The 53,886-nt window shown below is 73.3% G+C and carries 57 protein-coding genes, 1 tRNA gene and 1 riboswitch (1 of these 59 only partly in view); of the genes, 27 read left to right on the top strand and 31 right to left on the bottom strand.

The features are described from left to right. Positions 1-36: 36 nt before the first annotated feature. From ACFY3N_RS22540 to ACFY3N_RS22530, 3 genes are all read right to left on the bottom strand, one after another. The gene (locus tag ACFY3N_RS22540; RefSeq protein WP_390818488.1) at positions 37-480 is read right to left on the bottom strand and encodes a hypothetical protein; all 444 of its coding nucleotides are present in this window, start codon (positions 478-480) and stop codon (positions 37-39) included. Positions 481-664: 184 nt separating this feature from the next. Beyond that, positions 665-1,753, bottom strand: coding sequence for an ABC transporter ATP-binding protein (locus ACFY3N_RS22535; RefSeq protein WP_390818487.1), 1,089 nt, complete (start codon positions 1,751-1,753; stop codon positions 665-667). A 209-nt stretch (positions 1,754-1,962) separates the two neighbouring features. After that, the gene (locus tag ACFY3N_RS22530) at positions 1,963-2,934 is read right to left on the bottom strand and encodes a helix-turn-helix transcriptional regulator (protein WP_390818486.1); all 972 of its coding nucleotides are present in this window, start codon (positions 2,932-2,934) and stop codon (positions 1,963-1,965) included. A 92-nt stretch (positions 2,935-3,026) separates the two neighbouring features. On the opposite strand from ACFY3N_RS22530, the gene ACFY3N_RS22525 reads away from it, so the two are divergent. Beyond that, positions 3,027-3,437 carry a DUF3224 domain-containing protein gene (locus ACFY3N_RS22525; protein WP_390818485.1) on the top strand — a complete coding sequence of 137 codons (411 nt, stop codon included), beginning with the start codon at positions 3,027-3,029 and terminating at the stop codon, positions 3,435-3,437. An 84-nt stretch (positions 3,438-3,521) separates the two neighbouring features. Beyond that, a tRNA-Thr gene (locus ACFY3N_RS22520) sits at positions 3,522-3,595 on the top strand. A 40-nt stretch (positions 3,596-3,635) separates the two neighbouring features. On the opposite strand, the gene ACFY3N_RS22515 is transcribed toward ACFY3N_RS22520, so the two are convergent. Genes ACFY3N_RS22515 through ACFY3N_RS22505 form a run of 3 tightly spaced genes read right to left on the bottom strand, consistent with a single transcriptional unit; the run spans position 3,636 to position 5,939 of the window. Then, complete coding sequence (locus ACFY3N_RS22515; RefSeq protein WP_390818484.1) at positions 3,636-4,559, bottom strand: aminoglycoside phosphotransferase family protein; 924 nt, start codon at positions 4,557-4,559, stop codon at positions 3,636-3,638. 17 nt (positions 4,560-4,576) lie between these two features. Continuing rightward, complete coding sequence (locus ACFY3N_RS22510) at positions 4,577-4,786, bottom strand: hypothetical protein (RefSeq protein WP_390818483.1); 210 nt, start codon at positions 4,784-4,786, stop codon at positions 4,577-4,579. After that, positions 4,779-5,939 (bottom strand): NAD(P)-binding protein, encoded by a 1,161-nt coding sequence (locus ACFY3N_RS22505; protein WP_390818482.1) that lies wholly within the window; start codon positions 5,937-5,939, stop codon positions 4,779-4,781. Before ACFY3N_RS22505 ends, ACFY3N_RS22510 begins: the two co-directional genes overlap by 8 nt. 134 nt (positions 5,940-6,073) lie before the next feature. Here ACFY3N_RS22505 and ACFY3N_RS22500 point away from each other — a divergent pair, with 134 nt between their 5' ends. Continuing rightward, positions 6,074-6,751: a pentapeptide repeat-containing protein gene (locus ACFY3N_RS22500; RefSeq protein WP_390818481.1), complete on the top strand. Its 678-nt coding sequence runs from the start codon at positions 6,074-6,076 to the stop codon at positions 6,749-6,751. 15 nt (positions 6,752-6,766) lie between these two features. On the opposite strand, the gene ACFY3N_RS22495 is transcribed toward ACFY3N_RS22500, so the two are convergent. After that, complete coding sequence (locus ACFY3N_RS22495) at positions 6,767-7,267, bottom strand: hypothetical protein (RefSeq protein WP_390818480.1); 501 nt, start codon at positions 7,265-7,267, stop codon at positions 6,767-6,769. 50 nt (positions 7,268-7,317) lie between these two features. Here ACFY3N_RS22495 and ACFY3N_RS22490 point away from each other — a divergent pair, with 50 nt between their 5' ends. Next, positions 7,318-8,721: a M1 family metallopeptidase gene (locus tag ACFY3N_RS22490; RefSeq protein ID WP_390818479.1), complete on the top strand. Its 1,404-nt coding sequence runs from the start codon at positions 7,318-7,320 to the stop codon at positions 8,719-8,721. Positions 8,722-8,791: 70 nt separating this feature from the next. Here the strand turns inward: ACFY3N_RS22490 and ACFY3N_RS22485 are convergent, their stop codons facing one another. Beyond that, a complete protein-coding gene (locus ACFY3N_RS22485; RefSeq protein WP_390818478.1) occupies positions 8,792-9,367 on the bottom strand; it encodes a TerD family protein in 576 nt (191 codons plus the stop codon). Positions 9,368-9,519: 152 nt separating this feature from the next. On the opposite strand from ACFY3N_RS22485, the gene arfB reads away from it, so the two are divergent. Further along, positions 9,520-9,957 carry an alternative ribosome rescue aminoacyl-tRNA hydrolase ArfB gene (gene arfB, locus ACFY3N_RS22480; RefSeq protein WP_390818477.1) on the top strand — a complete coding sequence of 146 codons (438 nt, stop codon included), beginning with the start codon at positions 9,520-9,522 and terminating at the stop codon, positions 9,955-9,957. Positions 9,958-10,243: 286 nt separating this feature from the next. On the opposite strand, the gene ACFY3N_RS22475 is transcribed toward arfB, so the two are convergent. Together ACFY3N_RS22475 and ACFY3N_RS22470 are read right to left on the bottom strand one after the other, a co-directional pair. Beyond that, entirely contained in the window at positions 10,244-10,714 is a 471-nt protein-coding gene (locus ACFY3N_RS22475) for a GNAT family N-acetyltransferase (RefSeq protein WP_390818476.1), read from the bottom strand. Positions 10,715-10,778: 64 nt separating this feature from the next. Continuing rightward, on the bottom strand, positions 10,779-11,360 hold the full coding sequence (locus ACFY3N_RS22470; protein ID WP_390818475.1) for a flavin reductase family protein: 582 nt from the start codon (positions 11,358-11,360) through the stop codon (positions 10,779-10,781). A 316-nt stretch (positions 11,361-11,676) separates the two neighbouring features. Here ACFY3N_RS22470 and cdgB point away from each other — a divergent pair, with 316 nt between their 5' ends. Next, positions 11,677-13,374, top strand: coding sequence for a diguanylate cyclase CdgB (gene cdgB / locus ACFY3N_RS22465; protein WP_390818474.1), 1,698 nt, complete (start codon positions 11,677-11,679; stop codon positions 13,372-13,374). A 118-nt stretch (positions 13,375-13,492) separates the two neighbouring features. Beyond that, the gene (locus ACFY3N_RS22460) at positions 13,493-14,419 is read left to right on the top strand and encodes a carbohydrate-binding protein (protein ID WP_390818473.1); all 927 of its coding nucleotides are present in this window, start codon (positions 13,493-13,495) and stop codon (positions 14,417-14,419) included. A gap of 6 nt (positions 14,420-14,425) precedes the next feature. On the opposite strand, the gene ACFY3N_RS22455 is transcribed toward ACFY3N_RS22460, so the two are convergent. The 3 genes from ACFY3N_RS22455 to ACFY3N_RS22445 all read right to left on the bottom strand — a co-directional run bounded on the left by ACFY3N_RS22455 (position 14,426) and on the right by ACFY3N_RS22445 (position 17,564). Beyond that, positions 14,426-15,355 carry a 1-phosphofructokinase family hexose kinase gene (locus tag ACFY3N_RS22455; RefSeq protein ID WP_390818472.1) on the bottom strand — a complete coding sequence of 310 codons (930 nt, stop codon included), beginning with the start codon at positions 15,353-15,355 and terminating at the stop codon, positions 14,426-14,428. A gap of 119 nt (positions 15,356-15,474) precedes the next feature. After that, complete coding sequence (nagA, locus tag ACFY3N_RS22450; RefSeq protein ID WP_390818471.1) at positions 15,475-16,620, bottom strand: N-acetylglucosamine-6-phosphate deacetylase; 1,146 nt, start codon at positions 16,618-16,620, stop codon at positions 15,475-15,477. Further along, the gene (locus ACFY3N_RS22445) at positions 16,620-17,564 is read right to left on the bottom strand and encodes an ROK family protein (RefSeq protein ID WP_390818470.1); all 945 of its coding nucleotides are present in this window, start codon (positions 17,562-17,564) and stop codon (positions 16,620-16,622) included. Before ACFY3N_RS22445 ends, nagA begins: the two co-directional genes overlap by 1 nt. 156 nt (positions 17,565-17,720) lie before the next feature. Here ACFY3N_RS22445 and ACFY3N_RS22440 point away from each other — a divergent pair, with 156 nt between their 5' ends. Continuing rightward, positions 17,721-18,950 (top strand): extracellular solute-binding protein, encoded by a 1,230-nt coding sequence (locus ACFY3N_RS22440; protein WP_390818589.1) that lies wholly within the window; start codon positions 17,721-17,723, stop codon positions 18,948-18,950. Positions 18,951-18,960: 10 nt separating this feature from the next. After that, positions 18,961-19,215: a DUF3263 domain-containing protein gene (locus ACFY3N_RS22435; RefSeq protein ID WP_390818469.1), complete on the top strand. Its 255-nt coding sequence runs from the start codon at positions 18,961-18,963 to the stop codon at positions 19,213-19,215. Positions 19,216-19,315: 100 nt separating this feature from the next. Here ACFY3N_RS22435 and otsB read toward each other — a convergent pair whose 3' ends face one another. From otsB to ACFY3N_RS22420, 3 genes are read right to left on the bottom strand one after another with little or no spacing between them, the layout of a single operon-like run. Continuing rightward, a complete protein-coding gene (gene otsB / locus ACFY3N_RS22430; protein WP_390818468.1) occupies positions 19,316-20,200 on the bottom strand; it encodes a trehalose-phosphatase in 885 nt (294 codons plus the stop codon). 57 nt (positions 20,201-20,257) lie between these two features. Further along, entirely contained in the window at positions 20,258-21,655 is a 1,398-nt protein-coding gene (locus ACFY3N_RS22425; RefSeq protein WP_390818467.1) for a trehalose-6-phosphate synthase, read from the bottom strand. A 58-nt stretch (positions 21,656-21,713) separates the two neighbouring features. After that, entirely contained in the window at positions 21,714-22,685 is a 972-nt protein-coding gene (locus tag ACFY3N_RS22420; protein ID WP_390818466.1) for a glucosyl-3-phosphoglycerate synthase, read from the bottom strand. Between the two features lie 138 nt (positions 22,686-22,823). Then, positions 22,824-22,971: riboswitch (SAM riboswitch) on the top strand. Between the two features lie 17 nt (positions 22,972-22,988). Here ACFY3N_RS22420 and thrC point away from each other — a divergent pair. The 4 genes from thrC (at position 22,989) to groL (ending at position 27,323) form a co-directional block, all read left to right on the top strand. Further along, a complete protein-coding gene (thrC, locus tag ACFY3N_RS22415; RefSeq protein ID WP_390818465.1) occupies positions 22,989-24,287 on the top strand; it encodes a threonine synthase in 1,299 nt (432 codons plus the stop codon). A 109-nt stretch (positions 24,288-24,396) separates the two neighbouring features. Then, a complete protein-coding gene (locus ACFY3N_RS22410) occupies positions 24,397-24,672 on the top strand; it encodes a ubiquitin-like small modifier protein 1 (protein ID WP_073934392.1) in 276 nt (91 codons plus the stop codon). 430 nt (positions 24,673-25,102) lie between these two features. Then, a complete protein-coding gene (locus ACFY3N_RS22405; RefSeq protein WP_004929928.1) occupies positions 25,103-25,306 on the top strand; it encodes a cold-shock protein in 204 nt (67 codons plus the stop codon). Positions 25,307-25,700: 394 nt separating this feature from the next. Further along, positions 25,701-27,323, top strand: coding sequence for a chaperonin GroEL (gene groL, locus ACFY3N_RS22400; protein WP_390818464.1), 1,623 nt, complete (start codon positions 25,701-25,703; stop codon positions 27,321-27,323). Between the two features lie 81 nt (positions 27,324-27,404). Here the strand turns inward: groL and ACFY3N_RS22395 are convergent, their stop codons facing one another. Continuing rightward, positions 27,405-27,761, bottom strand: coding sequence for a hypothetical protein (locus ACFY3N_RS22395; RefSeq protein ID WP_390818463.1), 357 nt, complete (start codon positions 27,759-27,761; stop codon positions 27,405-27,407). A 156-nt stretch (positions 27,762-27,917) separates the two neighbouring features. Here ACFY3N_RS22395 and ACFY3N_RS22390 point away from each other — a divergent pair, with 156 nt between their 5' ends. Then, entirely contained in the window at positions 27,918-29,048 is a 1,131-nt protein-coding gene (locus ACFY3N_RS22390; protein WP_390818462.1) for an NADH:flavin oxidoreductase, read from the top strand. A 160-nt stretch (positions 29,049-29,208) separates the two neighbouring features. Continuing rightward, positions 29,209-30,696: an MFS transporter gene (locus ACFY3N_RS22385; protein ID WP_390818461.1), complete on the top strand. Its 1,488-nt coding sequence runs from the start codon at positions 29,209-29,211 to the stop codon at positions 30,694-30,696. A gap of 88 nt (positions 30,697-30,784) precedes the next feature. On the opposite strand, the gene ACFY3N_RS22380 is transcribed toward ACFY3N_RS22385, so the two are convergent. From ACFY3N_RS22380 to ACFY3N_RS22370, 3 genes are all read right to left on the bottom strand, one after another. Further along, positions 30,785-31,354: a hypothetical protein gene (locus ACFY3N_RS22380; RefSeq protein ID WP_390818460.1), complete on the bottom strand. Its 570-nt coding sequence runs from the start codon at positions 31,352-31,354 to the stop codon at positions 30,785-30,787. Positions 31,355-31,398: 44 nt separating this feature from the next. Continuing rightward, positions 31,399-32,340, bottom strand: coding sequence for an N-acetylmuramic acid 6-phosphate etherase (gene murQ, locus ACFY3N_RS22375; RefSeq protein WP_390818459.1), 942 nt, complete (start codon positions 32,338-32,340; stop codon positions 31,399-31,401). 101 nt (positions 32,341-32,441) lie between these two features. After that, positions 32,442-33,407 (bottom strand): MurR/RpiR family transcriptional regulator, encoded by a 966-nt coding sequence (locus ACFY3N_RS22370; RefSeq protein ID WP_390818458.1) that lies wholly within the window; start codon positions 33,405-33,407, stop codon positions 32,442-32,444. A gap of 56 nt (positions 33,408-33,463) precedes the next feature. Between ACFY3N_RS22370 and ACFY3N_RS22365 the strand changes: the two genes are divergently transcribed. After that, positions 33,464-33,868, top strand: coding sequence for a hypothetical protein (locus ACFY3N_RS22365; RefSeq protein WP_390818457.1), 405 nt, complete (start codon positions 33,464-33,466; stop codon positions 33,866-33,868). Further along, positions 33,865-34,143 (top strand): DUF4031 domain-containing protein, encoded by a 279-nt coding sequence (locus tag ACFY3N_RS22360; protein ID WP_390818456.1) that lies wholly within the window; start codon positions 33,865-33,867, stop codon positions 34,141-34,143. The genes ACFY3N_RS22365 and ACFY3N_RS22360 overlap by 4 nt, the downstream gene beginning before the upstream one ends. On the opposite strand, the gene ACFY3N_RS22355 is transcribed toward ACFY3N_RS22360, so the two are convergent. From ACFY3N_RS22355 to ACFY3N_RS22345, 3 genes are all read right to left on the bottom strand, one after another. Continuing rightward, a complete protein-coding gene (locus ACFY3N_RS22355) occupies positions 34,125-35,192 on the bottom strand; it encodes a GNAT family N-acetyltransferase (protein WP_390818455.1) in 1,068 nt (355 codons plus the stop codon). The genes ACFY3N_RS22360 and ACFY3N_RS22355 overlap by 19 nt on opposite strands. 9 nt (positions 35,193-35,201) lie before the next feature. Beyond that, a complete protein-coding gene (locus ACFY3N_RS22350; RefSeq protein ID WP_390818454.1) occupies positions 35,202-35,864 on the bottom strand; it encodes a hypothetical protein in 663 nt (220 codons plus the stop codon). 89 nt (positions 35,865-35,953) lie between these two features. After that, on the bottom strand, positions 35,954-36,448 hold the full coding sequence (locus ACFY3N_RS22345) for an LGFP repeat-containing protein (protein WP_390818453.1): 495 nt from the start codon (positions 36,446-36,448) through the stop codon (positions 35,954-35,956). Positions 36,449-36,691: 243 nt separating this feature from the next. Here ACFY3N_RS22345 and ACFY3N_RS22340 point away from each other — a divergent pair, with 243 nt between their 5' ends. The 3 genes from ACFY3N_RS22340 (at position 36,692) to ACFY3N_RS22330 (ending at position 38,352) form a co-directional block, all read left to right on the top strand. Then, positions 36,692-36,844 carry a hypothetical protein gene (locus tag ACFY3N_RS22340; protein ID WP_390818452.1) on the top strand — a complete coding sequence of 51 codons (153 nt, stop codon included), beginning with the start codon at positions 36,692-36,694 and terminating at the stop codon, positions 36,842-36,844. 39 nt (positions 36,845-36,883) lie between these two features. Further along, positions 36,884-37,564, top strand: coding sequence for a maleylpyruvate isomerase family mycothiol-dependent enzyme (locus tag ACFY3N_RS22335; protein WP_390818451.1), 681 nt, complete (start codon positions 36,884-36,886; stop codon positions 37,562-37,564). A 98-nt stretch (positions 37,565-37,662) separates the two neighbouring features. After that, on the top strand, positions 37,663-38,352 hold the full coding sequence (locus tag ACFY3N_RS22330) for a copper homeostasis protein CutC (protein ID WP_390818450.1): 690 nt from the start codon (positions 37,663-37,665) through the stop codon (positions 38,350-38,352). 189 nt (positions 38,353-38,541) lie between these two features. Here ACFY3N_RS22330 and ACFY3N_RS22325 read toward each other — a convergent pair whose 3' ends face one another. After that, positions 38,542-40,623, bottom strand: coding sequence for a HelD family protein (locus ACFY3N_RS22325; RefSeq protein WP_390818449.1), 2,082 nt, complete (start codon positions 40,621-40,623; stop codon positions 38,542-38,544). A gap of 270 nt (positions 40,624-40,893) precedes the next feature. Between ACFY3N_RS22325 and ACFY3N_RS22320 the strand changes: the two genes are divergently transcribed. After that, positions 40,894-41,079, top strand: coding sequence for a hypothetical protein (locus ACFY3N_RS22320; RefSeq protein WP_390818448.1), 186 nt, complete (start codon positions 40,894-40,896; stop codon positions 41,077-41,079). 13 nt (positions 41,080-41,092) lie between these two features. On the opposite strand, the gene ACFY3N_RS22315 is transcribed toward ACFY3N_RS22320, so the two are convergent. Then, the gene (locus ACFY3N_RS22315) at positions 41,093-41,824 is read right to left on the bottom strand and encodes a helix-turn-helix domain-containing protein (protein ID WP_390818447.1); all 732 of its coding nucleotides are present in this window, start codon (positions 41,822-41,824) and stop codon (positions 41,093-41,095) included. A gap of 221 nt (positions 41,825-42,045) precedes the next feature. Between ACFY3N_RS22315 and ACFY3N_RS22310 the strand changes: the two genes are divergently transcribed. From ACFY3N_RS22310 to ACFY3N_RS22300, 3 genes are read left to right on the top strand one after another with little or no spacing between them, the layout of a single operon-like run. Next, positions 42,046-42,714 carry a DUF4097 family beta strand repeat-containing protein gene (locus tag ACFY3N_RS22310; RefSeq protein ID WP_390818446.1) on the top strand — a complete coding sequence of 223 codons (669 nt, stop codon included), beginning with the start codon at positions 42,046-42,048 and terminating at the stop codon, positions 42,712-42,714. Positions 42,715-42,725: 11 nt separating this feature from the next. After that, positions 42,726-43,682 carry an ATP-binding cassette domain-containing protein gene (locus ACFY3N_RS22305; protein ID WP_390818445.1) on the top strand — a complete coding sequence of 319 codons (957 nt, stop codon included), beginning with the start codon at positions 42,726-42,728 and terminating at the stop codon, positions 43,680-43,682. After that, positions 43,679-44,464 (top strand): ABC transporter permease, encoded by a 786-nt coding sequence (locus ACFY3N_RS22300; protein ID WP_390818444.1) that lies wholly within the window; start codon positions 43,679-43,681, stop codon positions 44,462-44,464. Before ACFY3N_RS22305 ends, ACFY3N_RS22300 begins: the two co-directional genes overlap by 4 nt. A 256-nt stretch (positions 44,465-44,720) precedes the next feature. Here ACFY3N_RS22300 and ACFY3N_RS22295 read toward each other — a convergent pair whose 3' ends face one another. The 3 genes from ACFY3N_RS22295 to ACFY3N_RS22285 form a co-directional block, all read right to left on the bottom strand. After that, positions 44,721-46,364: a DNA repair helicase XPB gene (locus ACFY3N_RS22295; protein WP_390818443.1), complete on the bottom strand. Its 1,644-nt coding sequence runs from the start codon at positions 46,362-46,364 to the stop codon at positions 44,721-44,723. 109 nt (positions 46,365-46,473) lie between these two features. Then, positions 46,474-46,659, bottom strand: coding sequence for a hypothetical protein (locus tag ACFY3N_RS22290; protein WP_390818442.1), 186 nt, complete (start codon positions 46,657-46,659; stop codon positions 46,474-46,476). Between the two features lie 420 nt (positions 46,660-47,079). Continuing rightward, a complete protein-coding gene (locus tag ACFY3N_RS22285) occupies positions 47,080-49,779 on the bottom strand; it encodes a helicase-associated domain-containing protein (RefSeq protein WP_390818441.1) in 2,700 nt (899 codons plus the stop codon). A 117-nt stretch (positions 49,780-49,896) separates the two neighbouring features. On the opposite strand from ACFY3N_RS22285, the gene ACFY3N_RS22280 reads away from it, so the two are divergent. Then, positions 49,897-50,940: a hypothetical protein gene (locus ACFY3N_RS22280; protein WP_390818440.1), complete on the top strand. Its 1,044-nt coding sequence runs from the start codon at positions 49,897-49,899 to the stop codon at positions 50,938-50,940. Positions 50,941-51,077: 137 nt separating this feature from the next. Beyond that, entirely contained in the window at positions 51,078-51,707 is a 630-nt protein-coding gene (locus tag ACFY3N_RS22275; protein WP_390818439.1) for an HAD family hydrolase, read from the top strand. Here ACFY3N_RS22275 and ACFY3N_RS22270 read toward each other — a convergent pair. Next, positions 51,689-51,973, bottom strand: coding sequence for a hypothetical protein (locus ACFY3N_RS22270; protein ID WP_390818438.1), 285 nt, complete (start codon positions 51,971-51,973; stop codon positions 51,689-51,691). The genes ACFY3N_RS22275 and ACFY3N_RS22270 overlap by 19 nt on opposite strands. A 164-nt stretch (positions 51,974-52,137) precedes the next feature. Between ACFY3N_RS22270 and ACFY3N_RS22265 the strand changes: the two genes are divergently transcribed. Then, positions 52,138-52,521, top strand: a complete 384-nt coding sequence (locus ACFY3N_RS22265) for a cold-shock protein (protein WP_390818437.1) — start codon at positions 52,138-52,140, stop codon at positions 52,519-52,521. A gap of 15 nt (positions 52,522-52,536) precedes the next feature. Here ACFY3N_RS22265 and ACFY3N_RS22260 read toward each other — a convergent pair whose 3' ends face one another. Then, entirely contained in the window at positions 52,537-53,424 is an 888-nt protein-coding gene (locus tag ACFY3N_RS22260; protein WP_390818436.1) for a 1,4-dihydroxy-6-naphthoate synthase, read from the bottom strand. Further along, positions 53,411-53,886, bottom strand: partial view of a futalosine hydrolase gene (locus ACFY3N_RS22255; RefSeq protein ID WP_390818435.1) — the 3' portion only. The gene runs 289 nt beyond the window's last position; only the last 476 of its 765 coding nucleotides appear in the window; its start codon lies off the right edge, out of view — the gene reads right to left on this strand; the stop codon is at positions 53,411-53,413. The genes ACFY3N_RS22260 and ACFY3N_RS22255 overlap by 14 nt, the downstream gene beginning before the upstream one ends.

Genomic DNA, 53,886 nt, shown 5'->3' with positions numbered 1-53,886 from the left:
CTGGCGGAGGCGGCGCAGGTGACTGTCTGCGGTTGGTCAGCGGTGGGCTGTGGTGATGCCTGAGGCGAAGGAGGTGTCGCAGACCGGGCGGGCGTAGGACTGGGCCTTGGTGGGGCCGTAGACGCGGACCGCCGCCCTGCCGAGGGCGCGGGCGATGGACGCGCAGTGCTTCGCCAGCGACGGCCGGTCGTTCACGGCCTGCTGGAGGTGGGTGAGCGCCACGCCCGGGTTCTCCTCCTGGAGTTCGACCAGCAGCCTGTCCCGCAGCACGTGCTGCGGCGCCCGGGCGTCGGCGCGGGAGGACGCGCCGGAGGCCGCCGTGAGCACCGGACTCGAAGGCGCCCCGGACCAGTTGACCCGCGCGACCGCGAGAGTCCCGGAGAGCACCAGGACGACGGGCAGGACGAAGGCGAGGGAGCGGCCGATCCGGCGGGCGGGGCCCCGGCCGCGACGCGTCTGACGGTTAGTGGAGTGCTTCACGCGTGTGAGGGTAGCGTCCGGTAGCGGCCGGTAAACATTCCGTCACCGTTACGGGGGACCCGGAACCCCCTACTCCGCGCCGCGTGTTGACGTACACCGCTCGAAATGACCGTTGTGTCGGGGTATTTGTCGACAACGCGAAGGGCCCCGCAGTGAACTGCGGGGCCCTTCCTGCGAACGGGGGTCAGTCGGACAGGCGCGCACCGGTCGACGTCGAGAACACGTGGGTCTCGCCCGCGCGCGGCACGACGTGCAGCTGGCTGCCCTTCTCCGGGACCTCACGGCCGCCGACGCGGACGACGATGTCCTTGGACTCGCCGCCGACCTGCGCGGTGCCGTAGACGTACGCGTCGGAGCCCAGCTCCTCGACGACGTTGACGGTGACGGCGACACCCTGGTCGGAGTCGGCGCCGGCCACGTCGAAGTGCTCGGGGCGGACGCCCACGGTGACGGTCTTGTCGCTGGTCGCGGAGAGCGCGTCACGCTGCACCGGCACCACCGAGTTGCCGAACTTCACGCCGCCGTCGGTGACCGGCACCTCGACCAGGTTCATGGCCGGGGAGCCGATGAAGCCGGCGACGAACAGGTTCGCGGGCTTGTCGTACATGTTGCGCGGGGTGTCGACCTGCTGGAGCAGACCGTCCTTGAGGACCGCGACGCGGTCGCCCATGGTGAGGGCCTCGACCTGGTCGTGGGTGACGTAGACGGTGGTGATGCCGAGGCGGCGCTGCAGCGACGCGATCTGCGTACGGGTGGACACACGGAGCTTGGCGTCCAGGTTGGACAGCGGCTCGTCCATGAGGAACACCTGCGGCTCGCGCACGATGGCGCGGCCCATCGCGACACGCTGGCGCTGACCACCGGAGAGCGCCTTCGGCTTGCGGTCCAGGTACTCGGTGAGGTCGAGGATCTTCGCGGCCTCCTCGACCTTCTGCCGGATCTCCGCCTTGTTGACACCGGCGATCTTGAGCGCGAAGCCCATGTTGTCGGCGACCGTCATGTGCGGGTAGAGCGCGTAGTTCTGGAACACCATGGCGATGTCCCGGTCCTTCGGCGGCAGGTGCGTGACGTCGCGGTCGCCGATGCGGATGGCGCCGCCGTTGACGTCCTCGAGCCCCGCGAGCATGCGGAGCGAGGTGGACTTGCCGCAACCGGACGGGCCGACCAGGACGAGGAACTCGCCGTCCGCGATGTCGATTTCCAGGGCGTCGACGGCGGGCTTGGTGGAACCGGGGTAGATCCGGGTCGCCTTGTCGAACGTGACAGTGGCCATGGTGAATGGTCCCCTTCTACCGGCAGGAACGTGCCGGACGATCCGAGTAGGAAGGTGATGCCACGACGGGTGTTCCGTTGTGGTGTGGTCCACACGAGTGAACTGGCACAGGACGGTACCCGGCGTTCATCTGGTTGTCAGTAGTTCCAGGGCTGTGAATTTCACGGAAACTTTCGACGCCCGGGATGACGATCCGGTTGCGCGGGGGGTCAACGCCCGGCCGCGTACCGGTCCGTCAGCACCCGCACCGCCGTCGCGACCGCCTCCCGCAGACCCGGCGGGCCGAGCACCTCCGCCTCGACGCCGAGCCGCAGCAGATCACCGGTGGCGACCGCCTCCGATTCGACGGCCAGCTCCACCTCCACCCAGCCCCGCCCGTCCGCCGGCCCCGCGTCCGCGAGCGCCCGCACCCCCGCCGCCCCGAACTGCATCGGCAGCAGCTTCTGCCCGCGCGGTGACAGCCTCAGCCGGGCCGTGCCCTGACGCATCGCCGCCTCCATCCGGCGGGAGGACTTCGCCCAGTACGCGGCCAGGTCGAAGCCCGCGGGCCGGGTGAACTCCTCGCCGGTCTCGGCCACCGCCTCGAACCGCGACACCCGGTAGGTGCGCACCGCGTCGTCCGCCAGCGCCACCAGGTACCAGATGCCGCCCTTCAGCACGAGCCCCAGCGGACGCACCTCCCGGTGCACCTCGCCGCGCCAGCGCCGGTAGTGGGTCTCCAGCACCCTGCGCTCCCACACCGCCCGCGCGATCGGCTCCAGGTGCGGCACGGGGTCGGCGTCCCGGAACCAGGCCGGCGCGTCCAGGTGGAACCGCTCGCGCACCCGCCGCGCCCGGTCCGCCAGTTCACCCGGCAGGGCGGCCTCCACCTTCAACTGGGCGCTCGCCAGCACGGCACCCAGCCCCAGGTCCCCGGCCGGTCCCGGCAGTCCTGCGAGGACCAGCGAACCGGCCTCCGCGTCCGTCAGCCCGGTGAGCCGCGTGCGGTAGCCCTCCACCAGGCGGTAGCCGCCCTCCGGCCCGCGTTCGGCCCGCACCGGCACCCCGGAGGCGCCGAGCGCCTCGATGTCCCGGTAGACGGTGCGCACCGACACCTCCAGCTCGGCCGCCAGCTCGGGGGCGGTCATCCGGCCGCGGTTCTGCAGCAGCAGGAGCAGGGAGAGGAGCCGGTCGGCGCGCATGGGAGCCATTGTCCCGCCGTACCTGACAGAAGATGTCAGGTACGGCCGCAAGAGTGGGGGCACACCGTCGGCCACCCCGGAAGGGAACACCCATGCCCACCACCACGACCACCGGCCACTTCACCTTCGCCGACTGGAAGGAGAACCCCGTCACCGACGAGGGCGGCCTCCCCCGGCTCGCGAACGCCACGGTCACCAACGCCTTCTCGGGCGGCATCGAGGCCGAGGCCACCACCTGCGACTACGCGATCACCTACCTGACCGGCGGGACGGGCTCCTTCACGGGCATGGAACTCGTCGGCGGCCGGATCGACGGCCGGGCCGGCACCTTCGTCCTGGAGGAGCGCGGCCGCTTCGAGGCCGACGGCACCGTCCACTGCGCCTTCCAGGTCGTCGAGGGCTCGGGCACCGAGGAGCTGACCGGCCTGCGCGGCACCGGCGGGTTCACCTACCGGCACGGGGAGACGGAGGTGGCGTACACCTTCGAGTACGGCCTGGAGTGAACCGGCGGGGCCCGCTTCCGTAAGTGCGTGGCCCGGCGAAACCGGCTCTGTGTACAGTGGACCAGCCTTCGCGCGCCGCGCGGCGCCTCCTTAGCTCAGCTGGCCAGAGCAACGCACTTGTAATGCGTAGGTCGTCGGTTCGAATCCGACAGGGGGCTCGGTGAAACCCCAGGTCAGACGATTCCGGCCTGGGGTTTTTCATGCCGTACGGCCGCGCAGCCGGTGCGCGATCTCCAGGTCCGCCTCGTCCGGCGGACGGCCGTCCTCGATCTCCCACAGGGCGTTCTGCAGCAGTCGGCCGTACGTCCACGCGCGCGCACGCGCGCGGTCCAGGCCGAGGACGTCGGTCATGGCGTCGAAGCGCCAGTGGATGTCGTCGGCGTCGAAGTTGTTGGCGAGGGCGGGCCAGAGGTCGAAGCCGGGGTCGCCGGCGAGCGGCTTGGGGTCGATCGCGAGCCAGGGGGCGCGGTCGGCGGCGAGGACGTTCTCGTCGTGCAGGTCCCAGTGGAGGAGGCGGTCGCCGGGTTCACCGGCGACCTCGCGCACGGCGGCGGCGCAGTCGGCGAGGAGGCGGCGGGTGGCCGGGTCCGGGACGCGGTCCAGGGCGGCGGGGGCGCGCTCCAGCATGGCCTGCGCGATGTCGTCGAGGCGGCGCATGCCGTCGGGGGCCGGGGTGGTGTGGAGGTGGGCGAGGAGGCGGGCGATCACCAGGACGCCCTCGTGGACGTCGGGCCGGTGGGCGAGCATGCGGGAGGCGTCGAGGCGTTCCAGGAGCATGGTGCCGGTGGGTTCGTCGTGGTCGAGCAGGCGGACCGCTCCGTCGCCGTTCCACAGGCGCAGGGCGACCGGTTCGCCCTCGCTCTCGTGGTCGCGGATCTGGAGCTTCAGCACGGCCGGGGTGCCGTCCGCGCGGTCGACCGGGAGGACGAGGGCGCTGACGCCGTGCATGGGGGCGCCGGTGATGCGCAGGTTCCAGCGGTCCAGGAAGGCGGCGGTGAGGTCCGGGAGGGCGGCGATGAAGGCCCGGCCCGCCTCCTTGTTGTACTTCTCCTGGGCGGCGGCGAGTTCTTCGGGAATGTCGATCACGCGGGGCACGGTAGTGGCGTACGGCGGTCGGGTCATGTGGTTTCGGGGCGCCCTCATGGTTCCAGGACGACCTTTCCGGTCGTGCCCCTGTTCCAGGCCCGGTGGGCGGCGGACCCGGCGAGGGGGAAGCGGTGCACGGCGGGGGCGATCCTGCCCTCGGCGGCTTCCGTGAGGGCCCGTAGGGCGAGGGTGCGCAGGGGGTGGGAGCCGCCGGCGGGTCGGGTCGTGTGCCGTGGCGGCTCCCGCTCTTCGACCTCAAGCATGCTTGAGGCCGAGCGTGTTCCGGCCGAGGGCGAGGGAGACGGCCGTCAGGGCGCTGTTGAAGGAGACCTCGCAGAGCACGCCGGGGGCGGCGACCTGGTCGCCGGCGAGGTAGACGCCGTCGCCGCGGTCGACGGCGGGGCGGTCGCGCCAGCTGGTGCCGGGCGGGTCGACGGCGCCGGTGCGGCCGTTCGCCACCGCGTCCCGCCGCCAGGTGACCCGCTCCCGCCAGCCCTGGAAGGCGAGGTCCAGCAGTTCCTCCGCGCGGGCGGCGCCGGCCGCCCTGGACTCCCGGGGAGCGAGGGGGATCTGGCCCTGGACCAGCTGCTCGCCGGCCGGGGCGAGGGTGCGGTCCTGGGCGGTGAACCGTTCCAGCCAGCCGGGCGCGTCCAGGTCGGACACGGCGAACGCGTCGCCGCGCCGGGTGCGCAGGGCGAGGTCGATCAGGGCGGTGCGGCCGCTCGGCCAGGTCAGCGAGGGGTCGCCGAGGAGGCGGCGGGCGGAGTCCAGCGAGGTGGCGACGACGACGGGGGTGCCGGTGGGCAGGGTGTCGACGCGGGACAGCGTCTCCATGCGCACGCCCAGGTTCCACGCGCGGGCGGCCATCCGGTCGACGAGGCCGCCCCAGCCGCCGCGCGGGTAGTGGGCCTCCGGGGGCAGTCGGGTGGCGCGGCGCAGGCGTTCCTGCACGAACGCGGCGGACAGGGAGCCGGGGTCGTGGTGGAACAGGGCGACCGCGGCGTAGTGGGCGGCGGCCCGCGCTCCCTCCTCGCCGGCGACGCCGGTGGCCCAGGTGAGGAAGTCGGTGTCGACGGGTGCCCGCGCGCCGCCGCGGCGCAGCAGCCTCAGCAGGGCGAGGGGCGGGGTGCGGCGCAGGGTGCCCCGGTGGCGGAACCGCAGCCGGGCCGCCTCCAGGGGCGGGAGCGGGGCGAGGGGGCCGATGAGGCCGCGCTGCCGGAGCCAGGTCCAGTGCGGGCCGCCGTTGTAAAGAGCGTGGGGTCCGTCGTTGGTCCGGTAGGGGCCTTCGGCGGTACGGGCCCGGCCGCCCAGGGTGCGGTGGGCCTCGTGGACGGTGACCTTGGCGCCCGCCTCCGCGGCGGTGATGGCCGCGGTGAGTCCGGCGAAGCCGCCGCCGATGACGGTGATGCGGTGCATGGCTGGGGGTCTCCCTTGGTCGGGGGTCGCCTTCCGGCTTTGCGCATACGACGCGGCGGGGCGCGGGAATGTGACATGCGCGGGGTTTTCGCAGGTCGGGGGGATTGTCAGTGGTGGGGTGCAGCATGAGGGGCATGGCGAGGAGAGCGGTGGGCGGTAGGGGCGTGAGGGCGGCGCGGCGCCCGGAGCTGCGGTTGCCTGCGCTGGAGCGGTTCGAGGGGGGCGGGCTGGAGCCGGACGGGGATTACGACGGGCTGGAGTTCCGGGAGGCGGACTTCGCCGGGCAGGACGGCGGCGGGGCGCGCTTCATGGACTGCGCGCTGACGGGGTGCGCGCTGGACGGGGCGCGGCTGTCCCGGGCGCGGCTGCTGGACTCGGTGCTCGCCGGTGTCCGGGGCGTGGGCACCGACCTGGCCGGGGCGACGCTGCGCGACGTCGAGCTGACCGACGCGCGGCTCGGGGGGACGCAGGCGCACGGGGCGGTGCTGGAGCGGGTGCTGGTCCGGGGCGGGAAGATCGACTTCCTGAACCTGCGCTCGGCCCGCCTCAAGGACGTCGTCTTCGAGGGCTGTGTCCTGGTCGAGCCGGATTTCGGAGGTGCCCGGCTGGAGCGCGTGGAGTTCGTGGACTGCGCGCTGAAGGGCGCGGACCTCACCGGCGCGACCCTCACGGACGTGGACCTGCGGGGCGCCGCTTCCCTGGAGATCGCGCGGGGTGTGGACCGTCTGTCGGGGGCGGTGATCAGCGCGGTCCAGTTGCTGGATCTGGCGCCGGTGCTGGCGGGGGAGCTGGGGATCAGGGTCGAGGGGTGAGGGGGTGAGGAGGCGTCACCCCACGCGGGGGTAGCGGGCCTGGAGGGTCCAGACGGCCGGGTTCTCGCCCAGGTCCTCGTGGAGGTCGATCAGGTCGGCGAGGAGGTCGTGGAGGAAGTCGCGGGCCTCGCGGCGGAGTTCGGTGTGGGAGAAGGTCAGCGGGGGTTCGGCGGCCGGGAGCCATTCCGCCTCGATGTCCACCCAGCCGAAGCGGCGCTCGAAGAGCAGGCGGTCGGTGGACTCGGTGAAGTCCAGCTCCGCGTGCTGGGGGCGGGAGGCGCGGGAGCCGGCCGGGTCCCGGTCGACGAGTTCCACGATGTCGCACAGCGCCCACGCGAAGTCGAGTACGGGCACCCATCCCCAGGCCGTGGACAGCTCGCGGTCCGACTCGGTGTCGGCGAGGTAGACGTCCCCGCAGAACAGGTCGTGCCGCAGGGCGTGGACGTCCGCGCGGCGGTAGTCGGTCTGCGGGGGGTCGGGGAAGCGGTGGGAGAGGGCGTAGCCGATGTCGAGCACGGGGGTGATGGTGTCACGCCTCGGCGCGCCGGCCCTCATAGGATCCCGGAGTGCGCTTCCACCGCCCCTGTCTCCGCAGCGTCGCCGCCGTCCTGCTCGCGGTGTCCCCGGCCGCCTGCGGGGAGGGGGCCGGGGACTCCGTCGGCAGTCCCGGCGTGGGCGATCCGTACTTCCCGAAGGCCGGCAACGGTGGTTACGACGTCGGCCACTACGCCCTCGACCTCGCCTACGACCCCCGCGGGCACCGTCTCACCGGCACCGCGACGATCACCGCCCGGGCGACGGAGGACCTCTCCGCGCTGAACCTCGACCTCCAGGGCCTCGACGTCGAGGAGGTCGCCGTCGACGGTGCGGCCGCCCGCTGGAGCCGGGCGGGGCAGGAGCTGACCGTCCGCCCGCGCGAGGCGGTGGACGGCGCCTTCCGGGTGACCGTCCGCTACGCCGGCACCCCGGTGACCCTCACCGATCCGGACGGTTCCGAGGAGGGCTGGCTGCGTACCGCCGACGGGGCGCTGGCGCTGGGGGAGCCGGTGGGGTCGATGACGTGGTTCCCGGGCAACCACCACCCCTCCGACAAGGCCACGTACGCCCTCGCGGTGACCCTGCCGGAGGGGTGGCGGGCGGTGTCCAACGGGGAGCCGGCCGGTGAGGAGCGGAAGGGGGACCGCACGACGTACCGCTGGCGCACCGGCGAGCCGATGGCGAGCTACCTCGCGACGCTGGCCATCGGCAGGTACGACGTCCGCCGCACGGCGACCGGTGACGGGCTGCCCGTGTACACGGCCGTCGATCCGGAGCAGGCGGGGGCGAGCCGTGCGGTCCTGGCGCGGATTCCCGAGGTGCTGGCGTGGGCGGAGCGGACCTTCGGCCCGTACCCCTTCTCCTCCGCGGGGGCGATCGTCGAGCGTCCCGGGGACGCCGGGTACGCCCTGGAGACGCAGAACCGGCCGGTCTTCCCCGGCGCACCCGACACCGGGCTGCTGGTGCACGAGATCGCCCACCAGTGGTACGGCAACTCGGTCACCCCGAAGACCTGGCGGGACATGTGGCTCAACGAGGGCTTCGCGACCTACGCGCAGTGGCTGTGGGAGGAGGACCACGGCGGTGACACGGCACAGCGGACGTTCGACTCGCTGTACGCCGGCGGGTACTTCCCGGACGCGGAGACCAACGAGGCGCTCTGGTCCTTCCCGCCCGCGGAGCCGCCGGACGCGGCGCACGTCTCCGCCACTCCCGTGTACTGGCGCGGCGCGATGGTCCTGCACAAGGTCCGGCGGACGGTCGGCGACGACGCCTTCCGGTCCCTGCTCCGGGGCTGGGCGCGGGAGCACCGTCACGGCAACGCGGACACCGGGGACTTCACGGCGTACGTGGAGAGGGCGGCCCCGGGCGAGGACTTCGCCGGGATCTGGGAGGACTGGCTGTACGGTGCGGGGCGGCCGGAGCTGCCCTGACCGCGTGCCGGAGCCCCCGGACCGGGCGGAAGGCCGGTACGGGGGCTCCGGTACGGGTGCGGGGCGCCGGTCAGACGTTCACACCGAAGTCCTGGGCGATGCCCACGAGGCCCGAGGCGTAGCCCTGGCCGACCGCGCGGAACTTCCACTCCGCGCCGTTGCGGTACAGCTCGCCGAAGACCATGGCGGTCTCGGTGGCCGCGTCCTCCGACAGGTCGTAGCGGGCGATCTCGGAGCCGCCGGCCTGGTTGACGATGCGGATGTAGGCGTTGCGCACCTGGCCGAAGTTCTGGCTGCGGTTCTCGGCGTCGTAGATCGACACCGGGAAGACGATCTTGTCGATGTCGGCCGGGAGCGCGGCGAGGTTGACGTTGATCGCCTCGTCGTCGCCGGCGCCCTCTCCGGTGCGGTTGTCACCGGTGTGGACGATGGTGTTGTCCGGGGTCTGCTTGTTGTTGAAGAACACGAAGTGGGCGTCGGAGTAGACCTTGCCCTGCGTGTTGACCGCGATCGCCGAGGCGTCGAGGTCGAAGTCCGTGCCGGTGGTGGTGCGGACGTCCCAGCCGAGGCCCACGGTGACGGCGGTCAGGCCCGGAGCCTCCTTGGTGAGCGAGACGTTGCCACCCTTGGACAGGCTTACAGCCATTGTTGGGAGTCCCTTCCCTCGTTTACGTACGGCTAGAAGCTACAGCTACCTCCTTGAACGCGGAGGGGGGTGCGAGAGGTTCCGGGTCTCTTTACTTTCTTTACCCCTGATGCGGGATATTCGGGTGACGTGACCCGGTCAGAGGCGGGAACATGTACGTCATGTCCGGTCCCTATGTCGTCCGTGGCTCCGTCTCCCTGCCCGAGGCCGAGCTCATGTGGCGTTTCTCGCGGTCGTCCGGGCCCGGCGGGCAGCATGTGAACACCAGTGACTCCCAGGTCGAACTGCGTTTCGACCTCGCCCGCACCGAGGCGCTGCCCGAGGTGTGGAAGCAGCGGGCGCTCCAGCGGCTGGCCGGGCGGCTGACCGGCGGTGTGATCACCGTTCGCGCTTCGGAGCACCGCTCGCAGTGGCGCAACCGCGAGACCGCCGCGGTGCGCCTCGCGGCGCTGCTCGCGGAGGCGACCGCGCCTCCGCCCAAGCCGCGCAGGCCGACCCGCATCCCGCGCGGCATCAACGAGCGGCGGCTGCGGGAGAAGAAGCAGCGCTCGGAGACGAAGCGGGGGCGCTCCGCGCGGGACTGGGGGTGACCCCCCAGCTCCCCCGGGGTGTGGCCCCGGCCCCTCGGGGTGTGGCCCCGGCCCCCCGGGGTGTGGCCCCGGCCTCCGGTGGCTCCTGCGGAGGTGTCGGGCCGGAGGGCCGGGGGCGCTGTGTGTATGTCCCTGCGGGTCCGTCGTGGCTGGTCGCGCAGTTCCCCGCGCCCCTATGGGGCGCGCTCGTGTGGGGCGCGTCCGTGTGGGGCGCGCTTGTGTGGGGTGCGTCCGTGTGGTGGTCGTGCATCGGGTACGGTCCCGTGCCCTGGCAGGACCCGGTGCTTCAGTCCAGGGCCAGCACGCCCACGGTCTCGGCCTCGGCTGCTTCGCCGGTCCTGCGGAAGCCCAGGTTCAGGTAGAAGTCCTCGGGGCCGCTGGCGCCGGGGTGCCAGGTGACGTAGAGCTCCTCGGCGCCCCGGCGGCGCAGCTCCTCGGCCACCGACTCCACGGCGAACCGGCCGTATCCCTTGCCCTGCTCCTCCGCCGCGATGTTCAGCCGCCACAGGCCGGAGCGGATGACGCTGCCGTCGTCGTGCCAGTCGATGTCGAGGAAGGCCATCAGGAAGCCGACCGCGCGGTCGCCGTCCATGATCAGGCGGGGCCAGGCGGAATCGGGATGCACATAGGCCTCGGCGAGGGAGTTCACCACCGGCGCGACCGCGAATTCCTGGTCGGGGCGGACCCGTACGCCGAGGGCGGCCTTGAGGTTCTTCGGCGTGATCTCTTCGAGGCGGAGCGCGGCAGTCGTCGTCACCCGGGCACCCTAAGCGCGTAAATCCCCTCGGGTAAAAGGGATTTCGGCTAAGGCGGCAAAGAGATCAGCCCAACTGCCGGTAACGGCCGCGGAAATACGTCAGCGGACCGCCCTCCGCGCTCGGGACCAGGGTCGTCAGGACGCGGCCGATCACCAGCGTGTGGTCCCCGGCCGGCACCCGCTGTTCGGTGCGGCACTCCAGGTTCACCAGCGCGCCGCCCACCAGCGGCGCCCCGCTGTGCTCGCCGCGCAGGTACGGGATGTCCGCGAAGAGCAGGCGGTCGCTGACCCGGCCCTTCATCGCGAAGCGGCCCGCGATGTGCCGCTGGCTCCCGGAGAGCACGGACACCGCCCACAGGGGCTGCTCGTCGAGCAGCTCGTCCATGCGGGAGCCGTTGCGCAGGCTGACCAGCACCAGCGGCGGGTCCAGGGAGACCGAGAGGAACGCGGTCGCCGTCATGCCGACGTCCTCGCCGGCCGGCGCCGCGGGGTCGTCCGGGTCCAGCGACGGCTCCCGCGCGGTCACCAGGACCACGCCGGAGGCCAGCCGGGACATGGCGGCTCGGAACTCGTCGTTGCTCACCCCCTCAGCATGCCGGGCGGCGGGCGCAGCGGTGATCGCGGGCGGGGCGGAAGTGTTCGGCACACCGGAAACGCTAATCTCCGCTCCACGGGCACCGCATCGGACCCCGGTCCGAGCCGGGACCTAGGACCAGCGCCCGAGCCGGGCACGGACCCTGCACAAGCACCACAAAAACTGCGTTCGCCCTACACACGGGAAAACCGCGGAAAGGCCACGCAATTGTTCACGTTTACCTGTGACTTGAGTCACAAGGGGCAATAATTGTTGACCCTGTGTACCGAGTGGGCAGCGCGCTGTGATTCAGTGGCGGGGAAGCTGCTGGGACGATACGCCGAAGACAACCCTTGATTCGCTGCGAGGTCTCGGGGGGAGGGCGAGGATGGAGACCGAGTCGGAACCCTACGTCCGTCTTGCGTCGCTGCGACAGCTCCACCAGGCCATGGCCGACATGAACACGGCCCGCAGCCTGGCGGACACGCTGCAGACGGTCGCCGACGGCGTGGTGACCGCCCTCAACTACGAGCTGGCGTGTGTCAACCTCGTGCGCCCCGACGGCGACCTGGTCGTCGCCGCCCTGGCCGGGAACTCCGCCGCCGAGGCCCTCATCACCGGCCGGGCCGGCTCCCGCGCGTCCTGGGACCGCCGCCTCAACATGGGCGAACGCTGGGGCGACCTGGTCTTCATACCGCACACCGAGGGCTGGGTCCTCGACGACGACGACGTCCCGCAGTGGTACACCGACGGGCCCGCGCCCCGCTTCGAGGACGAGTGGCACCCCTCCGACCGGCTCTTCGCCCCGATGTACGCCCCCGGCCCGCAGGGCGGCGGCACCTCCGGGGAACTGGTCGGCGTCCTCTCCGTGGACCGCCCGCGCAACGGCCGCCGGCCCGGCGCCTGGGGCCGCGAGGCCCTGCAGATGTACGCCTTCCAGGCCGCCATCGCGATCAGCAACGCGCGTCTGCGTTCCAACATGCAGCGCGCCCTGGTCCGCCTCGAGCGCGACCAGCAGGCGCTGCGGGCCAGCGAGGAGAGCTTCCGGCAGGCCTTCGAGTACGCCCCCTCCGGCATGGCCATCGCCGAGATGGGCGGCGACCAGCACGGCCGCATCCTGCGCACCAACGACGCGCTGTGCCGGCTGCTCGGCCGCCCCGCCTCCGCGATGCGCCGCTACTCCTTCTCCGACCTGGTCCACCCCGAGGACATAGGCACCCTGCTGCGCACCTCCCCCGAGGGCGGCCGGGCCGAGCTGCGCCTGGGCCGCCGCGACGGCACCTACATCTGGGTGTCCCTGCGCAACAGCGTCGTCGCCGACGCCGCCGACGGCCCCCGCTTCCTCCTCACCCACGTCGAGGACATAGAGGAGCGCAAGCGCCGCGAGCTCCAGCTCGCCCACCGCGCCTCCCACGACTCCCTCACCGGACTGCCGAACTCCGCCGAGCTGCGGGCGCGGCTGTCCGCCCGGCTGTGCCGGCAGCCGCCGCAGGACGCGCTGCCCGCCGCCGTCGACTCCATGGCCCCCTTCGAGTCCTTCGACTCCGCGGACTCCTTCGACGTCGTCCACGGCCCACCCGCCTTCGACCGGGGGCACGACTTCGACTTCCCGCCGGGCACGGAGGGGCACGGCGGCTACGACCACCACGTGCACACCGTGGCGCCCGCCGCGGAGTTCGACGACGGCGCCAAGGGGCTCGCGGTGCTCTTCTGCGACCTCGACGGCTTCAAGTCGATCAACGACCGGTTCGGGCACAACGCGGGTGACGCGGTGCTCATCGAGGTCGCCCGCCGGCTCAGCGGCGGCGTGCGCGACGGCGACACCGTCGCCCGGCTCGGCGGCGACGAGTTCGTGATCCTCGCCGACGGGCTCGGCCGGGCCGACGCCCAGGACCTCGCCGTACGGCTGCGCAACGAGATCATCCAGCCCATCCGGGCCGAGGGCCGGGCGGTGCGGGTCGGGGCCAGCTTCGGCATCGGGTGGGCGCACTGCGGGATGACGGCGGACGAAGTGCTGAAGTCCGCGGACGAGCGGATGTACATCGAGAAACGATCTCGTCCCAAACAGCATCGGCGTGCGGGCTGAACCGCAGGTCAGTGGTTTGATGCGGTCGGGGTCACCCGTTCGGGCCACGGGAAACGGGTAGGCTCGCCTTCTCCACCCCTCGTACCGCACCCGATCCGCAGCATAGGAGCACCAAGGGATGACGGCCGGCAACAACGGCGCGAGCACGCCGGAGGACGACGACCCGTTCGGCTACCTCTACGCCGACGGGCAGGCCAACGGGGCCCAGCCGCCGTCCGGGGGTTACGGCTACCCGAACTCGGTCAACCGGGTGCGGCCGGTCGGGACCCGCCAGTACGGCCAGCCGGGACCCGCTCCGCAGCAGCAGGGCGTCTACGGCCAGCCGAACGCCCACTACGCCGCCCCGGAGACGCTGCCCGGCGGTGCCACCACCGTCCAGTCGCACCAGCCGTCGCACGGCGGGGGCGGCCGGGGCCGCGGCCCCAACACCAAGGGCCTGCTCATCGGCGCGGTCGCCGTCGTCGCCGCGGTCGTGATCGGCATCAGCCTGGCCATGATCGGCGGCGACGACGAGGACGACGGCGGCAGCCAGGCGGACTCCACGCCGACCCAGTCCCAGAACAGCGGCGAGCCGAGCCCGTCGGCCAGCGGGAGCGCGGACGAAGAGGCGGCCGAGCTGCCCACCGTCGACGCGAAGGCGATGCGGCTGGGCGGTACGGCCTCCCTCGCCTCGGACGTCGAGGGCGCGCAGTCCGACGGCGGCATCTACGTGGCCAACCTCAACCAGCCGGGTTCCTCGGTCACCTGGACCGTCAACGGCATCCCCGAGGACGGCGCCTACACCGTCTTCGTGCGCTACAGCACCACCGACGACCCCCAGTCGATGACGCTCACCGTCAACGGCAAGGAGTTCGGCTCCAAGCTCAACATGGACAACTTCGCCGGAGCCGAGGACGGCGACTTCTCCAAGGGCTGGACCCAGACCTTCGCCTGGCCCACCCTCAACAAGGGCTCCAACACCATCTCGGTCTCCTGCGCCGACGGCGACAAGTGCAACGTCCTGCTGGACCAGCTGTGGCTGAAGGAGGGCCAGGTCAAGAAGTGACCCGGCCTACGCCGCGTTCGCCTCTCCCGTGACCGTGACCCCGGTCAGCAGCTCCTCGTAGACCGCCCGGTCGAAGTCGCCGGCCGTCGGGGACAGGACCGTCGCCGCCGACAGGGCCGCCGCCCGGGTGAGGCGGTCGGGCCAGGGGCGGTGTTCCACCAGGGCGGAGAGCAGGCCCGCGACGACCGCGTCGCCGGCGCCGGCCGGATTGCCGCGCAGCCGCCGCGGAGGGGTCGCGCGCCAGCGGCCCTCGGGGGTCACCGCGAGCAGGCCCTCCGGGCCCAGGGAGGCGACCACCGCGCCCGCGCCGCGCCGGCGGGCCTCCTGGGTGGCGCGCAGCGGCTCGTGGGAGCCGGTGAGTCCGGCCAGCTCCCCGGCGTTCGGCTTGAGGACGTCGGGCCGCCCGGCGACCCCGCGGCGCAGCGCCGCGCCGCCGGTGTCGAGGAGGGTCGGCACTCCGGCCGCGCGCGCCGTGCGGATCAGGCCCGCGTACGCGCCCACCGGGACGCCCGGGGGCAGGCTGCCGCACAGGGCCACCGCCGAGGCGGTGGCCAGCAGGTCCTCGTAGACCTCCTGGAAGGCGGACCACTCGGCGTGGGTGATCACCGGGCCGGGCTCGTTGAGCTGGGTGGTGCCGCCGGAGCGCTCGTCGACGACCGCGACGGTGCGCCGGGTCGTGCCGGAGACCGGGACCAGCGCGTCCGTCAGGTGCGGAACCCCGGTGAGCCGGTCCCGCAGGATCCGGCCCGTCGGACCGCCCGAGAAGCCGGTGACCGTCACCTCGTGGCCGAGGGCCGCGAGCACCCGGGCCACGTTGACGCCCTTGCCGCCGGGGCGCTCCGTCACCTCGGTCACCCGGTGGGAGGTCCCCGGTCGCAGGGACGGTACGCGATAGGTGATGTCGAGAGCGGTGTTCAGCGTGACCGTGAGGATCACCGGGCCGACCCCCCCTTTGTGCCTGTGCCTGCCGTGGAACCCGTGGTCACGATCATGCCAAACGGACGGCGGTCGGCCCACCCCCCGGACCGGCCGCCGTCCCCCGGTGACGGGACGGATCAGCCCAGTCGGGGATCGACCACCCATTCCCCCCGGCGCATGACGCCCCGGAGGGTGAAGTCCGCGTCCAGGACCACCAGGTCGGCGTCCTTCCCCGGTTCCAGGGAGCCGATCCGGTCGTCCAGGCCGAGGAGCCGGGCCGGATTGGCGGAGATCGCCCGTACGACGTCCTCGACGGGCAGCCCGTCCACCGTCACCGCCCGCTGGAAGGCGCGGTCCAGGGTGAGCGTGGATCCGGCGATCGAACCGCCCTCCACCAGCCGGGCCACGCCGTCCGCCACCTCGACCTCCAGCGGGCCCAGCATGTAGCGGCCGTCGCCGAAGCCGGCCGCGTCCATCGCGTCGGTGACGAAGGCGACCCGGGCGGCGCCCGCGTGGTGGAAGGCCAGCCGGAGCGCGGCCGGATGCAGGTGGGTGCCGTCGTTGATCAGCTCGACGGTGACCCGCTCGTCCTCCAGCAGGGCGGCGATCGGACCCGGGGCCCGGTGGCCGAGCGGCGGCATCGCGTTGAACAGGTGGGTGGCGACGGTCGCGCCCGCGTCGATGGCCCGGAGCGTCTGCTCGTACGTCGCGTCCGTGTGCCCCACGGCCGCGATCACCCCGTGCTCGGCGAGCAGCCGCACGGAGTCCAGGCCGCCCGGCAGCTCGGTGGCCAGGGTCATCATCCTCGCCTGTCCGTGCGCCGCGTCGAGCAGCTTGCGGACCTCGGCCGGGTCGGGGTCGCGCAGCAGCCCCTCGTCGTGCGCGCCCTTGCGGCAGGGGGAGATGAACGGCCCCTCGAAGTGGATGCCGGCGATGTCGCCCTGCTGGGCCAGTTCCGCCAGCATCCCGGCGTGCCGGCCGAGGAAGTCCAGGTCGCCGGTGACGGCGGAGGCGACCACCGTGGTGGTGCCGTGCAGACGGTGGGTGCGCACGCCCTGGAGGACCTCCTCGGCGGTGCCGCCGGCGAAGGAGGCCCCGCCGCCGCCGTGGTTGTGCAGGTCGACGAAGCCGGGGACCAGCCAGTGGCCGCTCAGGTCGACCGTCTCGGCGTTCCCGGGTCCCGTGGCGGCGATCCGCGTGCCCTCGACGATCACGCGGCCGTCGTCCACGGTCCCGGTGGGCAGTACCACCCGGGCACCGGCGAGAACCTTGGTGGGGGCCATCAGGTGGTTACCTCCGAGGGGTCAGTGGTGTCGATCAGATCCAGGGCGAGGAGCCCCGCGCCCAGACATCCGGCGGTGTCCCCGAGGGCCGCGGGGACCAGGGACGGCGGCTTCTGGAAGGTGACCCGCCGCCGGACGGCCTCCCGCAGTGGTGTGAACAAGGTTTCCCCCGCCTCGGCGAGCCCGCCACCGATGATCAGCGTGCCGGGGTCCAGCAGGGTGAGCGCGGTGACCAGCCCGTCGGCGAGCGCGTCCACCGCCTCCTGCCACACCCGGCGGGCCCGTTCGTCCCCGGACTCGACGGCCTTCGCGCAGTCCGCCGCGTCCGCGCCGGGATCACCGCAGGCCGCGGCCCACGCCTCGCTCACCGCGGCGGCGGACGCGAACCGCTCCAGACAGCCGCGCTGTCCGCACGGGCAGGGGGTGCCCCCGGGCCGTACGACGATGTGGCCGATCTCGCCCGCGAAGCCGTGCGCGCCCCTCTCCACCCGGCCGTCGATGCCGATGGCGCCCGCGATGCCGGTGCCCAGCGGCACGAACAGGAAGCGGTCGGTGCCCCGCCCCGCCCCGATGCGGCCCTCGGCGAGACCGCCGGCGCGCACGTCGTGGCCGAGGGCGACGGGGACGCCCCCGAGGCGCTCGCCCAGCAGCGCGCGCAGCGGGACGTCGCGCCAGCCGAGGTTGGCGGCGTAGACGGCGACGCCCCGCGCCTCGTCGACGATGCCGGGGACGGCGACGCCGGCGGCGGACGCGGCCTCGCCGTACCGGCGGACGCCGTGGGCGCGCAGTTCGGCCGCGAAGTCGAGGATGTCCGCGACGACCGCGTCCGGGCCGCGTTCGCGGCCGGTGGCCCGGCGGGACCGGTGCAGCGGCTCGCCGTCCGCCCCGATCAGGGCGGCCTTCATCCCGGTGCCGCCCACGTCGAGGGCGATGACATGTCTCACGGGGGACAGTGTGGACCGGGTACCCGCAAGAGGTCTAGTCCACTCACGTGGTGTAGACCTTATTCCGATTATCGAAATGTTTTCGGATGGCGCGGATGCGCCGGGGTAGGGGCAAGGCACGTGCAGCGGTGGGTCGGGACAAGGGCGATCGCGGTGGTGTCCGCACTGGGACTGACGGGAGTGCTCGGCGGCTGCGGAGTCGGCGGCTCCTCCGACGTGACCCTGAGACTGGTCGCCGCCGACTACGGCGACAGCGCGGCCAACAGTTCCAAGAAGTACTGGGCCGACCTGGTCGAGCGGTACGAGTCCGAGCACCCCGACGTGAAGGTCGACGTCAGCGTCTACTCCTGGAACGACGTCGACCGCAAGGTCAGGGAGATGGTCGACGCGGGCGACCCGCCGGACATGGCGCAGATCGGCGCGTACGCCGACTACGCGGCCGAGGACAGGCTCTACAAGGCCGACGACCTGCTCTCCATCCCCGTCCAGGCGGACTTCCTCTCCCAGCTGACCACCGCGGGCGAGGTCAACAGCGTGCAGTACGGCCTGCCATTCGCCTCCTCCACGCGCGTGCTCTTCTACAACAAGAAGCTGTTCGCCGAGGCCGGCATCACCCCGCCGCAGACCTGGGACGAGCTCGCCGCGGCCGCCGAGGCGCTCAAGGCGCAGGGCGTGAAGTACCCGTACGCGCTGCCGCTCGGCCCGGAGGAGGCACAGGCCGAGACCATGCAGTGGCTGCTCAGCGGCGACGGCGGCTACACCGACCTCACGGGCACGTACAGCATCGACTCCGCGCAGAACGTCGAGACCTTCACCTGGCTGAAGGACGAACTGGTCGGCAAGGGCCTGACCGGCCCCGTCGCGCCCGGCGAGCTCGACCGGGCCGACGCGTTCGCGGCGTTCGCAGCCGGAGACGTCGGCATGCTCAACGGGCACCCCTCGCTGATGGAGACGGCGAAGGCGAAGGGCGTGGAGTTCGGCATGGTGCCGACGCCGGGCGCCGACGGCGAGAGCCGGGTCACGCTGGGTGTCGCCGACTGGATGATGGCCTTCAAGCAGAACGGCCACCGCGACCAGGTCGGCGAGTTCCTCGACTTCGTCTACAGCGAGGAGAACGTGCTCGACTTCTCCCGCGAGTACAACCTGCTGCCGGTCACCACCTCCGCGTCCCGGGCGATGGCCTCCTCCGACCAGGACAAGGACCTCAAGCCCTTCCTCGACCAGCTGGCCACCTCGGAGCTCTACCCGGTCGGCAACACCTCCTGGGCGACGGTCAACGCGGCGGTCAAGAAGCAGATCGGCAAGGCCGTCGCCCCGAACGGCAGCCCCGCCGGCGTCCTCGGCGGACTCCAGGCGACGGCGACGCGCGCGGAGAGCGCGGAGTAGCCTGCGGGGCATGGACACGGGGGACGAGGGGCACGGGACCGGCCGGCTGGGCCGGCGCGAACAGGACATCCTCGCGCTGGAGCGCCGCGGCTTCGCCGCCCCCGGCGTCAAGGAACGCGCGATCCGCGAGGAACTGGGCCTGGCCCCCGTCCGCTACTACCAGCTCCTCAACGCCCTCCTCGACGACCCCCGGGCCCTCGCCCACGACCCGGTGACGGTCAACCGCCTGCGCCGCGTCCGGGAAACCCGCCGCACGGAACGCTGAGCGCCCGCGCCGCTCCCGAGAATCCAGCCCCTCCGGCGCTTGAGGAGCGGGGGTCCGGGGGCAGCGCCCCCGGGAAGGGGCGGCGGGGGCGGAGAACCCGTCAGGACATCCGCCCCGCCAGCGCCCGCAGCAGCCGCACGACCCCCGCCGGCCCGTCCACCACCACGTCCGCGCGCTCCCTCAGCTCGGTCACCTCGTCGCTGCCGCTGCACACCAGCAGCCCCGGGACGCCGCCGGCCCGGAGTTCGTCCACGGCGGTGAAGGCGGGCAGGTCGCCCAGGTCGTCACCGGCGTAGAGGACGGCCCCGGCGCCGATGTCCCGCGCGTACTCCAGCAGGGCGACGCCCTTGTCCATGCCCGGCGGGCGCAGCTCCAGCACCATGCGGCCGGGCTCCACGATCAGGCCGTGCCGCGTGGCCAGCTCGGTCAGCGGCTCGCGCAGCGCCTCGAACGCGGCCTGCGGGTCGGCGGCCCGGCGGGTGTGGACGGCCACCGCCCGGCCCTTCTCCTCGATCCAGGTGCCCTGCCACGCGCCGACCCGGTCGAGCAGTCCCGGCAGCTCCGCGCGGGCCCCGGCGACCCCGGGGTGCGGGGCGGGCGCGGTGACCGTGCCGGTGACGGCGTCCCAGCGCTCGGCGCCGTAGTGGCCGAGGACGACGAGGTGGTCGAGGCCGGGGACGCCCGCGAAGCCCCCGTGCCGGACCGCGACTCCCGCCGGCCGGCCCGTGACGATCGCGACCGAGGCCACCGCGGGGGCGAGCGCGGCGAGCGCGGGCACCGCGTCCGGGTGGGCGCGGGCCTGCTCGGGATCGGCCACGATCGGCGCGAGCGTCCCGTCGAAGTCGAGCCCGATCAGCGCCTTCCCCGGCCGTGCGAGAAGCGCGTCCAGCCCTTCCCGTCCGGCCTGCGAGGCGGGCGTCGGCAGGTCGCCGCCGGCACCGGCGTCCTTGGCGTTCGGGTCCGTGGAATCCGTATGGCTGCCCATACGCCCAACCTATCCACGCCCACCGTCCCGCACGCCTGTGTGACCGGCCATACCGGTTCAGCCGGGCGCGACCTCGCGCAGCGCCTCCAGCTGCTCCAGGAACCACCGCGCCGGGGGCAGCGCGGTCGCCGCCGCCGCCAGGCGCTTGGTGCGCTCGGCGCGCTCGTCCGGGCCCATCGTCAGGGCCTCGTGCAGGGCGCCGGCGGTCTCGACGACGTCGTACGGGTTGACCGTGAGCGCGTCCTCGCCCAGCTCCTCGTGGGCGCCCGCCTCCCGCGAGAGCACCAGCGCGCAGCCCGCGTCTGAGACCACCGGGACCTCCTTGGCGACCAGGTTCATGCCGTCGCGGATCGGGTTGACCAGCACCACGTCCGCCAGCCGGTACGCGGCGAGCGAGCGCGCGAAGTCGTCCTTGACGTGCAGCACGACCGGCCGCCAGCCCGGCGTGCCGTACCGCTCGTTGATCTCCTCCGCGAGCCGCCGCACCTCGGCGGTGTAGTCGCGGTACACGGCGAGGTCCTGCCGGGAGGGGTAGGCGAACGCGACGTGCACGACGCGCTCGCGCCACTCGGGGTGGTCGTCCAGGAGCTGCCGGTAGGCCAGCAGTCCGCGCACGATGTTCTTCGACAGCTCGGTCCGGTCGACCCGGACGATCGTCCGGCGCCCCTCACCGATCTCCTCCCGGAGCGTGGTGATCCGCTCCTCCACGTCCGCCTCGTGGGCGCGGGCGCGCAGGAAGTCCGCGTCGGCGCCGAGTCCGTGCACCCCGACGCGCGTCCGGCCGAGCCCGTCCGCGAACCGCTCGCAGCACGCGGTGAACGCGTCCGCCCAGCGGTGGGTGAGGAAGCCGAGCCGGTCGGCGCCGAGCATCCCGCGCAGCACCTGCCGCGCGATGTCGTCGGGCAGAAGCGCGAAGTACTCCGGCGGCGCCCACGGCGTGTGCGAGAAGTGCGCGATGCGCAGGTCGGGGCGGAGCTCGCGGAGCATCCCGGGGACCAGCGTGAGGTGGTAGTCCTGCACCAGCACCGCCGCGCCCCGCGCCGCCTCCTCGGCCAGCGCCTCGGCGAACGCCCGGTTGTAGGTCTCGTACGACGCCCACCGGCGGCGGAACTCCGCGTCGAAGACCGGCTCCAGCGGCGTCTGGTACAGCATGTGGTGCACGAACCACAGCACCGAGTTGGCGATCCCGTTGTACGCGTCGGCGTGCACGTCCGCCGGGATGTCCAGCATCCGCACGCCGTCCTCGCCGACCCCGCGCCGCACCGCCTCGCGGTCGCCGTCGGACAGGGCCGAGCACACCCACAGCGCCCCGGCGTCCGGCCCGATCGCCGACAGCCCGGACACCAGCCCGCCGCCGCCCCGTCCGGTCCGCAGCGAACCGTCGTCCTCCACCGTGTACGAGACGGGCCCGCGATTCGACGCGACCAGCACCTGAGCACCCTGCGTGACAGCCATACGCGTCAACCTAGCCCGGCCCCGCGGACCTCAAACGCACGGATCGGCCGTATACGGGTCAGGCCACCCGCCGCGCCCGGTACTCCGCGACCTCCGCCATCGGCGGCCGTTCCTCCGTGTCGACGGAGTACGTACGGGGCGCGAAGCCGGCGCCGGTGCGCTCGAACTGGGTGAGGGACGGCCGGACCAGATGGCCGCGGGCCAGGCGGAGCTGGGCGGTGCGGTAGATCGCGGCGGCCATCCGGCCGAGGGCCTGGCCGTCCTGGTGACGGTGCCTGCGCACACCGACGTCGACCTGGGCCAGCGCGTCCAGGCCCACCAGGTGCAGGGCGTCGACCAGCATGCCGAGCTCGACGCCGTACCCGACCGGGAACGGGAGCCGTTCGAGCAGGCTCCGGCGGGCCGCGTACTCGCCGCCGAGCGGCTGGACGAAGCCGGCCAGCCGGGGCCAGTGCATGTTCAGCAGCGGGCGGGCCATCAGCTCCGTGACCCGGCCGCCCTGACCGGCGGCGACCGTGCCCGGGGAGCATCCGTCGGACACCGTCAGGGGGCGGTCGTACATCGCCTTGACCAGCTGCACGTCCGGCTCGGTGAGCAGCGGCCCGACGATGCCGGAGACGAAGTCGGAGGAGAACTCCCGCAGGTCCGCGTCGACGAAGCACACGATGTCCCCGGACGTGACCAGCAGCGAGCGCCACAGCACCTCGCCCTTGCCGGGCACCGCCGGTATCCGGGGCAGGATCGCGTCCCGGTGCACCACCCGCGCGCCCGCCGCCGCCGCCACCTCGGCGGTGCGGTCGGTCGAGCCCGAGTCGACCACCACCACCTCGTCGACCAGCGGGACCCGGAGCACCAGGTCGCGCCGGACGGCCGACACGATCTCGCCGACCGTCGCCTCCTCGTCGAGCGCGGGCAGCACCACGCTCACCGTCTGCCCCGTGGCACGCTTCGCCGCCAGGATCCGGTGGAGCGGGCGGTCGGCCACGGACCACGAGCGGTCGGTCAGCCAGCGCTCGACTTCTTCCAGCACGGTCCCGGGCTCCTCACTGGCCTGTGATCCATCTCGCGGTTCGGACGGCTATCTCAACCATGCAGGCCTTCGGTTACAGTCTTGAACAACGCCGATGACCACCGCATGCCGGGGTCACCGCGCGGAACAACTGAACACCGCTCATCCAGAGGGGCAGAGGGACACGGCCCGATGAAGCCCCGGCAACCCTCCAGTCGGTTCTTGTCACACGGACGTGGCGAGGCTCCCGGCTAGGGAAGGTGCCAAATCCGTCTCACGGCGAGGTGCGTCGTGAGGAAGATGAGGAGAAAGGGCCTCGCCTCCATGGCTGTGCAGACTGTTGCAAGCACCACCGACTCCGCCGTCGCGAACTCCGTCGACCTGGGCCCCGCCACCGCGCTCTCCTGCCGCGAATGCGGACACCGGGTCCCCCTCGGCCCCGTCTTCGCCTGCGAGGAGTGTTTCGGCCCGCTGGAGATCGCGTACGACTTCTCGGCCCACGACACCGAGGAGCTCCGCAAGCGGATCGAAGCGGGACCCGCGAACATCTGGCGCTACGCGCCGCTGCTGCCCGTCCCGGCGGACGTGGCGACCAAGCCGAACCTGAACCCCGGCTGGACCAAGCTCGTCCAGGCCGACAACCTCGCACGCGAGCTGGGCGTCGACGCCGGCAAGCTGTTCGTCAAGGACGACTCCGGCAACCCGACGCACTCCTTCAAGGACCGCGTCGTCGCCCAGGCCCTCGAGGCCGCCCGCGCCTTCGGCTTCACCACCCTCTCCTGTTCCTCCACCGGCAACCTCGCCGGCGCAGTGGGCGCCGCCGCGGCCCGGGCGGGCTTCCGGTCCTGCGTGTTCATCCCGCACGACCTGGAGCAGGGCAAGGTCGTCATGGCCGCCGTCTACGGCGGTGAGCTCGTCGGCATCGAGGGCAACTACGACGACGTGAACCGCTTCTGCTCCGAGCTGATCGGCGACCCGGCCGGCGAGGGCTGGGGCTTCGTCAACGTCAACCTGCGGCCGTACTACGCGGAGGGGTCGAAGACGCTCGCGTACGAGATCTGCGAGCAGCTGGGATGGCGGCTGCCGGACCAGATCGTGATCCCGATCGCCTCCGGCTCGCAGCTCACGAAGATCGACAAGGGGCTGCAGGAGCTGATCAAGCTCGGGCTGGTCGAGGACAAGCCGTACAAGATCTTCGGCGCGCAGGCCGAGGGGTGCTCGCCGGTGTCCACCGCCTACAAGGCGGGGCACGACGTCGTACGCCCGCAGAAGCCGGACACGATCGCCAAGTCGCTGGCGATCGGGAACCCCGCGGACGGGCCGTACGTGCTGGACATCGCCCGCCGGACGGGCGGGGCCGTGGAGGACGTGACGGACGGGCAGATCGTCGACGCGATCAAGCTGCTGGCGCGCACCGAGGGGATCTTCGCGGAGACCGCCGGCGGGGTGACCGTGGGCGTCACCAGGAAGCTCCTCGAAAGCGGGGCGCTCGACCCGTCCCTGACCACCGTCGTGCTGAACACGGGTGACGGTCTGAAGACGCTGGACGCGGTCGCGGGGACGGGGCTCACCGCGACGATCCGCCCCAGCCTGGAGTCGTTCCGTGAGGCCGGGCTCGTCTGAGTCGTTTCGTCCGCGGGGCCGTCGTGGCCGGTCGCGCCCGCGCGGCGACGGCCGCACGTCCCCCACAGTCCCGCGCCCCCAGGGGTGTCACCTGACCGGAGGTTCTGTCGTGAGCGTCACCGTCCGTATCCCTACCATCCTGCGCACCTACACCGGTGGGCAGGCCGAGGTCGCCGCCGAGGGGGCCACCCTCGGCGAGGTCATCCAGGACCTGGAGAAGAACCACACCGGGATCGCCGCCCGGGTGCTGGACGACCAGGGCAAGTTGCGGCGGTTCGTGAACGTCTACGTCAACGACGACGACGTGCGGTTCGAGCAGGGGCTCGAGACGGCCACCCCCGACGGGGCCGGCGTGTCGATCATTCCGGCGGTGGCCGGAGGCTGATCATTACCTTCGGTAATGACGGTGACCGGGCGTTCGGTGCGTTGCCCCCTCCGTGAGAGAAGCGGAGGGGGCAATTCCATTGGATTGAGCGCGGTAGAGTTGGGGAACGCGCTCCCGATCCACTGATCGAGAACATTGAATTCCTGCCGCGGGTCCGACTGGATGCAGCCAAAGTGCGGACCCCTTTCGCGGCATTCATCACCTTTGCGTGGCCCGACTTGCCCTGGATTCAGGCGAATTCTCGCCACATTCCGGACCGGCGTCGTCCAGATTTCTCGTCCGACTGACCTGTTGCAGACGGCAGTTGGGCAGATACATTCGGCCGCGGTCGACGCGTTCCGGCGCACGCCCCCAACCGTTGGGGGGTGAGGTCTGACCCGGATCCGCGAAGTGCGGATCCGTGCAAGGGCCAGTAATAGGGGAGTTAGGCATGGCTCAGGGCACCGTCAAGTGGTTCAACGCGGAGAAGGGGTACGGCTTCATCGCGGTCGACGGTGGTGCGGATGTTTTCGTCCACTACAGCGCGATCCAGATGGACGGCTACCGCACCCTCGAAGAAGGCCAGCGGGTCGAGTTCGAGATCTCGCAGGGTCAGAAGGGCCCGCAGGCCGACATGGTTCGTCTCAGCGCCTGAACGCGCTACCTGCCGCAAGCATCTTCTGCCGGCGAAGGGCCCGCACCCCGGGGGGTGCGGGCCCTTCGCCGCGTCCGGCGCCCTGTCCGGAGCCGCGTCCGGACGTGTTCGCGCGCGGCTGAGCACCCCTCGGAGTACACGTGGGCGCGTGCGCCCACCCGTCACCCGACCGCCACCCCTCAACGAGCCCGCTTCGCGGGCGCACCTTGCACTCGGGTGGGTCGAGTGCTAATCATTGCGTTAGCACTCTGAAGGTGAGAGTGACAACGAAGGACCGGGTCGGTGAGGCCCGCAGGCCGTGTGGGGCAAGGAACCACGGGGCCGGCGAGCCGTCCGTCGCGGGCGCGGGCGCGGTCCGAAGGAATCACCCCCAGTCCTGGAGGGACCACTTCACATGGCCAAGATCATCGCGTTCGACGAGGAGGCGCGGCGCGGCCTCGAGCGCGGCATGAACCAGCTCGCGGACGCCGTCAAGGTGACGCTCGGCCCCAAGGGCCGCAACGTCGTCCTCGAGAAGAAGTGGGGCGCCCCCACGATCACCAACGATGGTGTGTCCATCGCCAAGGAGATCGAGCTCGAGGACCCGTACGAGAAGATCGGCGCCGAGCTGGTCAAGGAAGTCGCCAAGAAGACGGACGACGTCGCCGGTGACGGTACGACCACCGCGACCGTTCTCGCCCAGGCCCTGGTCAAGGAGGGCCTGCGCAACGTCGCCGCCGGCGCCAACCCGATGGCCCTGAAGCGCGGTATCGAGAAGGCCGTCGAGGCCGTCTCCGGTGCCCTGCTCGAGCAGGCGAAGGATGTCGAGACCAAGGAGCAGATCGCCTCCACGGCCTCCATCTCCGCCGCCGACACCCAGATCGGCGAGCTCATCGCCGAGGCCATGGACAAGGTCGGCAAGGAAGGCGTCATCACCGTCGAGGAGTCCCAGACCTTCGGTCTGGAGCTGGAGCTCACCGAGGGTATGCGCTTCGACAAGGGCTACATCTCGGCGTACTTCGCCACCGACATGGAGCGTATGGAGGCCGTCCTCGACGACCCGTACATCCTGATCGCGAACTCCAAGATCTCCAACGTCAAGGACCTGCTCCCGCTCCTGGAGAAGGTCATGCAGTCGGGCAAGCCGCTGCTGATCATCGCCGAGGACGTCGAGGGCGAGGCCCTGTCGACCCTGGTCGTCAACAAGATCCGCGGCACCTTCAAGTCCGTCGCCGTCAAGGCCCCGGGCTTCGGCGACCGCCGCAAGGCCATGCTCGGCGACATCGCCATCCTCACGGGCGGCGAGGTCATCTCCGAGGAGGTCGGCCTCAAGCTGGAGAACGCCACCCTCGACCTGCTGGGCAAGGCCCGCAAGGTGGTCATCACCAAGGACGAGACCACCATCGTCGACGGTGCCGGCTCGGCCGACCAGGTCCAGGGCCGCGTGAACCAGATCCGCGCCGAGATCGAGAACAGCGACTCGGACTACGACCGCGAGAAGCTGCAGGAGCGCCTGGCGAAGCTCGCCGGCGGTGTCGCGGTCATCAAGGCCGGTGCCGCCACCGAGGTGGAGCTCAAGGAGCGCAAGCACCGCATCGAGGACGCCGTCCGCAACGCCAAGGCGGCCGTGGAGGAGGGCATCGTCGCCGGTGGTGGCGTGGCCCTGCTGCAGGCCTCCCAGGTCTTCGAGAAGCTGGAGCTCGAGGGCGACGAGGCGACCGGTGCCGCCGCTGTGAAGCTGGCCCTGGAGGCCCCGCTGAAGCAGATCGCCGTGAACGCCGGCCTCGAGGGCGGTGTCGTGGTGGAGAAGGTGCGCAACCTGACCCCGGGCCACGGCCTGAACGCCGCGACCGGCGAGTACGTCGACCTGGTCAAGGAAGGCATCATCGACCCGGCGAAGGTGACGCGCTCCGCGCTGCAGAACGCCGCGTCGATCGCCGCGCTGTTCCTCACCACCGAGGCCGTCATCGCCGACAAGCCGGAGAAGGCCGCGGCCCCGGCCGGCGGCGGCATGCCGGGCGGTGACATGGACTTCTGATCCTCCTGAGGATCGGATCCGTCCGTCACGTACCGAGGGCGGCGCCCCCTGTTCCGGCAGGGGGCGCCGCCCTCGGGCGTTTCAGGCGGTGCACCACGGCACCCGGCAGACGTGCGGTGACGCGCCCTGCGGGCACAGGCCCCGCAGCACCGCCTTGCGGACCGCCCGCCAGGTCCGCAGCGAGCACACCAGGCGGACCCGCAGCTCGACCGGTTCCCGCGCGCCGCCGCTCCGGCCCGGGTGCTCCCAGGCCCACTGCTCCGCGAGATGGTCGTAGAGGTCGGCGGTCGCCGTCCCGCTCCCGGGCAGGGTGCGCAGAACGGTCCGCCCGGCGAGCCGGGCGCCGTGGGCCGCCACGGCCCCGTCGACGAGGGCGCCGGCCCACGCCAGTCCCTCCTCGTCCGCGTACAGGCCGAAGCGCAGGAGGCGTGTCCTCATCGGGCGACCGTACCCCGGCGCGCGAGGAGACGTTTCGTGACCGGAGTCACACCTGGGTCCCGGAAGGAATGCCCACCCCTGCTTCCCGGTTGCCGTTGAACGTGCGTTCAATGCATGCGCACATACCGACCGGTATTCGAAGCAGAGGAGCCCCACGTGACCGCCACCTCCCCGGACACCGCCGCACGAGCCGCCGGACTGCTCTCCCGGCCCGTCGCGATCAACGGTCTGACCGTCCCCAACCGCATCGCCATGGCGCCGATGACCCGGATGTTCTCGCCGGGCGGCGTCCCCGGTGGGGACGTCGTGTCGTACTACGCGCGGCGCGCCGCGGCGGGTGTCGGGCTGATCGTCACCGAGGGGACGTACGTGGGGCACGAGTCCGCCGGGCTGAGCGACCGGGTGCCGCGGTTCCACGGGGAGGAGCAGCTCGCGGGCTGGGCGGAGGTCGCCGGGGCGGTGCACGCGGCGGGCGGCACCATCGTGCCGCAGCTCTGGCACATCGGCATGGTCCGCGAGCAGGGGCAGGCCCCGTACCCCGAGGCTCCGGCGGTCGGCCCGTCCGGGGTGCGCACGGACGGCACCGAGGGCACGGGCAGGGCGATGACGCAGACCGACATCGACGACGTCGTCGCCGCGTTCGCCCGGGCGGCCGCCGACGCCGAGCGGATCGGCTTCGACGGCGTGGAGCTGCACGGCGCGCACGGTTACCTCATCGACCAGTTCCTGTGGTCCGGCACCAACCGCCGCACCGACGCCTACGGCGGCGACCCGGTGGCCCGCGCGAAGTTCGCCGCCGAGGTCGTGGCCGCGGTGCGCGCGGCCGTGTCACCCGGTTTCCCGGTGATCTTCCGCTACTCGCAGTGGAAGCAGGACGCCTACGACGCCCGGCTCGCCGAGACCCCCCAGGAACTGGAGGCGATCCTCGCCCCGCTCGCCGCGGCCGGTGTCGACGCCTTCCACGCGTCCACGCGCCGCTACTGGCTCCCGGAGTTCGAGGACTCCGACCTCAATCTGGCCGGCTGGACGAAGAAGCTGACCGGCAGGCCCGTCATCACCGTCGGCTCCGTCGGCCTGAACGGCGAGTTCCTCGAGGCCTTCCAGGGGCGGGGCGCCGCGCTCGGCAGCCTCGACGGCCTGCTCGACCGCATGGAGCGGGACGAGTTCGACCTCGTCGCCGTGGGCCGTGCGCTGCTCCAGGACCCGAACTGGGCGGCCAAGGTGCTGGCCGGCCGCTTCGACGAGCTGACGCCTTACGACCCGGCCTCCCTGCAGACGCTGAGCTGAGCCGACCGGCCCCGGCGGCGCGGCACCCCTTCCGGACGGGGGTGCCGCGCCGCCGTGCGCGTCATCCCCCCCGTCACCCGGTTTTAATTTGCTTAAGTCAATCAATCGCCATAAAGTTGCCTGAGTCAAGTAGACCTGAGTCACGACGGAGACCTCCTTCATGTCCGACGCACTCGACCGGTCCGCCCCGCCGGGCGGCGCCGCTCCGCCCCACCCCACCGCCGTGGTGGCCGTGCTCGCCTTCGGCGGCATCGTGGTCTCGCTGATGCAGACCCTGGTGATCCCGATCGTGGGACAGCTGCCGCAGTTCCTGAACGCCTCCGCGTCGGACGCCGCGTGGGCCGTCACCGCCACCCTGCTCGCCGCGGCCGTCGCCACCCCGGTCATGGGCCGCCTCGGCGACATGTACGGCAAGCGCCGCATGCTGCTGGTCAGCATGGCGATGCTGGTGGCCGGCTCCGTGGTCGCCGGACTCAGCGACTCCCTGGTCCCGATGATCGTCGGCCGGGCCCTGCAGGGCCTGTCGTCCGGCGTGATCCCGCTCGGCATCAGCATCCTGCGCGACGAACTCCCCGCGGAGCGGCTCGGCTCGGCGACCGCGATGATCAGCGCCTCGCTCGGCGTCGGCGGCGCCCTCGGCCTGCCCGCCGCCGCGCTGATCGCCGACAACTTCGACTGGCACGCGCTGTTCTGGACCTCCGCCGCCCTCGGCGTCGTCGCCCTGGTCCTGGTACTGGCCCTCGTGCCGGAGTCGAAGGTGCGCACCGGCGGCCGGTTCGACCTGGCCGGAGCGGCCGGCATGGCCGCCGGACTCGTCTGCCTGCTGCTGGCGATCTCCAAGGGCGCCGACTGGGGCTGGGGGAGCGGCACCACCCTCGGCCTGTTCGCGGCGGCCCTGGTCATCCTGCTGGGCTGGGGCTTCTTCGAACTCCGCGTCGACCAGCCACTGGTGGACCTGCGCACCACCGCCCGCCCCCAGGTGCTGGTCACCAACCTCGCCTCGGTGGCGATCGGCTTCGGCATGTTCTCCATGTCCCTGGTCATCCCGCAGCTGCTCCAGCTGCCCGAGCGGACCGGCTACGGCCTCGGCCAGTCCCTGCTCGCCGCCGGACTGGTCATGGCACCGTCCGGCCTGGTGATGATGGCGCTGGCCCCCGTCTCCGCGCTGGTCTCCCGCGCCAAGGGCCCGAAGGTGACGCTGATGACCGGCGCCCTGATCGTGGCCGCCGGCTACGGCCTGAACGTCCTGCTGATGGACCAGGTCTGGCACTTCGTGCTGGCGTCCTGCGTCATCGGCGCCGGCATCGGCTTCTGCTACGGCGCGATGCCCGCCCTCATCATGGGCGCGGTGCCCGCCTCCGAGACGGGCGCCGCCAACAGCCTCAACACCCTGATGCGCTCCATCGGCACCTCCGTCGCCAGCGCCGTCGCCGGCGTCGTACTGGCGCAGATGACCACCCGGTTCGGCTCGTACGCGCTGCCCGGCGAGGACGGCTTCCGCACCGTCCTGGCGCTCGGCGCCGTGGCCGCGCTCATCGGCTTCGCCATCGCCGCGTTCATCCCGCGCCGGCACCCGGCCGCCCCGGACGCCGTGGCCGCCGGCGACCCGGCCCGGGACACCGCGGAGGCCCCCGCCGCACAGGCGTAGACGCGTCAGCCCGCTCACCGGCCGCCGCCCGGACCCACGTCCGGGCGGCGGCCGCGCCACGTCCGGCCCCGCCCCCGCCCGCGGAGGGCTACACGTTGCCCATCGGCTCGATGTCCACCCGCACCGGCGTCCCCCACACGCGCAGCACCTCGTAGTCGGTGAACTCGTGCACGATCCGGTACGCCGTGGCGGCCCGGGGCCCGCGCCGCTGCGCCGCGATGTATAGCTCCGCCTCGCGCCGGTCCCGGCGCGGGGTGCCGCACAACTGCCACGCCTGCCCGTTCCACAGCTCCGGCAGCCAGCGCTGCTGCGGCTGCGGCCGGTCGCCGCGCACCCCGTACCGGGACGGCGCGGGCCCGGCGGGCCGGGCCTGCGGGGCGGGACCGTTGAACTCGGCGCGGCGGGCGGCGCGGCGCCGGGTCTCGCAGAGCAGGCACAGGTCCGGGGCGCTCTCGTCGACCGGCCCGGTCGGGTGCTCGGCGCAGCGCGTGCTGGGCGCGGCCGTGGTGACGCTCTCCTCCAGCAGGTCCAGGGCCCGCCGCAGGTCGTCCTTCACTTCGTGCAGCCGGGCGTCCGGGGTGTCGGCGGACAGTGCCTCGCCGTGCTCCCCGAGCACGCGCAGGGCGCGGCCCAGGGCGGTGAGCTGCGCGTGGTTCATGGGCTCGTCTCCGGGTCGGGTCTCTCCAGTATCCGCCGGGATCCCTACGCCCCGCCGCCCGCCTTCGCCAGCGCCGCCCGCAGACGGCCGCCGGACTCCGCGAGGAGGCGGGCGGCCGTCGGGCCGTCGACGTCGGCCAGGACGACCAGGATCGCGTGCTTGACCTCGCCGTCCGTGGCGGTCAGGGCGCGCTCGACGACGTCGTCCGCCGCGCCCGTCGCCTGCGCGACGATCCGGCGGGAGCGGGCGCGCAGCTTCTCGTTGGAGGCCCGCACGTCGACCATCAGGTTCCCGTACGTCTTGCCCAGCCGGATCATCGTGATCGTCGACAGCATGTTCAGCACGAGCTTCTGCGCCGTACCGGCCTTCAGGCGCGTGGAGCCGGTGAGGAACTCCGGGCCGACGACGACCTCGATGCCGTGCTCGGCCGCCGCGGCCAGCGCGCTGCCCCGGTTGCAGGCCAGGCCCACGGTGAGGGCGCCGCGCGCACGGGCGTACGCGACGGCGCCGACCGCGTACGGGGTACGGCCGGAGGCGGAGACGCCGACCACCGTGTCGTCGGCGGTCAGCCCCAGCGCGGCCAGGTCGGCCTCGGCCAGCTCGCGCGAGTCCTCGGCACCCTCCACCGAGGTGACCACGGCCTCGGGACCGCCCGCGATCAGGCCGACGACCCGCGCCGGGTCGGTGTTGAAGGTCGGCGGGCACTCGGAGGCGTCCAGCACCCCCAGCCGGCCGGCGGTGCCGGCGCCCGCGTAGACCAGCCGCCCGCCGCGGGCCATCCGCTCGGCGACGGCGTCGATCGCGGCGGCGATCACCGGTACCTGCTCGGCCACGGCGCCGGCCACCGTGGCGTCCTCCCGGTTCATCAGCCGGGCGATGTCGAGGGTGGGCAACCGGTCGACGTCCGCGAGCTCCGGCCGGTACGCCTCGGTGGTGAGCGCCTCCAGCTGGGCGCGGAGATCGTGGTGGTGGGAGGCAGAAGTCATGGCGGGTCTTTCCGGTCCGGGGGTGGGGCGGCCTACCTGGGGGCGCGGGGAACTGCGCGATCAGCCACGGATCATCCGCGGATCACCATGGCGGTACGCCCCTACGGCCCCTTGCGGGCCGCACGGTGCCGATGCGCAAGCGCTTCATAGGACGCGGACAGCGCCGGCGCCGCCGCCTCGTACGTCCGCTGGGCGACCCCCACGAACAGGCAGTCCACCACCAGCAGCTGCCCCGTCCGGGAGGACATCGCGGCTGGCCGCAGCTCGCTCTCCCGGGCCGTGGACGTGGTCAGGACGTGGTCGGCGTACTGCGTGACGGGGCCGTCCGGGCGGCCGGTGACCGCCACCGTCGTCGCTCCGCGCTCGAAGGCGACCCGGAGGGGTTCGATGACGTCCCCGGTCGACCCGGAGTGGGTGACGGCGACCGCCACGTCCCCCGGGCGCAGCTGCACCGCGTTGGTGACGGCGAGGTGCGGGTCGCTGTGGGCGTGCGCCACCAGGCCTATGCGCAGCAGCTTCTGGGTGAGGTCCTGGGCGACCAGACCCGACGCGCCGACGCCGTACACATCGGTGCGGCGGGCGCCGGCCAGGGCGGTCACGGCCGCCGCGAGCTGGACGGTGTCCAGTCCGGCCGCGGTGTCGGCGAGGGTCTGCTGTTCGTCGTGGGCGAGTTTCGCCACGACGTCGGCTATGGGGTCGTCCACCGCGATGTCGGTGGTGAGGGCGGGCGCGCGGCCGGACTGCTGCTGGGCGGCGAGACCGGCCAGCGCGAGGCGCAGGTCGCGGTAGCCGGGGTAGCCGAGCAGGCGGGCGGTGCGCACGACGGTGGCCTCGCTGGTGCCGGTGAGTTCGGCGAGTCCGGTGACCGTGAGGGCCGCGCAGCCGGCCGGGTCGTCGGCGACGGCCTCGGCGACCCGCTGCATGGAACGGGTCATCGACGGAGCCAGCGTGCGCACCTTGGCCGCCAGGGCGGCGGGCGCGGGAGGGGAGGGCGGGCCGCCGCCCGGACCGCCGGCCGCGCCCGGACCGCGCCCGCCCGCGAAAATTTTCTTCACCTCATCGGTCACACCGTGAAAGATATTTTCGTTCCGGTCGTGCGGTCAAGAGTGCGCACAATGGGGGCATGGACCCCCACCTTCCCCACGGCGAACCCGGCGCCCACCCCGTCAGCCCCCTGGAACAGGCGTTGCACGCGGCGCGCGCCCTCGTGCTCGCCGATCTGGTCGCGCGCGAGGTCGCCGAGGCGGACGTGGTGTCCCTGGTCGAGGAGTCCGTCGCGCACCGGCGCTGGTGGGTCGAGCAGTGGCCGGACGGCGCCGGGTTCCTCGCCGGCCTGGTCGCCCAGGACGTGCAGGACGCCCTGCTGGAGCGGTACGGGCGCTGGCCGCTGTGCTCGGTCTGCGGCGCCGGCGACCCGCACGCGCTGGAGGTGGAGCCCGAACTCGGCCCCGACCCGCACTGGGTGTGCCACAAGGCGGGCGTGCGGGTCGCGGCGGTGGGCGGACTGGGCGGAACGGTGTCCTCGTGACCGTGTACATCGACCCGCCCGCCTGGCCGGGCCACGGCCGGATGTGGTCCCACCTCGTCAGCGACCTCTCCTACGACGAACTGCACGCCTTCGCCGACCGCCTGGGCGTCCCCCGCCGCGCCTTCGAACGCGACCACTACGACATCCCCGCCCACCGGTACGCCGACGCGGTGCGCGCCGGGGCGGTCGAGGTCGGCAGCCGCGAGGTGGTGCGGCTGCTGCACGGGGCGGGGCTGCGGCGGCGCAAGGGCGCGGCTCAGCCGCGGAGTTCGTAGGAGATCTCCCCCGCGTCCTCGGAGACCCGGGTGAACCCGGCCCGGGTGACGACCTTCTGCGAGGGCACGTTCGCGTGGTCGACGACGGCGGCCACGGTCCGTACGCCGTCCTGCTCCAGCGCCCAGCGCGACAGCGTGCGCAGCGCCTCGGTGGCGTAGCCGTGGCCGCGGGCGCCCACGACGAGGTCGTAGCCGATCTCCACGCGGCCGTCCCCGTCGGGGGCGCCGTGGAAGCCCATCGCGCCCACCGCGCGGTCGTCGTCCCGCCGGACCAGCACGTACATGCCCCACTCCGGGTGGAACACGCCCTCCTCGTACTGCTTGACCGTGATCCCGGCGCCTTCGCGGGTGCCGTCGGCGGCGGCCCCGCCGACCCACTCGTAACCGCCGTCACCGGCGAGGGACAGATCGGCCGCGACCGCGGGGGTGACGCCCTCCAGGGTCAGCCGCTCCGACCGCAGCACCGGGTTGTTGCTCCAGTGCCACCCGGTGACGGGCTCCCGCCCCGGCAGCTCGCCGCGCCCGGTGGCCCACAGCAGCGTCCGCCACGGCGTGGGACCCGGCTTGACCTGCGGGAAGATCCGGGTGAGGACGAAGGAGGCCAGCTCGGCCGGCGGCTCGTGGTCGATCCCCGTCCCCTCGGCGACGTCGTGCGTGTGCAGCAGCACCTCGGCCACGCCCATCGCGGCGAAGCCCTCACGGTTCGCGTGCCGGAAGGGGTACGGGTGGAAGGCGCGGACCGCGCGGGGGGTGGTGCGGACCGCGGCGGCGAGCAGGGCGCCGGTCGCCTCGATCGTCCTCAGGACACCGGTGTTGTCGGTGTCCTCGTCGAACGAGATCGTGAAGGGCAGCCGGGCGGTGGCCGAGCGTCCCGCGAGCCGCCCCGCGTACGCGATGAGATCGTCCGCGATGTGCTCCGCCGCCCTCCGGCAGTCCCACTCCAGCCGCCCGGCCCTCACCTTCCTCCAGTCCCGGTCGGCGACCGCCCCCAGCGTCGCCACGCAGTCCGCGACGGCTTCCTCCACCTGTTCCGCTCCCACAGCACGCATGGGGGCAGGCTAGGCGGGCGGCACGGCCGGGGGCGACAGCATTTCCAGCTCGCCGCGCATGTTGTAGCGGGCGGTGGCCTCCCAGTGCTCCTGGCCGTAGGGGGTGCGGAAAAGCCTTGGCAGGGCGAGGAGTTGCCGCAGCACATCGGCCCGCCCCTCGCGGAACGCCTCGTTCGGGACGAAGTGGTACTCCTCGCGCACGGCGGCCGTGTAGGCGGCGTACGACGACGGCGACGCGGCGAGGATCGCGAGGTCGGCGTCGCACAGCACCTGCCCGTCCCGGTCGTCGTCGGCCGGATCGTGCGTGACGGTGAGCCGGACCAGCCGGGCCACCTCGGCGGTCTTCCCCGCGGACACCCCGGCCTCGGGGAGGGCCCGCTCGGCGAGCCGGGCGGACCGCTCCTCGTTCTCGGACCGGTCCGGCAGGTACACGGCGTCGTGGAACCAGGCGGCGAGCCGTACGACGTCCGGGTCGTCCGCGTGGTCCGCCAGCTCGTCGACGTGGTCGAGGACCGCCGTGAGGTGGGTGAGCGTGTGGTAGTGCCGCTGCGGTTCCCGCCAGCGGCCGAGCAGGTCGTCGGCGTAGGGCGCGGCCCCGGGCCCGGTCCCGGATCCACGGGCCCCCTCCAGCGCACGGACGAAACGATCACGCAGGGCTTCGGTGTCGGCCATGGCCCCCATTGTTCCGGGTGCGCCCGGGTCCGCGGGTCCGCGGCGGCTTCCTCGTCCGGACCGCGGACAGGCCCCGGACCGGCCCGGCGTCAGGCGCAGGTGTTGCCGTCCGACCAGGTCTTCGTGACCCCTCCGGGACGGGCCTGGAAGTGGATCACCGTGCACTGGAAGTTCTGCCGGATCTCACCGCCCACGGTGTGCTCGTAGGACGTCGGATAGCCGGCCCACCCCGCCTCGCACCCCTGGTCGCACCAGTAGGCGCCGATCTCGCCCCAGACGGGCCAGGCACCGCTGCGGGGCGACCAGTAGACGGTCCCGTGCTCGAACCGGGTGCGCCGGCCGAACCCGTCCGGGTTGGTCAGCTCCCCGGTGAGCGGACACCCGAGTGCCCCTTCGGGGCCGCCCATCTCGAGGTACCTCCGCTCGATCTCCCCGAGGACCCTGTGCCCGCAGTAGGTGCCGTCGGCCGGCGCGGACGAAGCGGCCGGCACGCCGAGAGCGCTCGCCGACAGGGTCAGCAGGCCCAGCACGATGGCGGTCCTTCCCGGTGTCCTCCTCCGGGCGGGTGCGGCGGGATGCTTCACGTGTCTCTCCTCCGGTTCGGCGCGACGGCCCACCTCCGTCGGCCGCCACCGGGACCAACGAGGAGGCCGGGCGCGAGGCAACGGCGGGACGGGAACGCCGGTCCGGGCGGGCGCCTCGTGGAGGGGAGACGAGACCCGGGGAGAACTCTTCGGCGCGGGACGCGGGTCGGGTGGTGCGCTCGTTGGGGGGAGTTCCGGTCCTCCCCGCCTCCGTCCGCGTCCGAGACTCCAAGGACACCGGCCGTGGCACCTTGCACACGGCTGCACCAGGTCCTGGGGCCGCTCCTTCGGGAGCGGCCCGAGTGTTTTCCGGGAAGGGGCGTCCGGAGCGTCGCGGTCACCGATCTGCTGCCCGAGAGCTACGTCTGGGCCGATCACCGGGTCGACGGCGAGTAGGTCCTGTGGACCGGCGGTTCCGGAACTAGCGTGGGCGGCATGACGACTCCTGCGGATGTGCGGAACGTACGGGACCCGGAGCTGCCGGGGCGGCTGTTGACCGTCGAGCGGGACGCGCTGGTCCCGTTGCTGAGGGGGAGGGCGGACGCGGACTTCGCGTTGCCGGTGGCGGCGTGTCCGGGGTGGACGGTGCGGGACGTGCTGGCGCACTGCTCGGCGGCGCTGTCCCGGGTGGTGGAGAGCCGGTTCGAGAAGGGGGTGTTCTCGCCCGAGAGCAATGAGCGGGACATCGCCGAGCGGGCGGAGTGGACGAACGCCCGGGTCGTGGACGAGCTGGAACGCGGGATGACCGGGGCCGGGCCGCTGATCGCCGAGGCGGACGGGGTGCTGGACGTCCTCGCGCTGGGCGAGTGGGTGCACGCCGGGGACGTACGGGTCGCGCTCGGGGAGCCGGGCGCGTACGCGGGCGCGGGGCTGCCGTACGCGCTCGCCCTGCTGGGCCAGGTGACCGGCGGGAAGGGCCATCTGCCGCTGCACGCCGACCTCGACGACGCCGACGAGCCGCTGCGGCTGGGCGACGCCACGGGGGAGCGTCCCCCGGCCCGTTACATCGGCGACGGACCGACGCTCGTACGGCTGTACGCGGGGCGCCCGGTGGACGGGGCAGCGTACGAGCTGGCCGGGGCGGAGGCGGCGGAGCTGAACATCTTCGGGGATTAGCGGGCGGAGGGGCGGGGCGGTCCCGGGCGGTCGGTCGGGCGTAGGCTTGGATTGGACTAGACCTCTAGTCGCCGTCTGATCTCGAGGAATGGGGCCCCATGAGCAAGCGTGCAGTCCTGGAGGTGATCGCCCTCGACGTCGAGGACGCGGTGGCCGCCCAGGCCGGAGGTGCGGACCGCCTCGAGCTGGTGACCGACATGGCGGCGGACGGGCTGACGCCGGCCGCGGCGACGGTCGCGGGGATCCGTGCGGCCGTGGACATCCCGGTGCGGGTGATGGTGCGGCTGGCGGACGGCTTCGCGGCGGGGTCCGTCGAGCGGCTGGCGGAGGCCGCGTGCGCGATGCGCGAGGCCGGGGCGGAGGAGTTCGTGCTCGGGTTCCTCGGCCCGGACGGGGGAGTGGACCTGGAGGCGGTGGAGCGGGTGGCCCGGGAGCTGGAGGGGTGCCGGTGGACGTTCCACCGGGCCATCGACCGGGCCGCCGACCGGGGTGCGCTGCGCAAGCAGCTCGCGGATTTCCCCGGGCTGGACACGTACCTGACGGCCGGGGCGGCCGGGGGAGTCGACGTGGGGATGCCGACTCTGCTCGCGGAGGCGGGGCGGCGGGGGGAGCCGGGGTACGAGCAGCAGCTGCTGGTGGGGGGCGGGCTGCGCCTCGAGCATGTGCCGCTGTTGCTGAAGGCCGGGATCGACGGGTTTCACATCGGTGGGGCGGCTCGGCCCCGTGGGTGGGACGGGCCGGTCTCGGCGGAGGCCGTCGCGGAGTGGCGGCGGGTGCTGGGGGGCTGAGCGTTCGCTCCCTCGTCACCGGGTGTCGGGGCGGGCGGGGTTGCCGCTGGGCGGGGGCGGGTCGCGCCGCCCGGCGCTTGCGGGGTGCCTCCCCCGGAGGGGGCACCCCCAGCGCCCACCCGTGCCGCCGTGGGGGCACCTCCCAGGCCTTCAAGGCACTGGGGGAGGCACGACTGCCCGCGGTGGTGGTTACGTCAGTTGCTCCGGCAACGGGGCCGTGTGCGTCACGATCAGGCCCGAAACCGCTCGGGTGAGGGTGACGTACAGGCGGCGGAGGCCGGTGCGTTCGTCGGGTTCGGCGTCGACCACCGCCCGGGGTTCGTCCAGGAGCACGTAGTCGTACTCCAGGCCCTTCGCCAGGGAGGCCGGGACCAGGGTCAGACGGGTGGCACGGGTCGTCTCCTCGCCGGGGGCGACGTACGTGATCCCCGCCGCCGTCAGCGCCTGCGCCAGCCCCGGGACGCGGGCGTCCGCCGCGATCAGCCCCACCGAGCCCTCGTTGCGCAGGAGTTCGCGGCACGCGGACACCACGTCGTCCGTCCCCCCGGACCGGCGCACCTCGAAGAAGCCCGGGTTCTCGCGGATCGACGCCACCGGGGTCAGGCCCGGCGCGATGTGCGGGAGCAGCCGGGAGGCGTAGGTGATGACGTCCGTCGGGACGCGGAAACCGGCCGTCAGCTCCTCGATCACCGCGTCCCGCTTGCCCAGGTGGCCCAGGGCCTCCTCCCAACTGCGGGTCGCCCACGGGGTGGTGCCCTGGGCCAGGTCGCCGAGGACGGTCGCCGAGCCGGTCGTGCAGCGGCGGCCCACCGCCCGGTACTGCATGGGGGACAGGTCCTGCGCCTCGTCGAGCACCACGTGTCCGAGGGAGTGCGTGCGCCGGACGAGGTCGGCCGCCTCGTCGATCAGCACCGCGTCCGCCGCCGACCACTTCGCCGACTTCACCGAGCGGGCGGGCTTCGCCCACAGGATCGTCTTCTGCTCCTGCTCGTCGAGCAGGCCCTCCGCGTGCTCCGCCAGGAACTCCGGTTCGCTCAGCAGCCGGAGCACCAGCTTCGCCGGGTCGACGGCCGGCCAGACCGTCTTCACCGCCGCCTTCACCGCGGCGTTGCGGGCCACCGCGTCCTGGACCCTGTCGTCCGGTGCCTCGCCCGCCCGCTCCATCTGCACCAGCACGGCGTGCGCGATGCGCTGCGGGAGGGCGTCGCGGGCGGCCCCGTAGCGGATGTCGCGGTCGAGCAACTGCCGGACGATCTCCTCCAGTTCGTACGCCGGGACCCGCCAGCGGCGCGAACCGCGCACGACCACGACCGGTTCGGTGGGCATCGTGACGTGGGCGTAGAGGGCCCGGCGCAGGACCCGGGCCATCCGGGCGTCGCCCTTGACCACCGCCGCCGGCGCCTCGTCCGTCCCGCGCACCTCCACGTGCGCCACCAGGTCGTCCACCGTGGCCTGCGCGACCGTCAGCTCGCCCAGCGCGGGCAGCACCTGCTCGATGTAGTGGAGGAAGGAGCGGTTCGGCCCGACGACCAGCGTGCCGGTGCGGGCCAGCCGCTCGCGGTGGGCGTAGAGGAGGTAGGCGACGCGGTGCAGGCCGACGGCCGTCTTACCGGTCCCCGGGCCTCCCTGCACGCACACGCTGCCGGACAGCCCGGACCGTACGATCTCGTCCTGCTCGGGCTGGATCGTCGCGACGATGTCCCGCATCGGGCCGACGCGCGGACGTTCGATCTCCTGCTGGAGGAGCTTGCTGGTGGTGGCCGCCTCGGCGGGGTCGGAGAGGCGCTCGTCCTCGTACGCTGTGAGGTCGCCGCCGGTGTAGCCGAAGCGGCGGCGCAGCGCGATGTCCATCGGGTCCTTCTTGGACGCCCGGTAGAACGGCTGCGACACCGGCGCGCGCCAGTCGATCACCATCGGGTCGCCGTCCGCGTCGTGCACGTGCCGGCGCCCGATGTAGAAGAGTTCCCCCTCCGCGCCCTCGGCCCGGTCGGCGCCGGGGGAGTGCAGGTAGTCGAGGCGGCCGAAGAACAGCGGGGTGTCGCTGAGGTCGGCCAGCGCCTTGATGCGCTCCTCGATCTGGTGCTGCAGCGCGGCCGCGTTGACCCAGTTGGCGGTGACGTCGCTGATGTCGAGGGCCTCGACGTCCTCGCGCATGGCGCGCAGCGCGGAACGGGACGCGGCGAGGTGGGAGCGTTCGCGGGCGAGCGGATCGTCCGCGGGGGTGGTCGCGGGACCGTCTACGGGCTCGTCTACCGGCGTGGACGCGGACAAGGGGGTGCCTCCGGGGGACCTGCTGCTGGTTGCTGCGGCGGAATACCGGCCGGTTTCCGTCCGGACGGCGGCGCTCCGTGAGGGGAGGCGGGCAAGAGCGGAGATTCTAGGACGCGGGGCCGGTGCGGTCCAAACGATTTGTTCGTCCCCTAGGGGACGGGACCGTCCTGCCCGAGGGGTACGGGTCACCCCTCGGGCGTACCCGGAGGGCCGGCGGACCGGTCCCTCCGGCCGATGCCCGCCCCGGGACCGCGGCGCGACCATGGGGACATGAGCGCAGCGACCGTCAACCCCGCCACGCCGCCGGTCCGGCCGGCCGGCACGACCCCGCCCCCGGGCGGCCGTCCGCGCCGCCCCGGTGATGTCCTGCGCGCCGTGAAGGTGTTCCTCGGCGCGGTCCTCGACGTGATCGTCCTCGGCGAGTACGGCGAGGAGGCGGGCGTCCGCCGCAGGTAGGCGGCGCGGTCGGTCACCCGCGGTCCGGGGCCGTCTCCGGTTGCGTGTGCAGGACCTCGCGGGCCTGCTCGGCGGCGCGGACGATCGCCTCCGAGATGAAGTCGAGGTAGCGGGCGATGTTCTCCAGGCGGGTGGCGGCCGGTGTGCCGGGCCCCATGATGCCGACGCCCTGCCGTGAGGTCTCGGCGACCTGGGCGGTGGACCGGGCGCTGGCCATCATCGACTGGTGCCAGATGTCGTCGTCGACGCCGTAGCGCTCGCGGCGGCCCTCCTGGCGCTCTCGGCGGATGAGGCCCTGGCCCTCCAGGAACGTGACCGCCTTGGAGACGGACGCCGGGCTGACCTGGAGTCGCTGGGCGATCTCGGCCGCGGTCAGGCTGCCGCTGTCGGTGAGGGTCAGACAGGCCATGACCCGGGCCATCATCTTGGGCGTGCCCGACGCTATGAAGACGGTGGTGAGCGTCTCCTCGTACGCGCGCACGGCCTCCGCGTCGCGTCCGTGTTCCTCCGGGAGCGCCTCCGGCCCCCGGGGCGCGGCCTGTCTGCGCCGGTGGGCGCGGCGCTCGGTGGCGCGGTGGGCCAGGTCCGCGCGGTAGGCGGTGGGTCCGCCGTTGCGCATCACCTCGCGCGTGATCGTCGAGGTGGGGCGGTCGAGCCGTCTGGCGATCTCCGCGTAGGCGAGCCCGTCGGCCAGCCCCAGGGCGATCTGCTGGCGTTCCTGCTGGGTGAGCCTGCCTCCTGGCAACGCGGTCTCCTTCGTGGTCCGTGAGGTCCCCAGCATAGCGTTCACTTCCAATTCATTGCAATGAACTCATGTCGTCCGTTGCGTTGAATTTCAATCCGTTGCAACGATATATCTGCTGTGAGCTGCGTAAATAAGACTTAGGTGCAACGAAGGTGTTGCCGTAATCATGAACGCAACGTAGCGTTTCCGGTGTCAGAAACGACAACCCGAAGGAGTGCACGATGCAGTTCGACACCCCCACCCCGGTCTCCGTCGTCCTCGACGTCCCCGCGGGCCGCATCCGGTTCATCGCCGCCGACCGGGCCGACACCGTGGTCGAGGTCCTGCCCGCGGACGCCACGAGGAGCCGCGACAGGAAGGCGGCGGAGCGGACCGGGGTCGCATACGACGGAGGCGTCCTGCGGATCGAGGGCCCGCCGTCGGGCAACCAGCTCCTCGGCCCGTCCGGATCCGTCGAGGTCACCGTCCGGCTGCCCACCGGCTCCCGGGTCGAGGCGAAGGCGTCCGCCGCGGAGTTCCGGGGCGTCGGCCGGCTCGGCGACGTCGCCTTCGAGGGCGCGCAGGGCCCGGTCAAGCTCGACGAGGCCGCGAGCGCCCGCCTGACCGTCCTCGCCGGCGACGTCTCGGTCGGCCGCCTGGGCGGCCCCGCCGAGATCAGCACCCAGAAGGGCGACATCCGCGTCACCGAGGCGATGCGCGGCACGGTCGCGCTGCGCACCGGGCACGGCGACATCACCGTCGGCGCCGCCCGCGGAGCCTCCGCCTCCCTCGACGCCGGCACCGGCTACGGCCGGGTCCACAACACGCTCAGGAACGCCGACGGCGCCGCCGCCGGCCTCACCGTCCACGCGACCACCGCCCACGGCGACATCACCGCCCGCAGCCTGTGAAGGAGATTCCCATGACCGGCTTGGCCATCGCGGCGTACGGGCTGCGCAAGTCCTACGGCGACAAGGTCGTGCTCGACGGCGTCGACCTGACCGTCCCGGAAGGCACGGTCTTCTCCCTGCTCGGCCCGAACGGCGCCGGCAAGACCACCGCCGTCAAGATCCTCTCCACCCTCGTCACCGCCGACGCCGGCGACCTGCGGGTCGGCGGCCACGACCTCGCCACCGACCCCCGGGCCGTGCGGGCCGCGATCGGCGTCACCGGTCAGTTCTCCGCCGTGGACGGCCTGATCACCGGGGAGGAGAACATGCTCCTGATGGCGGACCTGCACCACCTCCCCAGGCCCGAGGGGCGGCGGGTGGCCGCCGCACTGCTGGAGCGGTTCGACCTCACCGAGGCGGCGAAGAAGCCCGCCTCCACCTACTCCGGCGGCATGAAGCGCCGCCTCGACATCGCCATGACCCTGGTCGGCGCCCCGCGGATCATCTTCCTCGACGAGCCGACCACCGGCCTCGACCCGCGCTCCCGCCACAGCATGTGGCAGATCATCCGCGAACTGGTCTCGGGCGGGGTGACCGTCTTCCTCACCACCCAGTACCTGGAGGAGGCCGACGAACTCGCCGACCGCATCGCCGTGCTCCACGACGGGAGGATCGCCGCCGAAGGGAGCGCCGGGGAGCTCAAGCGCCTTGTCCCCGGCGGACACGTCCGGCTCCGCTTCACCGACCCGGCCGGCTACCGGTCCGCCGCCTCCGCCCTGCGCGAGGCATCCCGGGACGACGACGCCCTCACCCTGCAGATCCCCAGCGACGGCAGCCAGCGCGAGCTGCGCGCCGTCCTCGACCGGCTCGACACCGCCGGCGTCGAGGCGGACGAGCTGACCGTGCACACCCCCGACCTCGACGACGTGTTCTTCGCCCTGACCGGCGGCGCCGCCGTCCCCGCCCCCTCCAAGGAGGCCGCCCGATGAGCACCCTCGCCCTGGCCGTGCGCGACTCGTCCACGATGCTGCGCCGCAACCTCCTGCACGCCCGGCGCTACCCGTCCCTCACCCTGAACCTGCTGCTCACGCCGGTCATGCTGCTGCTGCTCTTCGTCTACATCTTCGGGGACGTGATGAGCGCGGGCATGGGCGGAGGCGACCGCTCCGCGTACATCGCCTACCTCGTGCCGGGCGTGCTGCTGATGACCATCGGCTCCACCACGATCGGCACCGCGGTCTCCGTCTCCATGGACATGACCGAGGGCATCATGGCCCGCTTCCGCACGATGGCCATCCACCGGGGCTCCGTGCTCATCGGGCACGTCATCGGCAGCGTGCTGCAGTCGGTTGCGAGCGTGGTCCTCGTCGGCGCCGTGGGCGTGGCCATCGGCTTCCGCTCCACGGACGCCACGGCGCTGGAGTGGCTGGCCGCGTTCGGGCTGCTCGTGCTGTTCGCCCTGGCGCTCACCTGGATCGCCGTCGGCATGGGCCTGGTCAGCCCGAACGCCGAGGCGGCCAGCAACAACGCGATGCCGCTGATCCTGCTGCCGCTCCTGTCCAGCGCCTTCGTCCCGGTCGACGGGATGCCGGGCTGGTTCCGGCCGATCGCCGAGTACCAGCCCTTCACCCCGGCCATCGAGACCCTGCGCGGGCTGCTGCTCGGCACGGAGATCGGCCACAACGGATGGCTGGCCGTGGCCTGGTGCCTGGGCCTGGCGGTGCTCGGCTACTTCTGGTCGGCCGCCACGTTCGCCCGCGACCCGAAGTAACCCTCCCCGTGACGGCGCGGGCCGCGTCCCGCGGCTCCTCCCGCCCGAGGGCGGCGTACTCCGGCACCGCGTCGGCGCACGCCGCCCCACCGGCGTTCCCGGCCGTCCGCCCCGGTGCCGGCATGCGTCCCGGTGCCGGCGTCCGCCTCGGTGCCGGCGTCCGCCCCGGTGCCGGCGTCCGCCTCGGTGCCGGCGTGCGTCCCCGTGCCGGCGTCCGCCCCCGTGACGGCGCACGGCCCGCCCGGGAGGCGACCGGTCAGTTCTCGGTCAGCAGTTCGTCCGCGTCCATGATCCGGTACGCGTACCCCTGCTCCGCCAGGAACCGCTGGCGGTGCGCGGCGAAGTCCTGGTCGATGGTGTCCCGGGCGACCACGGAGTAGAAGTGGGCCCGGTGCCCGTCCGCCTTGGGCCGCAGTACCCGGCCGAGCCGCTGCGCCTCCTCCTGCCGCGACCCGAAGGTGCCCGACACCTGGATGGCGACCGTCGCCTCCGGCAGGTCGATCGAGAAGTTCGCGACCTTCGACACCACCAGGACGCTGATCTCGCCCTCCCGGAACGCGTCGAACAGCTTCTCCCGCTGGGCGTTCGACGTCTCGCCCTTGATCACCGGCGCGTCCAGGTGCTCGCCCAGCTCGTCCAGCTGGTCGATGTACTGCCCGATGACGAGGATCTGCTGCCCCGCGAACCGCCGGACGATCGCCTCCGTCACCTTCTGCTTGGTCGCCGTCGTCGAGCAGAACCGGTACTTCTCCTCCTGCTCCGCCGTCGCGTACGCCAGCCGCTCGGAGTCGGTGAGGTTGACCCGGACCTCCACGCAGTCGGCCGGGGCGATGTAGCCCTGCGCCTCGATCTCCTTCCACGGCGCGTCGAACCGCTTCGGGCCGATCAGCGAGAACACGTCCGACTCGCGGCCGTCCTCGCGCACCAGGGTCGCGGTCAGACCGAGCCGACGCCGGGCCTGGAGATCGGCGGTGAACTTGAAGACGGGCGCGGGCAGCAGGTGCACCTCGTCGTAGAGGATCAGGCCCCAGTCCCGGGAGTCGAACAGCTCCAGGTGGGGGTAGATCCCCTTCCGCTTCGTCGTCAGCACCTGGTAGGTGGCGATGGTGACGGGGCGGATCTCCTTCCTCGTCCCGCTGTACTCGCCGATCTCGTCCTCCGTCAGCGAGGTCCGCCGCACCAGCTCGTGCTTCCACTGGCGGGCCGAGACGGTGTTGGTGACCAGGATCAGCGTGGTCGACTTCGCCTGCGCCATCGACCCCGCGCCGACCAGCGTCTTGCCCGCGCCGCAGGGCAGGACGACCACACCGGAGCCGCCGTGCCAGAAGTTCTCCACGGCCTGCTTCTGGTACGGGCGCAGCGCCCACCCGTCCTCGACCAGCTCGATGGGGTGCGCCTCGCCGTCCACGTACCCGGCGAGGTCCTCGGCGGGCCAGCCCAGCTTCAGCAGCGTCTGCTTGATCTGCCCGCGCTCCGAGGGGTGCACGACCACCGTGTCCGGGTCGATCCGGGCGCCGACGAGCGGCGCGACGCGCTTCGAGCGCAGCACCTCCTCCAGCACCGGCCGGTCGGTGCTGGTCAGGACCAGGCCGTGCGCCGGGTGCTTGACCAGGCTGAGCCGGCCGTAGCGGTCCATGGTGTCGGCGATGTCGACGAGCAGCGCGTGCGGCACCGGGTAGCGGCTGTACTGCACCAGCGCGTCCACGACCTGTTCGGCGTCGTGTCCGGCCGCCCGCGCGTTCCACAGGCCCAGCGGGGTCACCCGGTAGGTGTGGATGTGCTCGGGCGCCCGCTCCAGCTCGGCGAACGGCGCGATGACCCGACGGCAGTCGTCGGCCTGCTCGTGATCGACCTCGAGCAGCAGAGTTTTGTCGGACTGGACGATGAGCGGACCGTTCACGCGCGGCTGCCTTTCTGCGACGGGCTCGGCACGGGCACTGCACGGGCATCGCCCGGCCAAACCTCCAGTCTGCCCGATCGCGCGCGTCGGTGGTCCCGAGCGGACCGGGCTACTTCAGCGGCGGCAGCGTGAGGTTGTTCACCAGGGGCCCCTCGACGGTCACCCCCTCAGTGACGAGCGGCTCCCCTCCGGCGGCCGGGATCGGCAGCGGCAGCGCGGCGGCGGCCGGGGCGAGCACCGCGACGAGCGCGAGAGCGGAGAGACAGACGGCCACCGCACGGAACGTGGAAGGCATGGGACACCCTTCGTCGTCGGTCGACGGGAACGGGCCGGTCCCGGGGACGAGGGACCGGCCCGCCGCGCACGAGGAACGGATCGGAACACGAGACGGATCAGAACGCGAGACGCGTCGGAGCAGGGGACGTGTCAGAAGGTCAGGCCCCCGCCGAGGTCGATTCCGACCGCGGCGGCCTCGGCGGCGAACGCTCCCAGCAGCACGGCCGTGGAGGTAAGGACGGCGGCGACACGACGAACGGCACGCATGGGACTTCCTTTCTGTTGCGTGCGAACGGACCGCGGTGGCTTCCGGGCCCGCTCAGGACACCTGGTGGCTGCCCAACGCCCCACCGCGGGATGCGCGGCGCCCCGCAACCTCGCTCATCAGGGGGAACCCCCCGGCGTGGCGTGCATGAAGTCCGCCGTACACCCGAACGAGTCAGCTCTCGTCGTCCGCCTGCTCCGCGACCCCCGTGATCCTGTGCAGCGGATACGTGCGCACCTCGTCCGCCGTGTGGTCGTACGCCGTGACGGAGCCGCCCTCGACCCGGACCGGGGCGATGACGCGCCGGCCGGCGCCGCCCTCGGCGTCGACGTAGCCGATCCACAGCGCCTCGCCGGTGAGGACGGCGGCCTGCAGGGTGGCGAGGGTCTCGGCGGCGGTGGTGCGGGGCAGCTCCCCGCGGCCCGGGTCGCCCCCGGCGGCCGGTTCGCGCGGGGCGGTGGCGGCGAGGTCGCCGGCGCGGACGGCGCGGAGCGCCGCCGTGAGCAGGGTGTCGTCGGGGACCGGCGGCCCGTCCGGGACCGGCGCGGGAGGGGTGCGCGGCGGGGTGCGGTGGGCGTCGGCCCGGGCGATCACCACATCGCCCTCCGCCGACTCGGCGGCCGGTGCGAACCCCATCGCGCGCAGCCCCTCCAGCAGACCGGCCGGACCGGCCTGCGCGGCCAGCACGGTCGGGGCCAGCCTGCGCAGGCCGAGGCCCGCGGCCCGCTTGTCGGCGAGGATCTCGCTGAGCACGGCGTCGTCGTCGCAGCGGACGTAGGCCGAGGCGGCGCCCACCCGCAGGTGCCCGTGCCTGCGGGCGACGTCGTCGATGAGGTACGCCAGCGGCTGCGGCACCGGCGTACGGGAGTGCGCGGCGAGGAAGGCGTGCAGGTCGGAGGCGGTCCGCCCGGTGTCGAGGGCGCGCCGCACCGAACCGGGCGTGAACCGGTAGACGGTCGCGCCGCCCTTCGACTCCACGTCCGCGAGAACGCCCAGCACATCGGCGAGCGGCCGCTCCAGCGGGCCCGGCGCCACCGCCGTCAGATCGGCCTGGAGGAGCACGTGGTCCAGTGGCTCGGGCAGCAGCGGCGCGAGCAGACGGGCGGCGCCGGCGGCGGCCGCGGCCTGCTCGGCGGGGGAGGGCGGAGCCGGCACCGGGACCGGCCGGTGACGCACGGGCAGCTTGTCACCCGGCCCCTCGGGCTCCGCCTCCGCCCGCCTGCCCGCGGGCGCGCCGATCAGCGCCCGCCCGTGCGCGGACAGGGCACCGCGCCCGGTGATCCCGAGCATCTCCGCCTCGGAGAGCGTCCACCGCGCGATCCGCCCCCGCAGGTCCTCGCCGTCCCCCGCCCCCGTCAGGCCCTCCGTCCCGCGGGCACCCGCCACGACCGGGCCGGGCACGCCACGCGCGCCCCCCGCTCCCGCGCCGCGCGCCGCCTCCGCCGGTGAACCGCCCGTCCCGCGCGCCCCCTCCGCCCCCGAGGAGGCCGTACCGGCGCCACCCCGCCCGCCCCCGCGCGGCGGGCGCTCCCAGCGCAGCCGTGCCAGTACCGATCCGGGGGCCGGCGCCGCCCCCTCCGGGAGCCCGGCCAGCAGGGTCAGGACCCGGTGCCGTACCTCCGGGGCCGCCGAGCGGTCCAGGCCGGGGCCCAGGGCCGACAGCGTGCGGTCCTTCGCGTCCCGCCCGCCGACCAGCCCCGGCGTCCGCGTCGCCGCCAGCCACGCCGTGACCAGGTGCGCCCACCGCTCCGCGGCGGGCCGCTCGCGCCACTCGTCGTACGCCGGGGTGGCCGCGTACCGCTCGTCGGCCTCCCCGTCGGAGGCCAGCAGCCCGGCCGCGTAGGCGAGTTCCACCCAGAACGCGGCCACCGGCTCGGTCACGTCCAGCGCGACGGCGGTCCGCTTCAGGTCCCGCACGCTCAGCCCGCCGGCCCGCAGCACCGCCGGTCCGCCCTCGTGCCAGTCCTTCAGCAGCTCCTCGACGGTCGACAGCGCCGTGTACGCCTGCCCGGCCGCCGTCGCGTCCACCACCTGCGGACGGTGCGCGGCGGCGGCCTCGACGGGCGGCGGCAACGGCTCCGGCGTCCGGTGCGCCCGTCCGGCCCGCAGCCGCAGCGCCACCTCGCGCGGCAGGACGACCGTCCCGGGCGCCGTCGGCAGCAGCAGCCCCCGGTCCAGGAGCCAGCGCAGCCGGGGCGCGGGATCGGCGGTGACCTGCCCGTACGGCGGCCCCCAGACCAGCCTCTCCAGTACCTCCACGGACTCGGCCGGCGCCTCGTCGAGCAGCGCGGACATCCGCACCGGGTCGGTGAACAGCGAGGTCAGAGCGGCCACGGCGGACACCGGGTCGTGCGTCGACGGCAGCCCCGCCGCCACCACGATCTCCTGGATCCGCCCCGGCGACATCCCGGCGGTGGCCTCCCGCACCGTCGGGCCCAGCCCGGTCGGCGACGGGTGCTGCGGCGACGGCGCCAGCAGCTCACGGGCGGTGCGGACCAGCCGCAGCCGGTCGTCACCGCCCCACACCAGCGCCTGCTCGCGCAGCACGCCGAGGGCGTGCGGCAGCGCGGCGGAGACCACCGGGTCCCCGTCGTCGCCCGCCATCAGCCCGAGCAGCTCCTCGTACGGCGCCGGGTCCGCGGCGACGGCCAGCGCCTGCGCCGTCTGCAGCACGAACCGGTCCAGCCGCTCCAGCGCCCGTACGACCGAGGCGCGGGTGCCGGCGCGGGTGGCGAGCTGGGTGAGGTCGGTGGGCACGGGCGTGATGAGATCCGGCCGGCTGCGCAGCAGCGCGGCCAGGGAGACGTCGTCCCGCCCCCGGAGGGCCTCGGCGAGGGATCGGGGGGCCGCCGCGGGGTTCTCCTCGGTGCTCATCCGTCTCACGTTAGCGGGTGGGCACGTCCGTGGAGCGCCGGGAGTTGGGTCGGCCGGGCCCACTCGCGGTACCGTCGGGCGACGGTGTCCCGACGCATCCGTCCCGGAGGGGACTTCGTGGGTATCGAGAGCGACCAGGTCGTCTACGAGTATCTGAGCCGCGTCGGCGACGTGGCGCAGCAGCGGCAGCTGCCGTCGGCGGCCCGCATGCGGCTGGTCGCCGAGCTGCGCGACGAGATCGACCGGCGCCGGGCGCGGACCGTGGTCGACTCGCCCGCCGCGGTCCGCCGCATCATCTCCCGCATCGGCACGCCGACCGAGGTCGTCACGGCCGCCGAGGACGCCTCCGGCACCGTCCCGGGCGCCCCCGCCCCGCCCGCCGCCGTCCCGGTGCAGCGCGACCCGGAGCACGGTGCCGGGGCCCACGAGGACGTGCGCGCGGACACGCGCGGCGACCTCCGCGACGGTGCCCGCGCCGACCGTCCCAGGGGCGTCCTGCGCCGCATCGTCCCCCGCCCCCGCCCCGCCGGGACACCGGACGCCCCCGCCCCCGCCGGCGCGCCGTCCCCGCCGCACCGGGCCGGCACGGACGAACTCGGCGACAGCGCCACCCAGCCCGACTGGTGGCGGGTGGACAGCAGTCCGTTCGGCGTCGGCGACGAGGTGCCGGGCTTCGTCGGCGGCGTCGAGATCCCCGAACTCCTCAAACCGCCCCCGGCGAAGGAGGAGGGAACGCCGCCCGCGCCGGCCGCGGTCCCCGCCGCCCCCGAGGCGGAGCCCGCCGCTTCCGGTCGCCGCCGCTTCCTCCCGCGCCTCCCCGCCGGCCGCTGGAGCAACCCCCTGCTCCTGCTCGCCGCCGGTCTGCTGGTCGCGGGAACCGTGATCGGCGACTGGCGCGCCCTGATCCTGGGCTGGCTCATCGCCTACGCCTCCCGCCGCCTGACCCAGGCGGAGATCAAGTGGGCGGTGGTCATCCTCCCCGGCCTCGCGCTCGCGGGCGGCGTCGTCTGGCTCTGGGGCAGGACGGAGGGCCGCTGGGGCGCCCCCGTCCCCGAGGGCCACATGAACGACGCGGTCTCCGAGACCTGGCCGTGGGTCATCCGGGCCGCGGCCCTCGCCACGGCCCTGTTCCTGGTCTGGCGCTCGCAGCGGCAGCGCTGACCCGTCGGGATCAGCCCCTCCGGCGTTTGCGGAGCGGGGGTCCGGGGGCAGCGCCCCCCGGGGACGGGAAGGGGCCCCCGGCCGCACGCCACGAGGCGGCCGACTGCTCGCGGTGGCCGCTGGGCACAATGGCCCCCATGGCCCTCGCGACCCCCCTCCCGCCCACCGTCGGCTTCGACCTCGACATGACGCTCATCGACTCCCGGCCCGGCATCCGCGCCTGCTACCTGGCGCTGGCCGAGCGGACCGGGACGTACATCGACGCCGATCTCGCGGTCAGCCGGCTCGGGCCGCCGCTGGTGGACGAGCTGGTCAACTGGTTCCCGGCCGAGCGGGTCGACGAGATGGCGGACCTGTACCGGGCGATGTACCCGACGTACGCCATCACCGCCACGCCCGCCCTGCCCGGCGCCCGTGAGGCGATAACGGCCGTACGGGAGGCGGGCGGGCGGGCGATCGTCGTCACCGCCAAGTACGAGCCCAACGCCAAGCTGCACCTGGACCACCTCGGGATCGAGCCGGACGCCGTGATCGGCGACCTGTGGGCCGAGCAGAAGGCGCTCGCGCTGCGCGAGCACGAGGCCACCGTCTACGTCGGCGACCACCTGGGCGACGTGCGCGGCGCGCGGACCGCCGGCGCGCTGTCCGTCGCGGTCGCCACCGGCCCGTACGGCCCCGAGGCGCTCCGCGAGGCCGGCGCGGACGTCGTCCTCACCGGTCTGACGGAATTCCCGCGGTGGTTTTCGGACTACCGCTCGGACGACTGACCGGAAACCGGCCCGGAAACCTGCCCCGCCCGCGCCCGGCGGCGTCCCTCCGCCACCGAACGGAGTACACCCGCACCGGCGATCAGGAATCCGACGGCCATGAACATGCTCAGCCCGAACATGTACGTCGGAAAGGGCGTCGTCCCGAGGAACAACGGGGCCACCGTGACCAGAGTGGCCACGGCGCCGACGAAGAAGACGAGGGCACCGGCACGGACCAGACCGTCACCGGGCGCGGGGGAATTCGCTTGGGTTTTGTCACGCACCGGACCAGGGTAGTTCCCAGCGCGAAAGAACAACCGGGTGACGTCTTGTCAGCGGCCTGAAGACCATTAGCCTTGGTACCGGCGGGTCATCGGGCCCGCCCGCGTGCTATCCAGAGCCGATTTCCGAAGCAGTTTTCCCGACGAGTACGAGGACGAGGACAGACGTGCCCACCGGCAAGGTCAAGTGGTTCAACAGCGAGAAGGGCTTCGGCTTTCTCTCCCGTGACGACGGCGGCGACGTCTTCGTCCATTCCTCGGTCCTCCCCGCCGGAGTCGAGGCCCTCAAGCCGGGCCAGCGCGTGGAGTTCGGCGTGGTCGCCGGACAGCGCGGCGACCAGGCCCTCTCCCTGACCGTCCTGGACCCGACCCCGTCGGTCGCGGCGGCCCAGCGCAAGAAGCCGGACGAGCTGGCCTCCATCGTCCAGGACCTCACGACCCTGCTGGAGAACATCACGCCCCAGCTGGAGCGGGGCCGCTACCCCGACCGCGCGGCCGGCAAGAAGATCGCCGGCCTGCTCCGCGCGGTCGCCGACCAGCTGGACGTCTAGGACGCCCGGCGTCCCTCAGGGAAACCGCAGCGCGTCCGGGCCGAGGGGCGGCACCAGCCCCTCGGCCGCCGCGCGCGTGAGCAGCCCCCGTACGGCCGCGTACCCGTCCTCGCCGAGACCGGCCGTGAACTCGTTGACGTACAGCCCGATGTGCTGGTCGGCGACGGCCGGGTCCATCTCCTGGGCGTGCTCCATGACGTACGGACGCGACACCTCCGGCTCGTCCCACGCCATCCGCACCGACGTGCGGACGGAGTCGGCGAGCCGGGTCAGCGTCTCCTCGCCCAGCGACCGCTTCGCGACGATCGCGCCCAGCGGGATCGGCAGCCCGGTGGTCCGCTCCCAGTGCTCGCCCATGTCGGCCAGCCGGTGCAGTCCGTAGTTCCGGTACGTGAAGCGCGCCTCGTGGATGACGAGTCCCGCGTCGACCTTCCCGTCCCGTACGGCGGGCATGATCTCGTGGAACGGCATCACCACGATCTCCCCGACGCCCCCCGGCACGGCGTCCGCCGCCCACAGCCGGAACAGCAGGTACGCCGTCGACCGCTCGCTCGGCACGGCGACCGTACGGCCGGTGAGTCCCCCACTGCCGAAAGCGTGGGAGGTGCCCCCACCGCCCTCCTCCCGCGTCAGCACCAGCGGCCCGCAGCCCCGCCCCAGCGCGCCCCCGCAGGGCAGTAGGGCGTACGTGTCCAGGACGTACGGCAGCACCGCGTACGACACCTTCAGCACGTCCAGCTCGCCGCGCTCGGCCATGCCGTTGGTGAGGTCGATGTCGGCGAACGTCACGTCGACGGCGGGCGCGCCGGGGACGCGGCCGTGGGCGAGGGCGTCGAAGACGAAGGTGTCGTTCGGGCAGGGGGAGTAGGCGATCCGCAGCCGCTGCTGCTCACCGGTGTTCATGCTGGTCATGGTGGGTCCAACTCTCCAGGACGGGCGCGAGCTTCCCGAAGCCCTCGGTGAGGGCCGTCAGGGCGTCGCCGATGCGCCAGGCGGCGCGGTCGCGCGGGCCGACGGGGTTCGAGACCGCCCGCACCTCCAGCACGGGCACGCCGTGCGCGGCGGCGGCCTCGGCGACCCCGAAGCCCTCCATGGCCTCGGCGAGGGCGCGGGGGTGACGGGCGCGGAGCGCGGCGGCGCGGCCGGCGGTCCCGGTCACCGTCGACACGGTGAGCACGGTCCCGGTGAGCGCGCCGGCCGCGGCGGCGGCCCGGCGGACCAGGGCGGCGGGCGGACGGTGGGTGACGGTGCCGAAGCCCAGGTCGGTGACCGGCAGGAAACCGTCGGCCGTCTCGGCGCCCAGGTCGGCCGCCGTGATCGCGTCGGCGACGACGAGCCGGCCGAGGGGCGCGTGCGGCGGGAAAC

Origin of the sequence: Streptomyces sp. NPDC000348 (assembly GCF_042898795.1) — a bacterium.
GTDB lineage: Bacteria > Actinomycetota > Actinomycetes > Streptomycetales > Streptomycetaceae > Streptomyces.
This window is presented reverse-complemented; position numbering and strand designations above follow the sequence as displayed.

Bases quoted from the DNA above. Each gene is read 5' to 3' on its own strand.
- ACFY3N_RS22535 (WP_390818487.1), bottom strand. From the start codon at position 1,753: ATGGCCACTGTCACGTTCGACAAGGCGACCCGGATCTACCCCGGTTCC.
- ACFY3N_RS22530 (WP_390818486.1), bottom strand. From the start codon at position 2,934: ATGCGCGCCGACCGGCTCCTCTCCCTGCTCCTGCTGCTGCAGAACCGC.
- ACFY3N_RS22525 (WP_390818485.1), top strand. From the start codon at position 3,027: ATGCCCACCACCACGACCACCGGCCACTTCACCTTCGCCGACTGGAAG.
- ACFY3N_RS22515 (WP_390818484.1), bottom strand. From the start codon at position 4,559: ATGACCCGACCGCCGTACGCCACTACCGTGCCCCGCGTGATCGACATT.
- ACFY3N_RS22510 (WP_390818483.1), bottom strand. From the start codon at position 4,786: ATGCTTGAGGTCGAAGAGCGGGAGCCGCCACGGCACACGACCCGACCC.
- ACFY3N_RS22505 (WP_390818482.1), bottom strand. From the start codon at position 5,939: ATGCACCGCATCACCGTCATCGGCGGCGGCTTCGCCGGACTCACCGCG.
- ACFY3N_RS22500 (WP_390818481.1), top strand. From the start codon at position 6,074: ATGGCGAGGAGAGCGGTGGGCGGTAGGGGCGTGAGGGCGGCGCGGCGC.
- ACFY3N_RS22485 (WP_390818478.1), bottom strand. From the start codon at position 9,367: ATGGCTGTAAGCCTGTCCAAGGGTGGCAACGTCTCGCTCACCAAGGAG.
- arfB (WP_390818477.1), top strand. From the start codon at position 9,520: ATGTACGTCATGTCCGGTCCCTATGTCGTCCGTGGCTCCGTCTCCCTG.
- cdgB (WP_390818474.1), top strand. From the start codon at position 11,677: ATGGAGACCGAGTCGGAACCCTACGTCCGTCTTGCGTCGCTGCGACAG.
- ACFY3N_RS22460 (WP_390818473.1), top strand. From the start codon at position 13,493: ATGACGGCCGGCAACAACGGCGCGAGCACGCCGGAGGACGACGACCCG.
- nagA (WP_390818471.1), bottom strand. From the start codon at position 16,620: ATGGCCCCCACCAAGGTTCTCGCCGGTGCCCGGGTGGTACTGCCCACC.
- ACFY3N_RS22435 (WP_390818469.1), top strand. From the start codon at position 18,961: ATGGACACGGGGGACGAGGGGCACGGGACCGGCCGGCTGGGCCGGCGC.
- otsB (WP_390818468.1), bottom strand. From the start codon at position 20,200: ATGGGCAGCCATACGGATTCCACGGACCCGAACGCCAAGGACGCCGGT.
- ACFY3N_RS22425 (WP_390818467.1), bottom strand. From the start codon at position 21,655: ATGGCTGTCACGCAGGGTGCTCAGGTGCTGGTCGCGTCGAATCGCGGG.
- thrC (WP_390818465.1), top strand. From the start codon at position 22,989: ATGGCTGTGCAGACTGTTGCAAGCACCACCGACTCCGCCGTCGCGAAC.
- ACFY3N_RS22405 (WP_004929928.1), top strand. From the start codon at position 25,103: ATGGCTCAGGGCACCGTCAAGTGGTTCAACGCGGAGAAGGGGTACGGC.
- groL (WP_390818464.1), top strand. From the start codon at position 25,701: ATGGCCAAGATCATCGCGTTCGACGAGGAGGCGCGGCGCGGCCTCGAG.
- ACFY3N_RS22395 (WP_390818463.1), bottom strand. From the start codon at position 27,761: ATGAGGACACGCCTCCTGCGCTTCGGCCTGTACGCGGACGAGGAGGGA.
- ACFY3N_RS22385 (WP_390818461.1), top strand. From the start codon at position 29,209: ATGTCCGACGCACTCGACCGGTCCGCCCCGCCGGGCGGCGCCGCTCCG.
- ACFY3N_RS22380 (WP_390818460.1), bottom strand. From the start codon at position 31,354: ATGAACCACGCGCAGCTCACCGCCCTGGGCCGCGCCCTGCGCGTGCTC.
- murQ (WP_390818459.1), bottom strand. From the start codon at position 32,340: ATGACTTCTGCCTCCCACCACCACGATCTCCGCGCCCAGCTGGAGGCG.
- ACFY3N_RS22365 (WP_390818457.1), top strand. From the start codon at position 33,464: ATGGACCCCCACCTTCCCCACGGCGAACCCGGCGCCCACCCCGTCAGC.
- ACFY3N_RS22355 (WP_390818455.1), bottom strand. From the start codon at position 35,192: ATGCGTGCTGTGGGAGCGGAACAGGTGGAGGAAGCCGTCGCGGACTGC.
- ACFY3N_RS22350 (WP_390818454.1), bottom strand. From the start codon at position 35,864: ATGGCCGACACCGAAGCCCTGCGTGATCGTTTCGTCCGTGCGCTGGAG.
- ACFY3N_RS22335 (WP_390818451.1), top strand. From the start codon at position 36,884: ATGACGACTCCTGCGGATGTGCGGAACGTACGGGACCCGGAGCTGCCG.
- ACFY3N_RS22330 (WP_390818450.1), top strand. From the start codon at position 37,663: ATGAGCAAGCGTGCAGTCCTGGAGGTGATCGCCCTCGACGTCGAGGAC.
- ACFY3N_RS22320 (WP_390818448.1), top strand. From the start codon at position 40,894: ATGAGCGCAGCGACCGTCAACCCCGCCACGCCGCCGGTCCGGCCGGCC.
- ACFY3N_RS22310 (WP_390818446.1), top strand. From the start codon at position 42,046: ATGCAGTTCGACACCCCCACCCCGGTCTCCGTCGTCCTCGACGTCCCC.
- ACFY3N_RS22305 (WP_390818445.1), top strand. From the start codon at position 42,726: ATGACCGGCTTGGCCATCGCGGCGTACGGGCTGCGCAAGTCCTACGGC.
- ACFY3N_RS22300 (WP_390818444.1), top strand. From the start codon at position 43,679: ATGAGCACCCTCGCCCTGGCCGTGCGCGACTCGTCCACGATGCTGCGC.
- ACFY3N_RS22290 (WP_390818442.1), bottom strand. From the start codon at position 46,659: ATGCCTTCCACGTTCCGTGCGGTGGCCGTCTGTCTCTCCGCTCTCGCG.
- ACFY3N_RS22285 (WP_390818441.1), bottom strand. From the start codon at position 49,779: ATGAGCACCGAGGAGAACCCCGCGGCGGCCCCCCGATCCCTCGCCGAG.
- ACFY3N_RS22275 (WP_390818439.1), top strand. From the start codon at position 51,078: ATGGCCCTCGCGACCCCCCTCCCGCCCACCGTCGGCTTCGACCTCGAC.
- ACFY3N_RS22260 (WP_390818436.1), bottom strand. From the start codon at position 53,424: ATGAACACCGGTGAGCAGCAGCGGCTGCGGATCGCCTACTCCCCCTGC.